Raw genomic sequence first — 55,625 nt, forward strand, 5'->3', positions numbered from 1 at the left:
ATGCCGTGGGCGTGCTGTCCCTGGCGATCATCGTCGTCTCCGGTCTGTTCATCGGCATGGTGCTGGCCCTGCAGGGCTACAACATCCTCGCCAGCTACGGTTCCGAGCAGGCGGTCGGGCAGATGGTGGCGCTGACGCTGCTGCGTGAACTGGGGCCGGTGGTGACCGGTCTGTTGTTTGCAGGACGTGCCGGTTCCGCGCTGACCGCGGAAATCGGCAACATGAAGTCCACCGAACAACTGTCGAGCCTGGAGATGATCGGCGTCGATCCGCTCAAGTACATCATTGCCCCGCGCCTGTGGGCCGGCTTCATCTCGATGCCGCTGCTGGCAGCTATCTTCAGTGTTGTCGGCATCTGGGGCGGCGCGCTGGTGGCGGTGGACTGGCTGGGCGTCTATGACGGCTCTTACTGGTCGAACATGCAGAACAGCGTGCAGTTCACCAAGGACATTCTCAATGGCGTGATCAAGAGCGTGGTGTTCGCCTTCGTCGTGACCTGGATCGCCGTATTCCAGGGCTATGACTGCGAACCCACCTCCGAAGGCATCAGCCGCGCCACCACCCGTACTGTTGTGTATGCCTCCCTGGCCGTGCTGGGGCTGGACTTCATCCTGACCGCTTTGATGTTTGGAGACTTCTGATGCAAACCCGCACCCTGGAAATCGGTGTAGGCCTGTTCATTCTGGCCGGTCTGCTGGCCCTGCTGCTGCTGGCCCTGCGTGTCAGTGGACTGACCGTGGGCGGCTCCGGTGACACCTACAAGCTGTACGCTTATTTCGACAACATCGCCGGCGTCACAGTGCGCGGCAAGGTCACCATGGCCGGTGTCACAATCGGTAAAGTGACTGCGGTCGACCTGGATCACGACAGCTATCGCGGCCGTGTGACCATGGAGATCAATCGTCAGGTCAACAACCTGCCGGACGATTCCACCGCCTCCATCCTCACCGCCGGCCTGCTGGGCGAGAAGTACATCGGCATCAGCGTCGGCGGCGACGAAGAGCTTCTGAAGGAAGGCGATACCATCAAGGACACCCAGTCGGCACTCGTGCTGGAAGACCTGATCGGCAAATTCCTGCTGAATTCGGTCAACAAAGACGACTCGAAGAAATGAGGACTCACTCCATGTTGAAAACCTTGCGCCGTGGCTTCCTGGTCCTGCTCGCGATCCTGCCGCTGTTCGCGCAGGCCGACCAGACCGCCCAGCAGGTCGTGCAGCAGACCGTCGACGGCCTGCTGTCGGACCTGAAGACCAACAAGGCCAGCTACAAGACCAATCCCCAGGCGCTCTACGACACCCTGAACCGTATCCTCGGCCCGGTGGTGGATTCCGAAGGCATCGCCAAGGGCGTGATGACCGTCAAGTACTCGCGCCAGGCTTCGCCGGAGCAGATCAAGCGCTTCGAGGAAACCTTCAAGAACAGCCTGTTCCAGTTCTACGGCAACGCGCTGCTGGAGTACGACAACCAGGACATCCGCGTGCTGAATACCGGCAAGCAGGAGCAGGATCGCGCTTCGGTGAACATGGAAGTGGTTGGCAGCAACGGCGCGGTCTACCCGGTGCAGTACACCATGGTCAACCAGGGCGGCAACTGGCGCCTGCGTAACGTGATCATCAACGGCATCAACATCGGCAAGCTGTTCCGCGACCAGTTCGCCGACTCCATGCAGAAGAACCGCAATGACCTGGAAGCCACCATCGCCGGTTGGGGCCAGGTAGTCGCCAAGGCCAAGGACGCTGCCAAGGGCCAGCCGGAAGGCGGCGCAGAATGAGTCAGGGCAGTATCACGGAGCGTGCCGCGGGTGAGCTGGCGCTGGCCGGCGTGCTGGATTACAGCACCGGCCCGGCGCTGCGCGAGCAGGGCGGCCGCCTGATCGCCGCCAGTCAGGCCAGCGCGCTGCGCCTGGACTGCTCGGCGGTGGAGCACTCCAGCAGCGTCGGATTGTCGCTGCTGCTGTCGTTCACCCGTGATGCGCGCAAAGCCGGGAAATCGCTGCAGATCGCCGGCATGTCCAAGGAAATGCAGGAGATCGCCAAGGTTGGCGGCCTTCTGGAGATTCTGCCGTTACAGCATTGATACACTGAAAAGGCCCTCCGTCCGCGACTTCCCCTCCCGGGGTTCGCAGGCGGGGGGCTTTTTTGTATCATTGCCGACCCGCGCGCGTAGGGCGCCGAACGAGGTTGAGCATGCAGGCCGTAGAAGTCAAAAACTTCCTGGAATCGAAACTGCCAGGTACCCAGATTGAAGTGGAAGGCGAAGGCTGCAATTTCCAGCTGAACCTGATCAGCGACGAACTGGCGGGCCTGAGCCCGGTCAAGCGCCAGCAACAGATCTATGCCCACCTGAACGACTGGATCGCCTCGGGCGCCATCCACGCCGTCACCATGAAATTCTTCAGCCGCGCCGCCTGGGCCGAGCGTTCCTGAGCCCACGGGGAATATTGCAATGGATAAACTGATCATTACCGGCGGCACTCGTCTCGATGGCGAGATCCGCATCTCCGGCGCGAAGAACTCCGCGCTGCCGATCCTGGCCGCTACCCTGCTGGCGGACACCCCGGTGACCGTCTGCAACCTGCCGCACCTGCACGACATCACCACCATGATCGAGCTGTTCGGTCGCATGGGCGTGCAGCCGATCATCGACGAGAAACTCAACGTCGAAGTCGATGCCAGCACCATCAAGACCCTGGTGGCGCCGTACGAGCTGGTGAAGACCATGCGCGCGTCGATCCTGGTGCTCGGCCCGATGGTCGCCCGCTTCGGTGAAGCCGAAGTCGCGCTGCCCGGCGGCTGCGCCATTGGTTCGCGTCCGGTGGACCTGCACATCCGTGGCCTGGAAGCCATGGGTGCGGATATCTCCGTCGAAGGCGGCTACATCAAGGCCAAGGCTCCGGCCGGCGGCCTGAAAGGCGCGCACTTCTTCTTCGATACCGTGTCGGTGACCGGTACCGAGAACATCATGATGGCTGCCGCCCTCGCCAATGGCCGCTCCGTGCTGGAAAACGCCGCGCGCGAGCCGGAGGTCGTCGACCTGGCCAACTTCATCAACGCCATGGGCGGTGATGTGCAGGGTGCTGGCACCGACACCATCGTGATCAACGGTGTGAAGAGCCTGGGTGGCGGCGCCAAGTACAGCGTCATGCCCGACCGCATCGAGACCGGCACCTACCTGGCCGCCGCTGCCGCCACCGGTGGCCGCGTCAAGCTCAAGGACACCGATCCGACCATCCTCGAGGCCGTACTGGCCAAGCTGGTCGAAGCGGGTGCGCACATCACCACCGGCAGCAACTGGATCGAGCTGGACATGAAGGGCAACCGGCCGAAGGCGGTGAACATCCGCACCGCGCCGTACCCGGCATTCCCCACCGACATGCAGGCGCAGTTCATCTCCATGAACGCCATTGCCGAAGGCACCGGCGCGGTCATCGAGACCGTGTTCGAGAACCGCTTCATGCACGTCTATGAAATGAACCGCATGGGCGCGCAGATCCTGGTCGAAGGCAATACCGCCATCGTCACCGGCGTCGAGCAGCTCAAGGGCGCACCGGTCATGGCGACCGACCTGCGCGCTTCCGCCAGCCTGGTGATCGCTGCCCTGGTGGCCGAAGGCGACACCATGATCGACCGCATCTACCACATCGACCGTGGCTACGAGTGCATCGAAGAGAAACTGCAACTGCTCGGCGCCAAGATCCGCCGCGTACCGGGCTAAGGCAGAACCAGACGATGCTGACGATTGCCCTGTCCAAGGGCCGTATCCTCGACGACACCCTGCCGCTGCTCGCAGCGGCAGGCATCGTGCCGACCGAGAATCCGGACAAGAGCCGCAAGCTGATCATCCCCACCACCCTCGATGACGTGCGCCTGCTGATCGTGCGCGCCACCGACGTGCCGACCTATGTCGAGCACGGCGCCGCCGACCTCGGCGTCGCGGGCAAGGACGTGCTCATGGAGTACGGTGGCCAGGGCCTTTACGAGCCGCTGGACCTGAAGATCGCCAACTGCAAGCTGATGACCGCCGGTGCGGTCGGCGCGCCGGAGCCCAAGGGCCGCCTGCGCGTGGCCACCAAGTTCGTCAATGTCGCCAAGCGCTACTACGCCGAACAGGGTCGCCAGGTCGATGTGATCAAGCTGTACGGCTCCATGGAGCTGGCACCGCTGGTCGGCCTCGCCGACAAGATCATCGACGTGGTCGATACCGGCAACACCCTGCGCGCGAACGGCCTGGAGCCCCAGGAACTGATCGCGCACATCAGCTCGCGCCTGGTGGTGAACAAGGCCTCGATGAAGATGCAGCACGCGCGCATCCAGGCCCTGATCGACACCCTGCGCGAAGCGGTGGAGTCTCGACACCGGGCGTAATTTCCAGCGCGGCTTCCCCGCCGCGCCCGCCTATCCGTGTCATAGCCAAATTTTCTCGGGTGCCCGCACGGAAGGCTTGATAGTCTTGCGGCGCCCGAGATCATGCCAATTAAAGAGGCCAGCTATGACCGCACCCTTCGCTATCCGTCGACTCAACGCCGCCGATCCGGACTTCGCGCGTCATCTGGACCATCTGCTCTCCTGGGAAAGCGTCTCCGACGAGTCGGTGAACCAGCGCGTGCTGGACATCATTGCCGACGTGCGCAAGCGCGGCGACGCCGCTGTGGTCGAGTTCACCCAGCGCTTCGACGGTGTCGACGCCAAGTCCATGGCCGACCTGATCCTGCCGCGCGAGCGCCTGGAACTGGCCCTGACCCGCATCACCCCGGCCCAGCGCGAAGCTCTGGAGACCGCCGCCGAGCGTGTGCGCAGCTACCACGAGAAGCAGAAGCAGGACTCCTGGCGCTACACCGAGGCCGACGGCACCGTGCTCGGCCAGCAAGTTACCCCGCTGGACCGCGCCGGCCTCTACGTGCCTGGCGGCAAGGCGTCCTATCCGTCGTCCGTGCTGATGAACGCCATTCCGGCCAAGGTTGCCGGTGTTAACGAAGTGGTGATGGTCGTTCCGACCCCGCGTGGCGAGATCAACGAGATCGTCCTCGCGGCCGCCTGCATCGCCGGCGTCGACCGCGTCTTCACCATCGGCGGCGCCCAGGCCGTGGCCGCACTGGCCTACGGCACCGAGAGCGTGCCGCAGGTGGACAAGATCGTCGGCCCGGGCAACATCTACGTCGCCACCGCCAAGCGCCATGTGTTTGGCCAGGTCGGCATCGACATGATTGCCGGTCCGTCCGAGATTCTCGTGGTCTGCGACGGCGGCACCGATCCGGACTGGATCGCCATGGACCTGTTCTCCCAGGCCGAGCACGACGAGGACGCCCAGTCGATCCTGGTCAGCCCGGACGCCGCCTTCCTCGACAAGGTCGCCGCCAGCATCGAGAAGCTGCTGCCGACCATGGAGCGCGCCGAGATCATCCGCACTTCGCTGACCAACCGTGGCGCACTGATCCTCGTCGCCGACCAGGAACAGGCCTGCCAGGTCGCCAACCGCATCGCCCCGGAGCACCTGGAGCTGTCGGTGGAAAACCCGGAAAGCTGGCTGCCGAAGATCCGCCACGCCGGCGCCATCTTCATGGGCCGCTACACCGCCGAGGCGCTGGGCGACTACTGCGCCGGGCCGAACCACGTGCTGCCGACTTCCGGCACCGCGCGCTTCTCTTCGCCGCTGGGTGTGTACGACTTCCAGAAGCGCTCCTCGATCATCTTCTGTTCCGCGCCGGGCGCTTCCGAGCTGGGCAAGACCGCTTCGATCCTGGCCCGTGGCGAGTCGCTGACCGCCCACGCGCGCAGCGCCGAGTTCCGCATCCTTGACGGCAAGAGTGAGTAACCCATGAGCAAATTCTGGAGTCCCTTCGTCAAGGAACTGGTGCCCTACGTTCCGGGCGAGCAGCCGAAGCTGGCCAAGCTGGTCAAGCTCAACACCAACGAGAACCCCTACGGCCCGTCGCCGAAGGTGGTCGCCGCGATCCAGGCCGAGCTGAACGACACGCTGCGCCTGTACCCGGACCCGAATGCCGACCGCCTGAAGCAGACCATCGCCGAGTACCACGGCGTGAAGACTTCCCAGGTGTTCGTCGGCAATGGTTCGGACGAGGTCCTGGCGCACGCCTTCCACGCGCTGTTCCAGCACGGCAAGCCGCTGCTGTTCCCCGACGTGACCTACAGCTTCTACCCGGTCTACTGCGGCCTCTACGGCATCGACTTCGAAGCGCTGCCGCTGGACGAGCAGTTCCAGATCCGCGTCGAGGATTACGCGCGCCCGAACGGCGGCATCATCTTCCCCAACCCCAACGCGCCTACCGGTTGCCTGCTGCCGCTGGCGGCCATCGAGCGCCTGCTCGAAGCCAGCCCGGACAGCGTGGTGCTGGTGGATGAGGCCTATGTCGACTTCGGTGGCGAGACCGCGATCTCCCTGGTCAACCGCTACCCGAACCTGCTGGTGGCGCAGACCCTGTCCAAGTCGCGTTCGCTCGCGGGCCTGCGGGTCGGCTTCGCAGTTGGCCACGAGGACCTGATCGAAGCGCTGGAGCGGGTGAAGAACAGCTTCAACTCCTACCCGCTGGACCGCCTGGCCCTGGCCGGCGCGGTGGCGTCCTTCGAGGACCAGGCCTACTTCGAGCAGACCTGCAACGCGGTTATCCACAGCCGCGAGAAGCTGGTGGCCGAACTGAACACCCTGGGCTTCGACGTTCTGCCGTCGGCGGCGAACTTCATCTTCGCCCGCCACCCGCAGCGCGATGGCGCCGAACTGGCGGCGGCCCTGCGCGAGGAGGGCGTGATCGTGCGCCACTTCAAGCAGCAGCGGATCAACCAGTTCCTGCGTATCAGCATCGGCACCGAGGAGCAGAACCAGGCTCTGATCGATGCCCTGCGCCTGAAGCTGTAAGGCTATCGCTGGAAAAGAAAACGGCGCCCTCGGGCGCCGTTTTTTGTGGCTCTGGAAAAGTGGGTCGTATCAGTTGGCGTTGGGTGCGGGCGGCGGACGCAGGCCGACTTCGGCGTTGAGCGTCACCGGCTTGCCGTTGCGCAGCACTTCGATGTTGATCTTCTCGCCCGGCTTGGTCCGCGCCACCTGGTTCATCGAGCGGCGACCGTCGCTGGCGGCTTCGCCATCGATGTTCAGGATGATGTCGCCCGGCAGCAGGCCGGCCTTGGCGGCGGGGCCGTCGCGGTAGACGCCGGCGACGACGATGCCGGCCTTGCCCTTGAGGTCGAAGGACTCGGCCAGTTCCGGGGTCAGCGGCTGCACTTCGACGCCGAGCCAGCCGCGGATCACCTGGCCGTGCTCGATGATCGACTGCATGACCTCCAGGGCCAGCTTGGTCGGGATGGCGAAGCCGATGCCCTGGGAGCCGCCGGACTTGGAGAAGATCGCGGTGTTGATGCCGATCAGGTTGCCGTTGGCGTCCACCAGCGCGCCGCCGGAGTTGCCCGGGTTGATCGCCGCGTCGGTCTGGATGAAGTCTTCATAGGTGTTCAGGCCCAGCTGATTGCGGCCGGTGGCGCTGATGATGCCCATGGTCACGGTCTGGCCGACACCGAACGGGTTGCCGATGGCCAGGCAGACGTCGCCGGTGCGGATGCCGTCGGAGCGACCGAGCATGATCGAGGGCAGGTCCTTGAGGTCGATCTTCAGCACCGCGAGGTCGGTCTCGGGGTCACTGCCCACCAGGCGGGCGATGGTCTCGCGGCCATCGCGCAGGGCCACGACAATCTGGTCGGCGCCGGAGGTCACGTGGTTGTTGGTCAGCAGGTAGCCTTCGGGGCTCATGATCACCGCCGAACCCAGGCTCGATTCCATGCGCTTCTGCTGCGGCAGGTTATCGCCGAAGAAGCGCCGGAACAGCGGGTCGTCGAGCATCGAGTTGTTCGGCTTGCTGACCATCTTGGTGGTGTACAGGTTGGCCACGGCCGGCGAGGAGCGGGTCACGGCGTCCGCGTAGCTGACCGGGCCCTGCTGGATGCGGCTGAGCAGCGGGGCTTGTTGCAGGTGCACTTCCTGCTGCGGAAGGCCGACCCATTGCGGGTTATGCTGGATGATCAGCAGCGCCAGAAGCACACCAACCAGCACGGGCCAGCCGAGGAAACGCAGGGCCTTCAGCATCGAAGAAAATCCTTGGGGTTGCTTGGCCGGGGGATGGCCGATAGGGTGGCGGCCATTATACGGGCGGCGAGCCAAGAAAATAGACGCTCGCAGCCGTTGTTGGAGGAATTTCGATGGCAATCGCACTGAGCACGCTGGTCGAGGAAGCGGACCGTTTCCTCGAGGCGGCGAAGATCCAGGATTACTGCCCCAACGGCCTGCAGGTCGAGGGTCGCCCGCAGGTGCGTCGCATCGTTTCCGGCGTTACTGCCAGCCAGGCGCTACTGGATGCCGCCGTCGAAGCCGACGCCGATGTGGTGCTGGTGCACCACGGCTACTTCTGGAAGGGCGAGGACGCCCGCGTGGTTGGCATGAAGCAGCGCCGGCTGAAGACCCTGCTGAACCACGACATCAGCCTGCTGGCCTATCACCTGCCGCTGGACCTGCATGGCGAAGTGGGCAACAACGTGCAGCTGGGCCGTCAACTCGGCTTCGACATCGAAGGGCCGTTGGAGCCGGGCAATCCGCGTTCCATCGTGCTGGTCGGCTCGCTCGCCGAGCCCATGCTGCCGAGCGACCTGGCCATCCATGTGCGCGATGTGCTGGGCCGTGAGCCGCTGCTGGTCGATGGCGGGCAACCAATCCGCCGCATCGCCTGGTGCACCGGCGGCGCCCAGGGCTACATCGACCAGGCGATTGCCGCGGGCGTCGATGCTTACCTGACCGGCGAAGTCTCCGAGCAGACCGTGCACAGCGCGCGGGAAAACGGCATCAGCTTCATCGCTGCCGGCCACCACGCCACCGAGCGCTACGGCGTGCAGGCGCTGGGGGATTACCTGGCCAAGCGCTTCGCCATCGAGCACCTGTTCATCGATTGTCCGAACCCGGCCTGACGCAGCAGGCTTTTTGTAGGAGCGAGCTTGCTCGCGAACAGCCCTGGCACAGAGCAACGATTCGCGGCAATGAAAAAGGCCGGCTCAATGAGCCGGCCTTTTTCTTGTCTGCCTCAGCGGTTGCCGTGACGCTGGCGGTCCACTGCCTTGCCCAGCTCCCACACCGCCATGGCGTAGTGCGTGCTGTGGTTGTAGCGGGTGATCACGTAGAAGTTCGGCAGGCCGTACCAGTACTGGTAGGTGTTACCCATGTCCAGGCGCAGCAGGCTGGCGCTCTGGTGGTTGCCCAGCGAACCCTGCGGGCGCAGGCCGGCGTTGGCCAGCACGCCGATCGGGTACTGGGTCTTGAAGCCGTCCTCCAGCGAGCGCGCCTGGCCAATCGCCGGGATCGCCACCGCATCGCCGGTGACCCAGCCGTGCTGCTTGAAGTAGTTGGCCACGCTGCCGATGGCATCGCGCGGGTTCCACAGGTCGCGGTGGCCGTCGCCGTCGAAGTCCACCGCGTATTTTGTGAAGGAGGAGGGCATGAACTGCCCGTAGCCCATGGCGCCGGCGTAGGAGCCGCGCATCTCCAGCGGATTGTCGCCTTCCTTGCGCGCCTGCAGGAGGAACTGCTCCAGCTCACCACTGAAGAACTCGGCGCGGCGCGGATAGGAGAACGACAGGGTGGCCAGCGCGTCGATGATTCGCGTCTTGCCCATCACGCGGCCCCAGCGGGTTTCCACGCCGATGATGCCGACGATGATTTCCGCAGGGACGCCATAGGTGCGGGAGGCGCGCTGCAGGTCGGCTTCGTACTGGTTCCAGAACTGCACGCCCTTCTGCACGTTGTCCGGGGTGATGAACTTCTTCCGGTAGCGCAGCCAGGCGCCGTTGGGGCCGCTGGGCGGGGTGTAGGTGGGCGCCTGGCGGTCCATCAGGCGGATCACCCAGTCCAGTTCCTGGGTCTGGGCGAACAGGTCGTGCAGGTCCTGCCGGTTGAAGCCGTGCTTGCTGACCATCATGTCGATGAAGCGATTGGCGTTGGCATTGTTGGCGTAATCGCCGCGTAGCGGGGTGATCGGCTGCACCGAGCCGAACGCCGGGTGGGCGCTGGGGCTGATCAGGGTCGGTGTCTTCGGCTTCTGCGCCGGTTGCGGAGCGGGAGTCGGTTTGCTGCTGCACGCGGACACGAAGAGGAGCAGGGGCAGGACGAAAGCGATGCGGCGCATGGGGAATCTTCTGGGACAGGAAAACGTGCCCGCTATGCTAGCGCAGTGCCGCGCAGGCACAAGCCGGGAGCGTACGGCACAAGCCTGACTCTGTTGCAGGAAAAGTCCCTGGCTGGATTCAGCCGGCGGACTTCAGGCGTTTCTCCCCGCGACGTCGCCGGTAAGCAGAGAGTGCCGTTCTGCCTGGCTTTGAGCCCAGGAATGGCATGAGCGCGTATGGCTATATCAGTATATTTTTTCGGTATAACCCGCCCGCCGGTTAGAGCCTTGCGCTGTGATAGAGTGCGCCCTCGTCTACGGCCCGCCGGCCGTCCATAAGCAATTCCGTGAGTAGCCATGGTCGACAAACTGACGCATCTGAAACAGCTGGAGGCCGAGAGCATCCACATCATCCGCGAGGTCGCCGCCGAGTTCGACAACCCGGTGATGCTGTACTCGATCGGCAAGGACAGCGCGGTGATGCTTCACCTTGCGCGCAAGGCCTTCTTCCCCGGCAAGCTGCCGTTCCCGGTGATGCATGTCGACACCCGCTGGAAATTCCAGGAGATGTACAAGTTCCGCACCAAGATGGTCGAGGAACTGGGCCTGGACCTGATTACCCACATCAACCCCGATGGCGTGGCTCAGGACATCAACCCCTTCACCCACGGCAGTGCCAAGCACACCGACATCATGAAGACCGAGGGCCTCAAGCAGGCGCTCGACAAGTACGGCTTCGACGCCGCCTTCGGTGGTGCCCGCCGCGACGAGGAGAAGTCCCGCGCCAAGGAGCGGGTGTACTCGTTCCGCGACAGCAAGCACCGCTGGGACCCGAAGAACCAGCGCCCGGAGCTGTGGAACGTCTACAACGGCAAGGTGAAGAAGGGCGAGTCGATCCGCGTCTTCCCGCTGTCGAACTGGACCGAGCTGGACATCTGGCAATACATCTATCTGGAACAGATCCCGATCGTGCCGCTGTACTTCGCTGAAGAACGCGAAGTCATCGAGATGAATGGCTCGCTGATCATGATCGACGACGAGCGCATCCTCGAGCACCTCACGCCCGAGCAGAAGGCCAGCATCCAGAAGAAGATGGTGCGTTTCCGCACCCTGGGCTGCTACCCGCTGACCGGCGCGGTGGAGTCCACCGCTACTTCGCTGCCGGAAATCATCCAGGAAATGCTGCTGACGCGGACTTCCGAACGCCAGGGCCGGGTCATCGACCACGACGCCGCGGGTTCGATGGAAGAAAAGAAACGTCAGGGCTACTTCTAAGGTTCTCGCACCATGTCGCATCAATCCGATCTGATCAGCGAGGACATCCTCGCCTACCTGGCCCAGCACGAGCGCAAGGAACTGTTGCGCTTCCTCACCTGCGGCAACGTCGACGACGGCAAGAGCACCCTGATCGGGCGCCTGCTGCACGACTCCAAGATGATCTACGAGGACCACCTCGAGGCCATCACCCGCGACTCGAAGAAAGTCGGCACCACCGGCGACGACGTCGACCTGGCGCTGCTGGTCGACGGCCTGCAGGCCGAGCGCGAGCAGGGCATCACCATCGACGTGGCGTACCGCTACTTCAGCACCGCCAAGCGCAAGTTCATCATCGCCGACACCCCAGGCCATGAGCAGTACACCCGCAACATGGCCACCGGCGCGTCCACCTGCGACCTGGCCATCATTCTCATCGACGCCCGTTACGGCGTGCAGACCCAGACCCGCCGGCACAGCTACATCGCCTCGCTGCTGGGCATCAAGCACATCGTCGTCGCCATCAACAAGATGGACCTCAAGGGCTTCGACGAGGGCGTGTTCGAACAGATCAAGGCCGACTACCTGCAGTTCGCCGACAAGATCAACCTGAAGACCAACTCCCTGCACTTCGTGCCGATGTCGGCGCTGAAGGGCGACAACGTGGTCAACAAGTCCGAGCGCTCGCCGTGGTACACCGGCCAGTCGCTGATGGAAATCCTCGAGACCGTCGAAGTCTCCGGCGACCGCAACCTCGACGACATGCGCTTCCCGGTGCAGTACGTCAACCGTCCGAACCTGAACTTCCGCGGCTTTGCCGGCACCCTGGCGAGCGGCATCGTGCGCAAGGGCGACGAAGTCATCGCGCTGCCGTCGGGCAAGGGCAGCAAGGTCAAGTCCATCGTCACCTTCGAAGGTGAGCTGGAGCAGGCCGGCCCCGGCCAGGCCGTCACCCTGACCCTGGAAGACGAGATCGACGTCTCCCGCGGCGACATGCTGGTGCACTCGGACAACCGTCCGCAGGTCACCGACGGCTTCGACGCCATGCTGGTGTGGATGGCCGAAGAGCCGATGCTGCCGGGCAAGAAGTACGACATCAAGCGCGCCACCAGCTACGTGCCGGGCTCGATTCCGAGCATCACCCACAAGGTGGACGTGAACACCCTGGAAGAGACCGCCGCCAGCGAACTCAAGCTCAACGAGATCGCCCGCGTGAAGGTCAGCCTGGATGCGCCGATCGCGCTGGATGGCTACGGCCAGAACCGCACCACCGGCGCCTTCATCGTCATCGACCGCCTGACCAACGGCACCGTCGGCGCCGGCATGATCATCGCCGCACCGCAAGCCGGGCAGGGCGCTGCCGCGCACCACAGTGGTGGCCATGTCGCCCGTGACGAGCGCGCTGCGCGCTTCGGCCAGCAGCCGGCCACCGTGCTGTTCAGCGGCCTCTCCGGCGCCGGCAAGAGCACCCTGGCCTACGCCGTGGAGCGCAAGCTGTTCGACATGGGCCGCGCGGTCTATGTGCTGGACGGCCAGAACCTGCGCCATGACCTGAACAAGGGCCTGCCGCAGGACCGCGCTGGTCGCAACGAGAACTGGCTGCGCACCGCCCATGTGGCCAAGCAGTTCAACGAAGCCGGCCTGATCAGCCTGTGCGCCTTCGTCGCCCCGAGCGCCGAAGGCCGTGCCCAGGGCAAGGCGCTGATCGGTGCCGAGCGCTTCGTCACCGTCTACGTCCAGGCCTCCCCGCAGGTCTGCCGCGAGCGTGACCCGCAGGGCCTGTACGCGGCCGGCCAGGACAACATCCCGGGCGAGTCCTTCCCCTACGACGTGCCGCTGGATGCCGATCTGGTGATCGACACCCAGAGCCAGTCGGTGGAAGAGGGCGTCAAGGCGGTCCTCGACCTGCTGCGCCAGCGCGGCGCGATCTGATCGCCTCCGCGCTGTGAAAAAGCCCCGCCTTCGCGGGGCTTTTTCTTTCCCGGTTTTCTGCTGGCCGCCTCTGTGGCCGGGCCGTCCGGCGGATTGTTTGGCGCGGCGAAGATTCGCTGGCAGATGGCTATTGCCGTCGACCTGCACCCTGCTTAATAATGAGACTGATTATTATTTGCTGGATAGCAGGTGCGGCGGTGTCGCTATTGGGTCGTACACAACTCGCGGATCACGACATCCACCGCCTCTACGTCGATCATCACGGCTGGCTGCAAGGCTGGATTCGGCGCAAGACCGGCTGCTCGCAACGCGCTGCCGACCTCGCCCAGGACACCTTCCTGCGCGTGCTGATGACGCGCGCGAAGGGCATTGCTGTGTACCTCGACCAGCCGCGCAACTACCTGGCGACCATCGCCCGCGGCCTGGTGATCGACCACTGGCGCCGCCAGCAACTGGAGCAGGCCTGGCTGGAGTCGCTGGCGGCGCAGCCCGAGGCGGTGCATTCGTCGCCGGAGCAGCTGGCGCTGATCCTGGAAACCCTGCATCAGGTCGATGCCATGTTGCTGCGCCTGCCGCTCAAGGTGCGTCGTGCCTTCCTGCTGGCGCAGATCGACGGTTTGCCGTACCGCGAAATCGCCGGGGAGCTGGAAGTGTCCGAGCGCATGGTGAAGAAGTACCTCGCCCAGGCCTTCGTGCACTGCGCGGTGCTGGAGGCAGAGTTGGACGGGGTGCTGGTGGAATGACTCACGGCGACGGCAAGCTCAGCCATGCGAGCCTGCAGCAGGCGGCGAACTGGTACGTGCTGCTGCAGGACGAAAACCCCACCGCGCAGATGCATGCGCAATGGCGGCAATGGCTCGACCAGCACGCCGAGCACCAGGCGGCCTGGCACTACGTCGAGCGCATCGGCCAGCGTTTCGCGCCCCTGCAGGGCGAGAGGCAACTGGCAGGGCGCGTGCTCAAGGCCAGCGGCGAACGCCAGCTCTCGCGCCGCCAGGGGCTCAAGAGCCTGCTGGTGCTCAGTGGCGGCCTGCTGCTTGGCTGGGGCACCTGGCGCGGCACTCCGTTGCCGAGGCTGGTGCAGGGCTGGAGCGCCGATTACAGCACCAGCACCGCCGAGACCCGCGAAGCGATCCTGGCGGACGGCACCCACCTGTGGCTCGCAGCAGTGAGCGCGGTGGATGCCGACTTCGGTCCGGACCAGCGCCTGCTGCGCCTGCGTTTCGGCGAAGTGCTGGTGGACACCGCCAAGGACGCCGCGCAGCGCCCTTTCCTCGTCGAAACCGAGCACGGACGCCTGCGTGCGCTGGGTACGCGTTTCGCCGTCAAGCAACTGGGCGATGCCACGCGCCTCAACGTCTACGGCGGCGCGGTGGAAATCCGCACCGCCGACAGTGGTGAGCGGCTGGTGTTGCAGGCTGGCCAGCGCGCCGACTTCACCCGCCTGGGCATCGGTGAGATTGCGGCAGCGCAGACCGCCGGCGAGTCCTGGGTGCGCCACGTGCTGACTGCCGAGGACATGCCGCTGGGTCAGCTGATCGAGGAACTGGGGCGCTATCGCCACGGTCACCTGGGCTGCGATCCGGCGGTGGCGCAGCTGCCGGTGATGGGCGCCTTCCCGCTGGATGACACCGACCAGGCCCTGCGCCTGCTGGCGGCTGCGCTGCCGGTGAAGGTCCAGCGCCTGGCCTCCTGGTGGGTGAGCATCGAGGCTGCCTGACGCGTCGCGAAAATATTTTCGCCGGCGCGGTTCCCCTTTTCCTTTCTGGTTCGGTCATTCCCCAGAACAACACTTCCAACCATTGCACCGAACCAGGGAACCCCATGCATTCGCCCACTGACTCCTCGCGCCGCTTTGCCCGGCGGCCGCTGGCGCTGGCCATCTCGTTGTCGTTCTGCAGCCTCGCGGCGCTGCCGCTGATCTCACCGGCCCAGGCGGCCTCGGGCAGCGAGCAGACGCTGCGCGAATACCACATCCAGCCCGGCGCCCTGGCGGCCTCGCTGAACCAGTTCAGCAGCCAGGCGGGCATCTACCTGGTCGGCCACAACGACCTCACCGCCGGCAAGACCAGCAAGGGCCTCGACGGCCGCTACAGCGTCGAGCGCGCCCTGGCGTTGCTGCTCGACGGCACCGGTCTGCAGGCGGTGGCGCAGGAGTCCGGTGGCTATGTGCTGCAGCCGGACACGAGCGGCTCGGTGCTGCAGCTGGATTCCACGTCGATCATCGGCACTGGCGCTGCCGGCGCACTGCAGGATGACAAGGGCTACAACGCCAAGGCCAGCACCACTGCCGGCAAGACCAGCACCTCGCTGGCCGAAACGCCGCGCTCGATCTCGGTGGTGACCCGCCAGCGCATGCAGGACCAGCAGTCGCAGACGCTGACCGATGTGCTCGGCTATGTGCCGGGTATTTTCGCCCCGCCATTCGCCGCGGGCGACGGCCTGGCCGGCGACCTGTTCTACATCCGCGGCTTCAACGCCACCGACTGGGGCTACGGTCTGCTGCGCGACGGCCTGCGTGTGCAGGGCAACCGCTACGACACCACCAGCGAGCCCTACGGCCTGGAGCGCGTCGAAGTGTTCCGCGGGCCGACCTCGATCCTCTACGGCGAGAACGCCCCCGGCGGCATCGTCAACCTGGTCAGCAAGCGCCCGACCGCCGACCCGCGCGGCGAAGTGCAGATGACCTACGGCTCCCACGACCGCAAGCAGCTGGGCGTCGACGTCTCCGGCCCGCTGACCGACGAGGGCAACATCCTCGGTCGCGTGGTGGTGCTCGGCCGCGACTCCGGCACCCAGGTTGATCACCAGCCCGATGACCGCCTCTACATCGCCCCGTCGATGACCTTCAACTTCGACGACGCCACCGCGCTGACGCTGCTCTCCACCTACCAGCGCGACCGCACACTGATGGAACTGGGCTACCCGGCGGCCGGCACCCTGCTGCACAACCCCAACGGCAAGATCAGCAAGAGCACGCTTTCCGGCAACCCCGACTGGGACAAGTTCGAGCGCGAAGCCTGGACCCTGGGCTATGAGTTCAGCCACCAGTTCAACGATACCTGGCAGTTCCGCCAGAACTCGCGCTACATGCAGTCGCGCATCGACCGCCGCGAGATGTGGCCGGGCAGCCTGAACAACGGCGGCTTCGGTACCAACGTCAACAACACCGCGTACGACCGCTACAACAAGTCGATGACCTACTCGCTGGACAACCAGTTCGAGGGGCACTTCCAGTCCGGCGAGCTGGCCAACACCGTGCTGGTCGGCGCGAGCTTCGACCGCACCTCGTTCAACCAGGACTGGGACGCCGGCGCCGGTGGTTCGGTGAATGTGTTCGATCCGGTCTGGACCACCGTGCCCAGTACCCCGATCCACGTCCAGGACGCGCTGCTGGAACAGAAGATGTACGGCCTCTATGGCCAGCTGCAGAGCCGCTACGACAACTGGATCGCCCTGCTCGGCGGGCGCCTGGACGAGGTCAACAGCCAGTATCGCAACCGCGCCGGCACCACCAACGGCCTGGCCGATCTCGACTACTGGGACCACGACTTCACCTGGCAGGCCGGCCTGATGTACCAGTTCGACAATGGCCTGTCGCCCTACGTCAGCTACTCCACCGCGTTCGCCCCGACGCAGCAGACATCGAGCAAGTCCGGCACCCTCGACCCGACCACCAGCGAGCAGTACGAGATCGGCGTGAAGTACGAGCCCAAGGGCTGGAATACCAGCATGACCGCCTCGCTCTACGACCTGCGCAAGACCGACGACGTGATCTACGACAGCGTGGTGGGCGACTACCGGCAGGTCGGCGAAAGCCGCGCGAAGGGCCTGGAGCTGGAGGTCAACAGCGACGTCACCGAAAACCTCAGCCTGACTGCCTCCTACACCTACACCGACTCGCGCATCACCAAGGACGCCCCTGGCTCGCTGCTGGAGGACCACCAGATGACCGGCGTGCCGCGCAACCAGGCCTCGGCCTGGGGCACCTACCGCTTCCTCGACGGCTACCTCAAGGGCCTGCGCGTGGGCGGCGGCGTGCGTCACTTCGACAGCACCTTCGCCTACACCCCGGCCTCGCTCTACGGCAAGCTGGATACCGGCGACGTGACTCTGGTGGATGCCCTGGTCGGCTACCAGCTCGACGAGCACTGGTCGGCGGAGGTGAACGCGAAGAACCTGTTCGACAAGGAATACGTCGCCGGCTGCAACAACGCCGGTCGCTGCTACTGGGGCGAGGAGCGGACCCTGCTGGGGAGCGTGACTTTCCGCTGGTGACCGCAGGTCCCGCCCTGGCGCAGAAGGGGCGGAACCTTGTAGGAGCGAGCTTGCTCGCGAACCGCCTGATGCCCGGTCCGCGGGCCGGGTTCGCGAGCAAGCTCGCTCCTACATAAAGCAATCCCCCAGACACAAAAGAGCCCCGCCTGAGCGGGGCTTTTTCTTTGGTGTCATTCGCCCATTCCCACATGTACCGACGGAGTGTCTGCTTGCGTAGGAGCGGACCTTGTCCGCGAAATCCGTCCATCCCACTCGAGGATGTCCGGCTATGTCCCATCCTGCTTTCCCCGATGCACCGGGCCACCATTCGCTGCGCAAAGGGCGCTCTTCGGAGCCCGGCCGAATCTATCTGATCAGCGCAACCACCCATGGCCGAACTCCGGTATTCCTCGACTTTCGCTCGGCCTGCATTGCATCGGCGGCCTTTGTCCGTCCTGTCGTGTTAGGGCACAACAGACTGCTCGCCTGGGTACTGATGCCCGATCATGTTCACTGGTTGCTGCAACTGGGAGATGGCGAGCAGTTGGCTGGATCGGTTGGACGTATGAAGGCAGTCAGTGCGCGAGAGGTCGCTCGACAGGCTGAACGGCAAGGCAGGGTGTGGGCGCCTGCGTTTCATGACCGGGCGATGCGTAGAGAGGATGACTTGGTGGCCGTTGCACGCTACATCGTGGCCAATCCCTTGCGGGCGGGCCTTGTCAGGACGCTCAGGGAGTATCCCTTCTGGGATGCAGTCTGGCTGTGAGATTTCGCGGACAAGGTCCGCTCCTACGCGGGGCGGTGGCGTCACCATGAAAAAGCCCCGCCGAAGCGGGGCTTTCTCGTTGCAGCCAGGGCTCAGTACTTGCCTTTCAGACCGTAGGTCTCGTCCAGCGTACCGGGGCCGTCGGTGGTCTTGGGGGCGTAGTCGCGCGGCGCTTCGTTGTTCGCCGGCGGGGTCAGGCGCTCGCGGCGCTCCGGGTATTCGTCGGCGTGCAGGGCGGCCAGCAGGCGCTGTTTGGTCTGCTCGTCCAGGGCCAGACGCTCGGCGCCCTCGGAGAGGTGCTCCTGGACGTCCTGGTAGCTCTGGGTGAGCTTCTTCATCAGGTTGGCGGAGGTGGTGAAGTGGGTCACCACTTCGCGCTGGTAGCTATCGAATCGATCCTGCATGTCGTCCACCTGACGCTGCAGCTTGTTCGGCGCGGCGTTGGGCAGCAGGCGGGCGATCAGGAAGCCGATGCCGACCCCGACGATCAGGGCGAGTAGCGGCAGCAACCAGGTGGTGAGGGACTGTTCCACGCGAATCCTTCCTCTATAGACGGCTTTGCTTTACGTTAGCGGCTTGCACCTGTGCTTGTATACCGTGGCGAATGCTTCGCCGCCTGCGCAGGTATTGAGCTAGACGAGACGACCCGCCACGGGGTCACGGAGCTGTTGTTTGACCACCCGCGAAATCCCCCTGTTCCTTGATGGCCCTGAAGGCCAGCTGGAAGCCCTGCACCTCGCCACGCCCGACGCCAGGGGCGTCGCGCTGATCTGCCATCCGCATCCGCTGTTCGCCGGCACCATGCAGAACAAGGTGGTCGCCACCCTGCAACGTGCCGCACGGGATGCAGGATACGCCACCCTGCGTTTCAATTTTCGTGGCGTAGGTCAGAGCGCCGGCAGTTATGCTGAAGGCCGCGGTGAGATCGACGACGTGCTGGCCGCCGCGCACTGGCTCGCCGAGCAGCATCCGGGCCTGCCGCTGACGCTGATGGGCTTCTCCTTCGGCTCCTGCGTGGCCGGCAATGCCGCCGAGCGCCTGGAAGAGCAGGGCGCGGACCTCGCGCAACTATTCATGCTGGCGCCGCCGGTGGAGCGTTTTGACGTCGACCTGCCCGAGCGCTGCCCGCTCACGGTGATCCAGCCGGAGGCCGACGAAGTGGTCACGCCCGAGCGCGTGTATGCCTGGAGCGCCGAGCTCACCAAGCCGCACGAATTGATCCGTATCCCCGACTGTAGCCATTTCTTCCACGGCAAGCTGATCGAGCTCAAGGACCTGATACAGGCCCGGCTCGCCTAGGTCTGCCAGCCGAGTTACCATCCGGCCCGCCATTTCATTTGTGTTGATTCCTGGATTCCCATGACGACCCGTATCCTGACCGGCATCACCACCACCGGTACTCCGCACCTGGGCAACTACGCCGGCGCCATTCGCCCGGCCATCGTTGCCAGCCGCGATCCGCAGAGCGATTCCTTCTACTTCCTGGCCGACTATCACGCGCTGATCAAGTGCGATGACCCGGCGCGCATCCAGCGTTCGCGCCTGGAAATCGCCGCCACCTGGCTGGCCTGCGGCCTGGATGCGGACAAGGCGACCTTCTATCGCCAGTCCGATATTCCCGAAATCCCCGAACTGACCTGGCTGCTGACCTGCGTCAGCGCCAAGGGCCTGCTCAACCGCGCCCACGCCTACAAGGCCTCGGTGGACAAGAACGTCGAGGCCGGCGAAGACCCGGACGCTGGCGTCACCATGGGCCTGTACAGCTACCCAGTGCTGATGGCCGCGGACATCCTGATGTTCAACGCGCACAAGGTGCCGGTCGGCCGCGACCAGATCCAGCACGTGGAAATGGCCCGTGACATCGGCCAACGCTTCAACCACCTGTTCGGCAACGGCAAGGAACTGTTCACCCTGCCCGAGGTGGTGATCGAGGAAGACGTGGCGACCCTGCCGGGCCTGGACGGTCGCAAGATGTCCAAGAGCTACGACAACACCATCCCGCTGTTCGGCAGCGCCAAGCAGCTCAAGGACGCCGTGGCGCGCATCGTCACCGACTCCCGCGCGCCGGGCGAGCCGAAGGACCCGGACAACTCGCACCTGTTCACCCTCTACCAGGCCTTCTCCACCCACGAGCAACAGGCTGCATTCCGCGCCGAGCTGGTTGGCGGCCTGGCCTGGGGCGAAGCCAAGCAGCGCCTGTTCGAACTGCTCGACAACGAGCTGGGCGAAGCCCGCGAGCGCTACCACGCACTGATCACCCGCCCGGCCGACCTGGAGGACATCCTCCTGGCCGGTGCCGCCAAGGCCCGTCGCATCGCCACGCCGTTCCTCGGCGAGCTGCGCGAGTCGGTCGGCCTGCGCTCGTTCCGCGAGCAGGTTCAGGTGGCGACCGAAGGCAAGAAGAAGGCCGCCAAGGCCGCGCGTTTCGTCAGCTTCCGCGAGGACGAAGGCTTCCGCTTCCGTCTGCTGGATGCCGCTGGCGAGCAGCTGCTGCTGTCCATCGCCTTCGCTGATGGCAAGGCCGCGGGCCAGGTGACCAAGCGCCTGCAGGCCGAAGAACTGGACCTGCATGCCGAGCCGAACGCCTTCAGCGTGCGCCTGGATGGCCAAGCCGTGGCCTACAGCCCGGAGTTCGCCACCGACGCGGAACGCGACGCCGCCATGCAGCGTCTGCGCGAGGCTCTCGCTCCGCAGGAGTGAGGGTCGGCAGGCCGGTCCGACTACCGGCCAATTGCCAAGCAACGGGGGCGCCGCTAAAGTGTGCGCCCCCGTTTTCGTTGCCTTGCTACCGATCATGACGCCTCTTCAGCGCTACCAGGAAGACCTCAAACGCCCCGATTTCTTCCACGACGCCGCGCAAGCGAACGCCGTGAAGCACCTGCAACGCCTCTACGACGACCTGGTCGCCGCCGACAAGGGCAAGACCGGCCTGTTCGGCAAGCTGCTCGGCAAGAAGTCCCAGGAGCCGGTAAAGGGCCTGTACTTCTGGGGCGGCGTCGGCCGCGGCAAAACCTACCTGGTGGATACCTTCTTCGAAGCGCTGCCCTTCAAGCAGAAGATGCGCACGCACTTCCACCGCTTCATGAAGCGCGTCCACGAGGAAATGAAGACCCTCAAGGGCGAGAAGAACCCGCTGACCATCATCGGCAAGCGCTTCGCCGACGAGGCCCGGGTGATCTGCTTCGACGAATTCTTCGTCTCCGACATCACCGACGCGATGATCCTCGCGACCCTGCTGGAAGAGCTGTTCAAGAACGGCGTCAGCCTGGTGGCGACCTCCAACATCGTGCCGGACGGCCTGTACAAGGACGGCCTGCAGCGCGCGCGCTTCCTGCCGGCCATTGCGCTGGTCAAGAAGTACACCGAAGTGGTCAACGTCGACAGCGGCGTGGACTACCGCCTGCGCGCCCTGGAACAGGCCGAGCTGTACCACTGGCCGCTGTCCGAGCAGGCCGAACAGGCCATGACTCGCGACTTCAAGGCGCTCACCCCGGACTGCGCCGCGGCTACCCGCGATGACGCGCTGATGATCGAGAACCGCGAGATCCGCGCGCGCATCACCTGCGATGACGTGGCCTGGTTCGAGTTCCGCGATCTGTGCGACGGCCCGCGCAGCCAGAACGACTACATCGAGCTGGCGAAGATCTTCCACGCCATCCTGATCTCCAACGTCGAGCAGATGGGCGTGGCCAAGGACGACATGGCGCGCCGCTTCATCAACCTGGTGGACGAGTTCTACGACCGCAACGTCAAGCTGATCCTCTCCGCCGAGGTCGAGCTCAAGGACCTGTACACCGGTGGCCGCCTGGAGTTCGAATTCCAGCGCACCCTGAGCCGCCTGCTGGAAATGCAGTCCCACGAATACCTGAGCCGCCCGCACCGTCCCTGATGGTCCGGTGAATGAAAAAGGCTGCCCTTGGGCAGCCTTTTTCGTTTCCGGCTCTTCGTAGGAGCGAGCTTGCTCGCGAACATTTCACCGGCAGCTCCGGTACTGGGCGGTTCGCGAGCAAGCTCGCTCCTACAAGAAGGCCATTCGGTGCGGCCTTGGCGGTCAGCGCTGCGCCGTCTCCTGCTGCGCCTTCTTCAGCAATTGCTGGGCGTGGGCGACTTCCAGCGCCTCCATGGCATTGATCGGCTTGATCGCCACGGCCTTCTTCAGCTGTTCCAGCGCCTTCTGCTCCTCGTCCTCGCCGTACACGTAGCCCAGCGCGTTGGCGTACTCGTAGTGGCCGATAGGCAGGTCGTCGGAGGCGCGGAAGGAGCGGGCGAAGTACTGCTCCATCTTGTCCGCGCTGACCCCGTAGGTCATCTTGCCCACCAGTTTGCCGACCTTGCGGATCACGCCGGCCTCATAGCCGCCGTACAGCGCCAGGGCGAACGGCTGGTTCGGCTGCTTGGCCAGCAGCGCGTCCAGCTCCTTGGGGATCTCGCTGGTGTAGCCGCGCTTGAGCACCACCGGCACCGGCAGGTCTTCGGCCAGGCGTGCCTTGGCGTAGGCGCGGCCGAACTGGGCGATGGGGTCGGCGTTGAGCAGCGGGCCGGCCTCATCGGTGTAGCTGATGACTTCCTCCAGCAGGCGCTGCTTCTCGTCCTGGTTCGGCGCGAGAAACATCGCGTAGAGCACCTGGGCGAACATGCCCGGCACCTGCCCGCCGACGCCCAGCGCCAGGCCGTCTTTCTTGGCCTGGGCGAAGTCGCCACGGAATACCTTGCGCCATACGTCCTGCAGCTTCTCGGCGTAGACCTGCGCCTCTTCCGGCTTGCCGCTGAAGCCGGTGCCGGCGGCAACGGTCTTCTCCAGGGCTTCGGGGTGCTGCGTGGCCATGCTCACCACCCAGTCCGCATCCGGGAAGGGGTAGTTGGCGCCGAAGCCGCGGGTCAGTCGTGGCCAGGCTTCGCGCAGCTTGTCGCCGCTGTAGTCGAAGGCGCTCTGGTCGTAGGGGAAGGGTTTCCAGGTGTCGTCCGCCACAGCGTTCAGGCTGAAGACGGCCAGCAGGGCAAGCAGAAAGCGGCGCATGGCGATATCCCGTTGGGTTCTTGTTGTCGATTGCTGCCCCTGATCATAGGGCGGCCCCCGAGTCCGTGAACCCATCCTAGGGATGGCCTGTTTCAGGCTTCCTTCTGTTCGTACTGGCGCCGGTAATGATTCGGTGACAGCCCGGTGTGCTGTCTGAACAGGCGCGCGAAGAAGCTGGCGTCGTCGTAGCCGACTTCGTAGCTGATGGTCTTGATGCTCTTGCGGCTGGTGGACAGCAAGTTGCGTGCGGTCTCGATACGCAGGCGCTGCAGGTAGTGCAGCGGCTTGTCGCCGGTGGCTGCCTGGAAGCGCCGCATGAAGTTGCGGATGCTCATGCCGTGCTCGCGGGCCACGTCCTCGAAGCGGAACTTGTCGGAGAAGTGCTCCTCCAGCCAGTGCTGGATCTGCAGGATCGCCGGGTCGTGGTGCAGTTTCTGTCCACCGAAGCCCAGGCGTCCCGGCGTATAGCTGCGTTGCACCTCGTAGAGGATGTCGCGGGCGACGCCCTGGGCCACGGCGGCGCCGCAGAAGTGCTCGATCAGGTAGATGTACAGGTCGCGCACCGAGGTCAGGCCGCTGGCGCTGTAGATGTTGTCGGCGTCGGCGATGTGCTTGTCCTGGTTGAGCAGCACCTTCGGGTAGCGCTCGGCGAACTCGCGGTAGAAGCGCCAGTAGGTGGTCGCCTCCTTGCCGTCCAGCAGGCCGGCCTCGGCCAGCCAGAACACCCCGGAGACTTCGCCGCACAGCACGCTGCCGGCGGCGTGGCGCTCGCGCAACCAGGGCAGGACTTCTGGATGGCGGCTCAGCAGGTCGTCGAAGTCGCCCCAGAAGGCCGGGAGGATGATCAGTTCCGGTTCGTCCAGCGGGCCCTGTGCTGCGAGCATGTCGCCGCTGAAACTGAGCACGGGCTGGCCGTCGGGGCTGATGATGCGGGTCTCGAAGCTGGGCTGCAGGCCGAGGCCCTGCTGGCGGCCATGGCGCAGGGCGGCCATGTGGAAGAAGTCCTTGGCCTGCATCAGGGTGGAGCCAAAGACGCCATGGGTGGCGAGAATGCTGACACGGCGCAGCACGCGGGAAGCTGGGTTGGGCATCGGTTCTTGTACTTCTTATGGATGTCTTTGCATGACGCTAAAGCGGTCATGATGCGGCTGGATCGTCTTATTTTTTGGCGAAAGTGTCCAGTGCAGAGCGGTTCGCGCTTGGCCTACAGTCGGCCTTCCAATAATTCCTACAACCGATCCGCAGGTGCACCGCATGATTCCGAGAACCCTGTTCAGTTCCGACCACGAGCTGTTCCGCGACAGCGTCCGCAAGTTCCTCGAACAGGAGGCGGTGCCCTTCCACGCCCAGTGGGAAAAGGACGGTCACATCGACCGCCAGCTGTGGAACAAGGCCGGCGAGGCGGGGATGCTCTGCTCGCACCTGCCTGAAGCCTACGGCGGCATGGCGGCGGACTTTCTCTACAGCGCCGTGGTGATCGAGGAGATCGGCCGCCTGGGCCTGACCGGCATCGGCTTCTCGCTGCACTCGGACATCGTCGCGCCGTACATCCTTCACTACGGCAGTGAAGAGCTGAAGCAGCGCTACCTGCCGAAACTGGTGTCCGGCGAGATGGTCTCGGCCATCGCCATGACCGAGCCGGGCGCCGGCTCCGACCTGCAGGGCGTGAAGACCACTGCCGTGCTGGATGGTGACGAGTACGTGATCAACGGCTCGAAGACCTTCATCACCAACGGCTGGCTGGCCGACCTGGTGATCGTGGTGGCCAAGACCGACCCCAAGGCCGGCGCCAAGGGCACCAGCCTGTTCCTCGTGGAGGCCGGCACGCCGGGCTTCAGCAAGGGCAAGCGCCTGGAGAAGGTCGGCATGAAGGCCCAGGACACCTCCGAGCTGTTCTTCCAGGATGTGCGCATCCCCAAGGAAAACCTGCTGGGCAAGGACGGGCAGGGCTTCATCTACCTGATGCAGGAGCTGCCCCAGGAGCGCCTGACCGTGGCCCTCGGCGCGCTGGCCTCGGCCGAGGCGGCGCTGAAGTGGACACTGGATTACACCCGCGAGCGCAAGGCCTTTGGCAAGTCCGTCGCGGACTTCCAGAACACCCGCTTCAAGCTCGCCGAAATCGCCACCGAGGTCCAGGTCGGCCGGGTCTTCGTCGACCGCTGCCTGGAGCAGCACCTGGAAGGCAAGCTGGACGTGCCCACCGCGGCGATGGCCAAGTACTGGACCACCGACCTGCAGTGCAAGGTGCTCGATGAATGCGTGCAGCTGCACGGTGGCTACGGCTACATGTGGGAATACCCGATTGCCCGTGCCTGGGCCGATGCGCGGGTGCAGCGTATCTACGCCGGTACCAACGAGATCATGAAGGAGATCATCGCTCGCGCGCTGTAATCGGCGGCTTCCTGTAGGAGCGAGCTTGCTCGCGAACATTTTCCTGGCGACCAGGGTGTCAGGCGGTTCGCGAGCAAGCTCGCTCCTACGAAAGGCTCAAGGCGCCGGGTTCGGCTGGTCCTTGTGGATCGCCTCGATGCCGGCCAGCACCTCGTCGGAGAGCTTCAGTTCGAAGCTGCCAAGGTTGACTTCCAGCTGTTCCAGGCTGGTGGCGCCGATGATGTTGCTGGTCACGAACGGCCGGCTGGTGACGAAGGCCAGGGCCATCTGCGCCGGGTCGAGGCCGTGCTCGCGGGCCAGACTCACGTAGCGGTCGCAGGCGCTGGCGGTCTGCGGGTTGGTGTAGCGGGTGAAGCGGCTGAACAGGGTGATCCGCGCATTGGCCGGGCGGGCGCCGCCGAAGTACTTGCCCGAGAGCATGCCGAAGGCCAGGGGCGAGTAGGCCAGCAGGCCGATCTGCTCGCGAATGGCGATTTCCGCCAGGCCCACCTCGAAGCTGCGGTTGAGCAGGTTGTAGGGGTTCTGGATCGACACGGCGCGCGGCCAGCCACGCTCCTGGGCGATCTGCAGGAAACGCATGGTGCCCCACGGCGTCTCGTTGGACAGGCCGATGTGGCGGATCTTGCCGGCGCGAACCTGCTCGTCGAGGGCTTCCAGGGTGTCTTCCAGCGCCGTGAAGCTCTCTTCCTTGTGCTGGTAGCCCAGCTGGCCGAAGAAGTTGGTGCTGCGCTCCGGCCAGTGCAGCTGGTAGAGATCGATCCAGTCGGTCTGCAGGCGCTTCAGGCTGGCATCCAGCGCCGCGACGATGTTCTTGCGGTCGAGCTTCGGCTGGCCGTCACGAATATGGCTGATCGAGTTGCCGGGGCCGGCGATCTTGCTGGCGAGCACCCAGTCAGCGCGGTCACCGCGCTGGGCGAACCAGTTGCCGATGATCTGCTCGGTGCGGGTGTAGGTTTCCGCGCGCGGTGGAACCGGGTACATCTCGGCGGTATCGATGAAATTCAGACCGGCGGCCTTGGCCCTCTCGATCTGCGCGAAGGCTTCGCTTTCGCTGTTCTGCTCGCCCCAGGTCATGGTTCCCAGGCAGAGGGCGCTGACTTTCAGTTCGGTGCGGCCAAGCGGGCGGTACTCCATGCAGCTCTCCTCATGAAAACAAGTGCGTAAGACGGTTGAAAATTCTGCCGGAATCTGCATAATTCCGCAGCCTTTCATCGGTGGGGGATGCCAAAGCCTGCCGATCGATACATCTAGTCGTTACGGACGCACACCGACCCGAGCCCCAATTCGTGTCTGTCTTCGGCTGTCCTTGACTTGTCAAGGCAACCACTGTCCAGTAAGATTCGCCGTCTTATTTTCAGACGGCCCCTGAGGCTATAACGAATGAAAACTTATACCGCGAAACCAGAAACTGTTAAGCGCGACTGGTTCGTCGTCGACGCTGCTGGCCTGACCCTGGGTCGTCTGGCTACCGAAATTGCTACCCGCCTGCGCGGCAAGCACAAGCCGGAATACACCCCGCACGTTGACACCGGCGACTACATCGTCGTAATCAACGCCGAGCAGGTTCGTGTCACTGGCGCCAAAGCTACCGACAAGATGTACTACCATCACTCGGGCTTCCCGGGCGGTATCAAGTCGATCAACTTCGAGAAGCTGATCGCCAAGGCTCCTGAGCGCGTCATCGAGACTGCCGTCAAAGGCATGCTGCCGAAGAACCCGCTGGGCCGCGACATGTACCGCAAGCTGAAAGTGTACAAGGGTGCCAACCACCCGCACACCGCTCAGCAGCCTCAAGAACTGAAGATTTAACGGGATAGCTCATCATGTCGGCGACTCAAAATTACGGCACTGGCCGTCGTAAGACCGCTACCGCTCGCGTCTTCCTGCGTCCGGGTACTGGCAAAATCTCCATCAACAACCGCTCCATCGAGCAGTTCTTCGGTCGTGAGACCGCTCGCATGGTTGTCCGTCAGCCGCTCGAGCTGACCGAGAACACCGAGAAGTTCGATATCTACGTCACCGTCGTTGGCGGTGGTGTAAGCGGCCAGGCCGGTGCGATCCGTCACGGTATCACCCGCGCCCTGATCGAGTACGACGAGACCCTGCGCAGCTCGCTGCGTAAAGCCGGCTACGTCACTCGCGATGCTCGCGAAGTTGAACGTAAGAAAGTCGGTCTGCGCAAAGCGCGTAAGCGTCCGCAGTACTCCAAGCGTTAATACGACGCTTCGAAAAAAAAACGCCCAGTTCCTTTGGACTGGGCGTTTTTTTATGTCTTCAATAAGTTCGTGCGGCAAGGTGTCGCATCCGCGCAAGCCGCGCGGCGCAAGGGTTCCAGGGGTTGCGTAACAGGCTATTACCTTGTCATCACAAGGGCTTTTCTTTACCATTTGGCGAATTTTTTGCGCGGCTCGAATTTTTACTTAAAAGCCTGATTTGAACAGGCTTGAAGCTGATGGGAGACGACTGAATGAGTAATGACGGCGTGAATGCAGGCCGGCGTCGCTTCCTTGTCGCGGCCACTTCGGTGGTAGGTGCGGCAGGAGCGGTCGGAGCTGCGGTCCCGTTCGTGGGGTCATGGTTCCCTAGTGCCAAGGCGAAGGCTGCCGGCGCGCCGGTGAAGGTCAACGTAGGGAAGATCGAGCCGGGCCAGCAGGTCATCGCCGAATGGCGTGGCAAGCCGGTATTCCTGGTGCATCGCACCAAGGAAATGCTCGACGCGCTGCCGACCCTGGATGGGCAACTGGCTGACCCCGAGTCGAAGGCTTCGGACCAGCCGCCCTATGTCGATCCCAAAGTACGTTCGATCAAGCCGGAACTGGCCGTGATCGTCGGCATCTGCACCCACCTGGGCTGCTCGCCGACCTTCCGCCCGGAAGTCGCTCCCGCGGACCTCGGTCCGGACTGGAAAGGTGGCTACTTCTGCCCGTGCCACGGCTCCCATTACGACCTCGCCGGCCGCGTTTACAAGGGACAGCCCGCGCCCCTGAACCTGCCGATTCCGCCCTATTCGCTTGATGGTGACGAGTTGACCATCGGTGTGGACCAGGAGAAAGCCTGATGAACAAGTTCATGGCTTGGGTCGATGCCCGCTTCCCCGCGACCAAGATGTGGGAAGACCATCTGAGCAAGTATTACGCCCCGAAGAACTTCAACTTCTGGTACTTCTTCGGCTCCCTCGCACTGCTGGTCCTGGTTAACCAGATCCTCACCGGTATCTGGCTGACCATGAGCTTCACCCCGTCGGCGGAAGAGGCTTTCGCTTCCGTCGAGTACATCATGCGAGATGTAGATTACGGCTGGATTATCCGCTACATGCACTCCACCGGTGCGTCGGCGTTCTTCGTGGTCGTCTACCTGCACATGTTCCGTGGCCTGCTGTACGGCTCCTACCAGAAGCCGCGCGAGCTGGTGTGGATCTTCGGCATGCTGATCTACCTCGCCCTGATGGCCGAGGCCTTCATGGGCTACCTGCTGCCCTGGGGCCAGATGTCCTACTGGGGTGCCCAGGTGATCATCTCGCTGTTCGGCGCCATCCCGGTCGTCGGCGAAGACCTGGCCCAGTGGATCCGTGGTGACTTCCTGATCTCCGGCATCACCCTGAACCGCTTCTTCGCCCTGCACGTGATCGCGCTGCCGATCGTCCTGCTCGGCCTGGTCGTGCTGCACATCCTGGCGCTGCACGAAGTCGGCTCGAACAACCCCGACGGCGTGGACATCAAGAAGAAGAAGGACGAGAACGGCATCCCGCTGGATGGCATCCCGTTCCACCCGTACTACACCGTGAAAGACATCGTCGGTGTCGTGGTCTTCCTGTTCGTCTTCTGCACCGTGATCTTCTTCTTCCCGGAAATGGGCGGTTTCTTCCTCGAGAAGCCCAACTTCGAGATGGCGAACCAGTTCAAGACCCCCGAGCACATCGCTCCGGTTTGGTACTTCACGCCGTTCTACGCCATCCTGCGCGCCGTTCCGGACAAGCTGATGGGTGTCATCGCCATGGGCGCCGCGATCGCCGTGCTGTTCGTGCTGCCATGGCTGGACCGTAGCCCGGTTCGCTCGATCCGCTACAAGGGCTGGCTGAGCAAGATCTGGCTGGTGATCTTCGCGATTTCCTTCGTGATCCTCGGCTACTACGGCTCGCAAGCGCCGTCGCCGCTGGGCACCACCCTGTCGCGCCTGTGCACCATTCTGTATTTCGCCTTCTTCATCCTGATGCCGTTCTACACCCGGATGGAGAAAACCAAACCGGTTCCGGAAAGGGTGACTGGCTGATGAAAAAGCAATTCGCTGCATTTGTTCTGGCTCTGCTGCCTGTCTTCGGCTTCGCCGCCGAAGGCCATGGCCCGGCCCTTGATCGCGTCGATATCGACCTGACCGACAAGGCCGCCATGCAGGATGGCGCGCGTACCTTCGCCAACTACTGCATGGGCTGCCACAGCGCCAAGTTCCAGCGTTATGAGCGTGTCGGCCGTGATCTGGGTATCCCGGAAGAGCTGATGATGAGCCACCTGGTGCTCACTGGCGGCAAGATCGGCGACCACATGGACATCGGCATGAAGCCGGCCGACGCCAAGGCCTGGTTCGGCGCTGCGCCGCCGGACCTGACCCTGGTAGCTCGCGTTCGTGGCACTGACTGGCTGTACACCTACCTGCGTTCGTTCTACGAAGATCCCAAGCGTCCGTGGGGCGTGAACAACAAGATCTTCCCGAACGTCGGCATGCCGAACGTGCTGGTGAGCCTGCAGGGCCGCCAGGTCGTCGGTTGCAAGCAGGTTCAGGTCGTCGAGGATGGCAAGAAGCAGTACGATCCTCTGACCGGTACCCCGCTGACCCACGAGGCCTGCGACCAGCTGACCATCGTGCCGAAGTCGGGCCAGCTGACCGAAGCCCAGTTCGACGAAAAGGTGAAGAACCTGGTGACCTTCCTGGCTTATTCGGCTGATCCGAACAAGCTGGATTCCCACCGCATCGGCACCTACGTCCTGCTGTTCCTGGCCTTCTTCTTCGTGTTCGCCTACCTGCTCAAGCGCGAATACTGGAAGGACGTGCACTAAGCACAACCAGTCGTAGTAACAAGCGCGCGCCCTACGGGGCGCGCGTGCGTTTTTCTACCTCCCACAAGAAATCCTGCGAGGAGGCGCGCGGCATGGCCGCTATCAACAAGCTCACCTGCTTCTCCGACCCTTCCTGCCATTACAGCCACCGCGTGCGCCTGGTGCTGGCCGAGAAGAACGTCGTCGCCGATATCATTGACGTACCTGCCGGCAGCATCCCGGCCAAGCTCGCCGAAGTGAACCCCTACGGCAGCCTGCCGACCCTGGTGGACCGCGATCTCGCGCTCTACGAGTCGACGGTGGTCATGGAATACCTCGACGAACGCTATCCCCATCCGCCGCTACTGCCGGTGTATCCGGTGGCCCGCGCCAACAGCCGCCTGCTCGTGCACCGCATCCAGCGCGACTGGTGCAGCCTGGTGGACCGCATCCTCGACAAGCGCCAGAAGGAAGCCGAGCGTGCCTTGGCGCGCAAGGAATTGCGTGAGAGCCTGACGGGGGTGTCGCCGCTGTTCGCCGACAAGGCGTACTTCCTCAGCGACGATCTGAGCCTGGTGGATTGCTGCCTGCTGCCGATCCTCTGGCGCCTGCCGATCCTGGGCATTGAACTTCCCCGTCCGGCGAAGCCTCTGCTGGATTACATGGAGCGGAATTTTGCACGGGAGACTTTCCGTGCCAGCCTGTCTTCTATCGAACGTGATATGCGCTAAGGAGCCCGATGATGAACTCCAGTCGTCCCTACCTCGTGCGAGCCCTCTATGAGTGGATCGTCGACAACGGCTGCACCCCGCATATCCTGGTGAACTCCGAGTACCCGGGCGTACGCGTGCCACCGGGCTATGCCAGCGACGGGCAGATCGTGCTCAACGTCTCGCCGACCGCCGTGCGCCACCTGCAGATGGATAACGAGGCGGTCAGCTTCGAGGGCCGTTTCGGTGGTGTCGCCCAGGGCCTGTACGTCCCGTCCCAGGCGGTGATGGCCATCTATGCGCGGGAGAACGGCCAGGGCATGGTCTTCGACCTGGAACCGCCGGTACCCACCGATGACGAGGATCTGCCCGACGACGGCCCCTCCGACGAGCCGCCGCGCCCCAGTGGCCGACCGAGCCTGAAGGTGGTGAAGTAATAAAAAAGGCGACCCGAGGGTCGCCTTTTTCATGCCTGCAGAATCGCAGCCATCAGCCTGATCAGTCGATGTACTCGAACAGGCGGACGATCTTCTGCACGCCGTCGACGCTCTGCACTACCTGGGTGGCCAGGTCGCCTTCCTTGCGGGTCACCAGGCCCAGCATGTAGACGATGCCGTTCTCGGTCAGGACCTTGATGCGGGTGGACGGCACGTTGGCGTCAGCGAGCATCTGGCTCTTGATCTTGGTGGTCAGCCAGGTGTCGTTGCTGCGGGCGGCCAGGGAGGAGGGCTGCAGGATCTGCAGCTCGTTGTGCACGGTCTTGACCTTCTGCACTTCCTTGGCGGCCTGCTCGGCCTTGTTCTTAAGGTCGGCGCGAGGCGTCTGGCCGGCCAGCAGCACCACGCCGTTGTAGCTGATCACCACGACGTGGGAATTGCGGTCGAGGTCGGCGTCGGCCTTGGCGACGTTCACCGCCACCTTGGTTTCGATCAGCGAGTCGTCGATCTTGCTGCCAAGGGTACGGGTACCCTTGTCATCGTCGATCGGCTTGTCGCGGGTGGCGCTGACAAAGCTGCTGCAGCCACCCAGTGCCATGGTCACGGCCAGTGCGGCTGCGATCAGAGGGGTACGGGTCATTCTTCACTCCCGAACAGTTGACGGTCGATTAGGTCGCACAGGCAGTGGATGACCAGCAGGTGGACTTCCTGGATGCGTGCGGTGACCTTGGCCGGGACGCGGATTTCCACGTCTTCGGGCAGCAGCAACGATGCCATGTTGCCGCCGTCGCGGCCGGTCAGAGCTACGACAACCATTTCGCGATCATGTGCGGCCTGGATCGCCTGAATGACGTTCGCCGAGTTGCCGCTGGTGGAAATCGCCAGCAGCACGTCGCCCGGCTGGCCGAGTGCGCGGATCTGCTTGGAGAAGACTTCGTTGTAGCTGTAGTCGTTGGCGATCGAGGTGATGGTCGAGCTGTCGGTGGTCAGGGCGACCGCTGGCAGGCTCGGGCGCTCGCGCTCGAAGCGGTTCAGCAGCTCGGAGGAGAAGTGCTGGGCGTCGCCGGCGGAGCCGCCGTTGCCGCAGGAGAGGATCTTGCCCTCGTTCAGCAGGGCATTGACCATGACCATGCTGGCCTGCTCGATATGCGGGATGAGCACCTCGGTGGCCTGTTGCTTGGTCTCGATGCTGGCATGGAAGAGCTGGCGGATACGGGATTGCATGTCCATCAGGTGTGACCTTTCGTCGGGCGTCTGATCAGGTGTCAAAAGCGTTGGGAATCCAGTTCAAGTGCCCTGCGGAGCCTGGGCCGCGCGCGTCGATGGCGACGATGTCGAACCGGCAGGGGTGACTGCTCCAGCGGGCGTTCTGTTGCAGGAAGAGTTCGGCGGAGATGGCCAGGCGCTCACGCTTGCGCCAATCCACGCTCTCCAGCGCTCCTCCCCAGGCGGAATGCCGGCGGGAGCGAACTTCGACGAATACTACTGTATCGCCGTCCAGCATGACCAGATCAAGCTCGCCTCGGCGGCACCTCCAGTTCTGCGCCAGGAGGCGCAATCCATGCTGTTCCAGGTGGGCCAGGGCAGCGGCTTCGGCCTGCTGCCCGGCCTTCTGGGTAGGGCTGTTGCCGATCAAATACCGCTGTTCTCCAGCGCTTGGACCTGGCCGTTCTTGAACTCGGCCCAGGGCAGGCGGCGCTCGACGCGCTGACCGGCGCTGACGCTCAGGGTGCCAGTCAGGCCGTCGAGCTGCATGCTCGGTACGGCCTTCAGCTCCGGCAGGCGCGGGGCCAGCTGGTAGGCGTCGGCGCCCATGGCGTAGAGGCGGCCCAGGCTGCCGTTGGCGGCCGGCCATTGGGCAGCCACCTGCTGGCGCAGGGCGTTGTTCGGGTTCAGCAGCCACGGGGTTTCGCAGAAGCGGATGCCGTTCAGGTCCTGGTCCTGGGCCGGGTTGTTCACCCCGGTGTACAGGTTGGAGGTGGCATAGACCGGCAGGTCGCCAGCGTACTGGAAGGCCAGGGTCGGCTTGATCTGGCGGGCCTGCTGCGGGGTGGCGGCGAGGAAGATGAAGTCGATGTCCTGGCGGCGCGACGGCTGGGTGTCGACGCTGCTGTCGAGCACGCCCTGCAGTCGCTTGGCGCGGCCTTCGCTCTGGCGCAGTTGCAGCAGGTCGGCGATCTGGCGGGCCAGCTCGACCGGCTGGTCGACGTGCTCGGCAGCGATCAGGGTGCCGCCGGCGGCCTGCCAGTTACGGCTGAAGGAGGCCAGGACGCGGTCGCCCCACTCACCCTTCGGGACTAGGGCCACGGCGCGGCGCATGCCGTCGTTCCAGGCGCGGTTGGCGACTTCGCGGGCTTCGTCTTCGGCGGACAGGCCGAACTGGAACAGCTGGGCCGGACCTTCCTGGGCGCCGTCGGCGTAGTTCAGGGCCAGGGTGGTGATCGGCAGCTGCTGCTGCTGGCTGCTCATCTGCTTGACCAGGTTCTTCTCCAGCGGGCCGACTACCAGCTGCACGCCGTCGGCCTGGGCCTGACGGTAGAACTCGTCCAGCGAGCGCACCTGGGTGCTGTCGTAGAGCTTGATCGCCGGCTGCGCCTGGCCGCCTTGCTGGGCCTGGTAGTGCGCGGCGAGGAAACCGTCCTGCAGGGCGCGGGCGACGGAGGCCAGCTGACCCTGTTGCGGCAGCAGCAGGCCGATGGTGTTCAGCGGCTGGGCAGCCAGCGACTTGAGCTTGGTCAGGGCGTCCGGCAGTTGCTTGGCTGCGGGGTGGTCCGGGTTCTGCGCGACCCACTGGTCGATGTTCGCCTGCTGTTCCTTGAGCGTCGACGAGGTCTTGGTGATGCGCGCCAGTTCCAGCCAGCCGTTCAGGTCGCCTTCGTTGCTGCTGGCCTGCATCTGCTCGACCGGCAGGCTGGACACCAGTTTCCAGATTTCCTCACGGTTGGCCTTGGCGGCCTCGGCGTTGAGCAGCGGATCGATGAACACGCGTTCGCGGGCGGCGCTCAGGGCCTGGCCGTCAGCGGCAAGGGCCAGGGACTTGACCATGCCGGCGCGGGCCTGCAGGTCTACTGGCATTTCGCCCAGGCGCTGGAAGCTGGGGTTGTCGAAGGCCTTCAGGGCGGCCTTGGTCTTGTTGCGGGCCAGTTCCAGCTGGGCGCGCAGGGTGCTGGCGAACACCTGCTGGGCCGGCTTGAGGCTGTCCATCGGGATCTGATCGAGGATCTGCGTGGAGCGGCCGAAATCCTTCTGTTTGAAGGCCAGGTCGGCGGCGGACAGACGCAGCACCGAGGCTTCGTCCGGCTTGGCAGTGGAGGCCTGCTGCAGCAGCTGTTCGATGCTGGCGTCCGGGGTGCGCGGCAGTTCGCCGAGATTGGACGACGGAGAGGACGCGCAGGCGGCGAGCATGCCGGCAAGGAACAGAGCGGATAGCGGACGCAGGCGAGCGATCATATCGGGCTTCTCGTGACGCATTCAAAGAGCTGCCGATTGTACCCAAGCGGCGAGGGTGACGCGATGGCGGCTGCCGGAATCGGGATACAATGCGTCTTTTCCGACGCTTTCGGTGAGGTTCTCCCGCGTGACCCTAGGCACTCTCTATGTGGTAGCCACTCCCATTGGCAACCTGGACGACATCAGTGCCCGTGCGCTGAAGGTGTTGGCCGACGTGGCGCTGATCGCCGCCGAAGACACCCGCCACTCCGTGCGCCTGCTGCAGCACTTCGGCATCCAGACGCCGCTGGCGGCTTGCCACGAGCACAACGAGCGCGAGCAGGGCGGGCGTTTCCTCACCAAGCTGCAGGCTGGCGAAGACGTTGCGCTGATTTCCGATGCCGGCACGCCGCTGATTTCCGATCCGGGTTATCACCTGGTGCGCCAGGCGCGCGCAGCAGGCATTGCGGTGGTGCCGGTGCCGGGTGCCTGCGCACTGATCGCCGCGCTTTCCGCTGCCGGCCTGCCGTCCGATCGTTTCGTCTTCGAGGGCTTCCTGCCGGCCAAGGTGGCCGGCCGCCGTGGGCGCCTGGAAGCGCTGGTGGATGAGCCGCGTACGCTGATCTTCTACGAGGCGCCGCACCGTGTGCTGGAGTGCATCGAGGACATGGCAGCGATCTTCGGCGACGAACGGCCGGCGCTGCTGGCCCGTGAGCTGACCAAGACTTTCGAGACCCTGAAGGGTCTGCCGCTGGGCGAGCTGCGCGAGTTCGTGGCGTCCGACAGCAACCAGCAGCGTGGCGAGTGCGTGTTGCTGGTGGCCGGCAAACCGGCGCCGGAGAGCGATGAGGCGGTGGATGCGCAGACCCTGCGGGTGCTCGATCTGCTGCTGGCGGAACTGCCGGTCAAGCGCGCTGCCGCGCTGGCGGCGGAGATCACCGGGGCGCGCAAGAATCAGCTTTACCAGATCGCGCTGGAGCGCCAGGGCAAGGCTTGAGCTTGTCCTGAGCGTCGTCAGCCGCTAACCTTGCGGACTGAGAGTCGATTGGACAGTCGCTGTTCCGTGGTGTTCCATCACGGGGTGGAGGAAAGTCCGGGCTCCATAGGGCAGAGTGCCAGGTAACGCCTGGGAGGCGCGAGTCTACGGAAAGTGCCACAGAAAATAACCGCCTAAGCGCGCAAGCGCCGGTAAGGGTGAAAAGGTGCGGTAAGAGCGCACCGCACGGCTGGCAACAGTTCGTGGCTAGGTAAACCCCACTCGGAGCAAGATCAAATAGGAACCCATTGGCGCGGCCCGCGTTGGGTTCGGGTAGATCGCTTGAGGCATGCAGTGATGTATGTCCCAGAGGAATGGCTGTCCTCGACAGAACCCGGCTTACAGATCGACTCTCAGCACTTTTTCTCCACTTCTTCCCACATGACCATTTGTCGCTGACCGGAAGAAGTTACAAACTTAAGAAATCACTTTAAGTATGAAAGCCCAGTGTTTTGAAAACACTGGGCTTTTCTTCTTTCTGGCGCGTCAAAATCCCTCCCCGAACCTCGCAAAAGCACGCTAAATCTCGGTCCTGTAAGGATTTTTCCTCTCTGGCTCGCCTTGACGGTGGGGAGCGCGGATTTCTATAGTGTGCGGAAGTGGTACGAAGTGGGTAAAAGTGGGATCAACAGGCATGGATAGCCAACCACAGGGGAAGCGCTGACGTGTTTCGCGGAGCTAACGCCATCAGTCTCGACGCCAAAGGGCGCCTCGCGATGCCGAGTCGGTATCGTGACGAGCTCGTTTCGCGTTGCAATGGCCAGCTCATCGTCACCATCGATGCCGTCGACACCTGCCTCACCGTCTACCCCCTCCCCGAGTGGGAACTCATTGAAGCCAAGCTGCGTGAACTGCCCTCGCTGCGCGAAGAAACGCGGCGTCTGCAGCGTTTGCTGATTGGTAATGCCGTTGACCTGGAGCTGGATGGCGCCGGGCGTTTTCTCATTCCGCCGCGCCTGCGCGAGTACGCCGGCCTGGACAAGAAAGCCATGCTGGTCGGCCAGCTGAACAAGTTCCAGCTGTGGGACGAAGACAAGTGGAATGCGGTTGCCGAGGCCGACCTCGCAGCCATCAAAGAACCCGGCGGCCTGCCGGACGAATTGCGCGACCTTATTCTGTGAGCCTGCCTGTGACCAGTACCTTCCAACACATCACCGTTCTGCTCGAGGAGGCCGTCGAAGCACTGGCCCCCCTGGAGGGCGGCCGCTATGTGGACGGGACCTTCGGAAGGGGAGGGCACAGCCGGGCCTTGCTCGGCAAGCTCGGCCCGGGCGGTCAACTGCTCGGGTTCGACAAGGATCCCCAGGCGATTGCGACGGGAAAAACACTGGCGGCCGAAGACGGCCGCTTCGTCATTGTGCAAAGGTCCTTCGCCGAGATGGCCGATGAGTTCTCCGCGCGTGGCCTGCAGGGCAGCGTGGACGGGGTTCTGCTGGACCTGGGCGTGTCTTCGCCGCAGCTGGATGACCCGGAGCGTGGCTTCAGCTTCCTCAACGACGGCCCGCTGGACATGCGCATGAACCCGGACCAGGGCGTCAGCGCCGCGCAGTGGATCGCCAGTGCCGCGGAAGACGAGATCGCCCGCGTGTTCAAGGATTACGGCGAAGAGCGCTTCGCCAAGCGCATGGCCCGCGCCATCGTGCAGCGCCGTGCGGAAAAGCCTTTCGAGCGCACTGCCGACCTGGCGGCCGTGGTCACCGAGGCCAATCCGGCCTGGGAAAAGGGCAAGAACCCGGCGACCCGTGCTTTCCAGGGCCTGCGTATCTTCATCAACAACGAACTGGGCGATCTGGAACGCGGTCTTGAGGCTGCGATGGAAGGCCTGGCCGTGGGCGGGCGCCTGGTGGTGATCAGCTTCCACTCGCTGGAAGACCGCATCGTCAAGCAGTTCATGCGCCGTCAGGTGAAGGGCGAGGCAGACAATCTGCCGCGCAACCTGCCGATCCAGGTCAAACCCTTCGAGCCGCGCCTGAAGCTGATCGGCAAGCCGGTCTACGCCTCCGAAGCCGAGCTCAAGGCCAACCCGCGCTCGCGCAGCGCGGTCATGCGCATCGCGGAGAAGCTCAGATGAGCCGTCTCTTCTCCAAGCGCCTGCCTACCGGCAGCTTCTTCATGTTGCTGCTGTTCATCGGCGTACTGCTGTCGGCGATTTCCGTTTCCTATAGCGCGTACTGGAATCGCCAACTGCTCAATACCCTGTTCTCCGAGCTGAACGTGCGCGACAAGGCGCAGGCCGAGTACGGCCGGCTGATTCTTGAGCAGAGCACCTGGACCGCCCACAGCCGTATCGAAGCCCTGGCGACCGACCAGCTGAAGATGCGCGTGCCCGATCCGACCGAAATCATCATGGTGGCGCCATGAGAGACCTGGCCGGCGCTCGCTATCCCTGGCGCTTCCGCGTCGTCATCGCCCTGCTGCTGGCGATGGTGGCGGCGATCGCCTGGCGGATCGTCGACCTGCACGTCATCGACCACGACTTCCTCAAGGGCCAGGGCGATGCGCGCAGCGTGCGGCACATCTCCATTCCCGCGCACCGCGGCCTGATCACCGACCGCAACGGCGAGCCGCTGGCGGTCAGTACCCCGGTCGCAACCCTTTGGGCCAACCCCAAGGAACTGGTGCTGGAGCGCGAGAAGTGGGGCTTCCTCGCCGACGCCCTCGGCCAGCCCAAGGCTGCCCTGAGCGAGCGTCTGGACGCCAACGCCGACAAGGAATTCATCTACCTGGTCCGCGGCATGACCCCGGAGCAGGGTGAGGCCGTGATGGCCCAGGTAAAAGCCCACCGCATTCCTGGCGTGTACTCGGTCGAGGAATTCCGCCGCTTCTATCCGTCCGGCGAAGTCGCCGCACAGGTCGTGGGCTTCACCGACGTCGACGACCGCGGCCGTGAAGGCGTGGAACTGGCCTTCGACAGCTGGCTGGCTGGCGTGCCCGGCAAGCGCCAGGTGCTCAAGGACCGCCGTGGCCACCTGATCCGTGACGTGCAAGTCACCCGCAACGCCAAGGCCGGCAAGACCCTGGCGCTGTCCATCGACCTGCGCCTGCAGTACCTGGCCAACCGCGAGCTGCGCAATGCGCTGGTGGAAAACGGCGCCAAGGCCGGCAGCCTGGTGATCCTCGACGTGAAGTCCGGCGAAGTGCTGGCGATGGCCAACCAGCCGACCTACAACCCGAACAATCGCCGCAACCTGCAGCCGGCGATGATGCGCAACCGCGCGATGATCGACGTGTTCGAGCCCGGTTCGACCATGAAGCCGTTCTCCATGAGCGCGGCCCTGGAGACCGGGCGCTGGAAGCCTTCCGACAAGGTCGAGGTCTATCCCGGCACCCTGCAGATCGGCCGCTACACCATTCGCGACGTTTCCCGTACCGAAGGCCCGGTACTGGACCTGACCGGCATCCTGATCCGCTCCAGTAACGTCGGTATGAGCAAGGTTGCCTTCGATATCGGCGGCGAGGCCATCTACAACGTGATGCAGAAGGTCGGCCTCGGCCAGGACACCGGCCTGGGCTTCCCCGGCGAGCGCGTCGGCAACCTGCCGAACTACCGCGAGTGGCGCAAGGCCGAGACGGCGACGCTGTCCTACGGCTATGGCCTGTCCGTGACTGCCATTCAACTGGCCCATGCCTACGCGGCGCTGGCCAACAACGGCCGCAGCGTGCCGCTGACCATGGTTCGCGCCGACCGCCCGGCCGACGCCGTGCAGGTCATCCCCGAACCGGTCGCCAAGACCATGCAGGGCATGCTCCAGCAGGTGATCGAAGCGCCGAACGGCGTGTACCGTGCCCAGGTGCCGGGTTACCACGTGGCCGGCAAGTCCGGTACCGCGCGCAAGACCGCCATCGGCACCAAGGGCTATGCCGAGAACTCCTACCGCTCCCTGTTCGCCGGCTTCGCGCCGATGAACAACCCGCGCTATGTCGCCGTGGTCGTCATCGATGAACCCAGCAAGGCCGGCTACTTCGGTGGCCTGGTCTCCGCGCCGGTGTTCAGCAAGGTGATGTCCGGCACGCTGCGCCTGATGAACGTGCCGCCAGACAACCTGCCGGCCACCCCGCAGCAACAAGCCGAAGCTGCGCCCGCTACCAAAGGAGGGCGTGGCTGATGCCGATGAGCCTTAACCAGCTGCTGCCCCAGGCCGAAAGCGGCGAACTGATCCGCGAGCTGACCCTGGACAGCCGTACCGTCAAGCCGGGCGACCTGTTCCTCGCCGTGCCGGGTGGAAGCCAGGACGGCCGCGGCCACATCGCGGCTGCGCTCAAGCTGGGCGCCGCCGCTGTTGCCTATGAAGCCGAAGGCGCTGCCAACCTGCCGCCCAGCGACGTGCCGATGATCGCCATCAAGGGCCTGGCCCGCCAGCTGTCGGCCATCGCCGGGCGCTTCTATGGCGAGCCGAGCCGGGGTGTCGACCTGGTCGGCGTCACCGGTACCAACGGCAAGACCAGCGTCAGCCAATTGGTGGCACAGGCCCTGGACTTGCTGGGCGAGCGCTGCGGTATCGTCGGTACCCTCGGCACCGGTTTCTACGGCGCGCTGGAAAGCGGCCGTCACACCACGCCCGACCCGCTCGCCGTACAGGCGACCCTGGCGCGCCTGAAGCAGGCCGGCGCCCGGGCGGTGGCGATGGAAGTGTCTTCCCACGGTCTGGAGCAGGGGCGCGTCGCCGCGCTGGGCTTCGACGTGGCAGTGTTCACCAACCTGTCCCGCGACCACCTGGACTACCACGGCTCGATGGAAGCCTACGGCGCCGCCAAGGCCAAGCTGTTCGCCTGGCAGGGCCTGCGTTGCCGGGTGATCAACCTGGACGACGACTTCGGCCGCCAGCTGGCCGCCGAGTCCCACGAATCCCGCCTGATCGGTTACAGCCTCAGTGACCCGTCGGCCTACATCTATTGCCGCGAAGCGAAGTTCAGCGATGCAGGCGTGCAGGCGCAGATCGTCACGCCGCAGGGCGAAGGCCTGCTGCGCAGCTCGCTGCTGGGCAAGTTCAACCTGAGCAACCTGCTGGCCGTGGTCGGCGCGCTGCTCGGTCTGGACTACCCGCTGGGCGACGTGCTCAAGGTGCTGCCGCAGCTGGAAGGTCCCATTGGCCGCATGCAGCGCCTGGGGGGCGGCGACAAGCCGCTGGTGGTGGTGGACTACGCCCACACCCCGGATGCGCTGGAAAAGGTTCTGCTGGCCATGCGCCCGCATGTGCACGGCCAACTGCTCTGCCTGTTTGGCTGCGGCGGCGACCGCGATCGCGGCAAGCGCCCGATCATGGCGCAGATCGCCGAGCAGCACGCCGATCGCGTGCTGGTCACCGATGACAACCCGCGCACCGAGAAGAGCGAGGCGATCATCGCCGACATCCGTGCCGGTTTCGCCAAGCCCGAGGCGGTCGAATTCGTCTCCGGCCGTGGCGACGCAATTACCCGCCTGATTGCTTCCGCCGGTGTCGACGATGTCGTGCTGCTGGCCGGCAAGGGCCATGAGGATTACCAGGAGATCGACGGCGTTCGCCATCCGTTCTCCGATCTGGAACAAGCCGCCAAGGCGCTGGCTGCCTGGGAGGTGAAAAGTGCTTAAGCCCCTGTCGCTCACTGCCGTTGCCGACAAGCTCGAAGGCCGTGTGGTCGGTGCCGACGTCAGTTTCGACGCCGTGAGCAGCGACAGCCGTGCCATCGCTCCGGGCCAACTGTTCATCGCCTTGACCGGCCCGCGTTTCGACGGCCATGACTACCTGGCCGATGTCGCAGCCAAGGGTGCGGTTGCAGCGCTGGTTTCCCGCGAAGTAGCCGACGCTCCGCTGCCGCAGCTGGTAGTGAAGGACACCCGTATCGCGCTGGGTCAGCTTGGCGCGCTCAATCGCGATGCCTTCCCGGGCCATGTAGCTGCCGTAACCGGTTCCAGCGGCAAGACCACCGTGAAGGAAATGCTCGCCAGCATCCTGCGCACCCAGGGCGATGTCCTGGCTACCCGCGGCAACCTGAACAATGACCTCGGCGCGCCGCTGACCCTCCTGCAGCTGGCTCCCGAACACAAGAGTGCGGTGATCGAGTTGGGCGCCAACCGTGTCGGCGAGATCGCCTACACCGTCGCGCTGACCCGCCCGCAGGTCGCCATCATCACCAACGCCGGCACTGCCCACGTAGGCGAGTTCGGCGGCCAGGACAAGATCGTCCTGGCCAAGGGCGAGATTCTCGAAGGGCTGGCCGCCGACGGCGTGGCCATCCTCAATCGCGACGACAAGGCCTTCGACACCTGGCAGGCCCGCGCCGCCGGTCGCCGCATCTCCAGCTTCGGCCTGCACGACGCCCGCGCCGATTTCCGCGCCAGCGATGTGCAGCGCGACGCCCGTGGTTGCCCAGGCTTCACCCTGCATGGCCCGGCTGGCGACGCTGCCATCCAGCTGAATCTGCTGGGTGAGCACAACGTCACCAACGCGCTGGCCGCCGCCGCTGCCGCTCACGCCCTCGGCGTGCCGCTGGTCGGGATCGTTGCCGGGCTGCAGAACCTGCAGCCGGTCAAGGGTCGCGCCGTAGCCCAGCTGGCGACGAATGGCATGCGAGTGATCGACGACAGCTACAACGCCAACCCGGCTTCAATCTGCGCGGCGATTGATATACTCGCCGGCTTTTCCGGCCGGACCGTCCTGGTCCTCGGGGACATGGGCGAGCTCGGTGCCTGGGCGGAGTCTTCCCACCGTGAAGTGGGCACCTACGCCGCTGGCAAGGTCACGGCGCTCTATGCCGTTGGCCCGCTGATGAGCCACGCCGTGCAGGCGTTTGGTTCCGCGGGCCGGCACTTCGCCGATCAGGCCAGCCTGATCAGCGCCCTGGCCGAAGAAGCTTCGACAACCACCATTCTGATCAAGGGTTCCCGCAGCGCGGCGATGGACAAAGTCGTCGCGGCGCTCTGTGGTTCCTCCGAGGAGAGTCACTAAATGCTGCTGCTGCTCGCCGAGTACCTGCAACAGTTCTACAAGGGCTTCGGCGTCTTCCAGTACCTGACCCTGCGCGGCATCCTCAGCGTGCTGACCGCGCTCGTGCTGTCGCTGTGGCTCGGCCCGTGGATGATCCGCACCCTGCAGATCCGCCAGATCGGCCAGTCCGTGCGCAACGACGGCCCGCAATCGCACCTGTCCAAGAAAGGCACGCCGACCATGGGTGGCGCGCTGATCCTCACCGCCATCGCCATCAGCACCCTGCTCTGGTCCGACTGGTCGAACCGCTATGTCTGGGTCGTGCTGGCCGTGACCTTGCTGTTCGGTGCCGTCGGCTGGGTGGATGACTACCGCAAGGTGATCGAGAAGAACTCCCGCGGCCTGCCTAGCCGCTGGAAGTATTTCTGGCAGTCGGTGTTCGGCCTGGGCGCGGCGATCTTCCTTTATATGACGGCCGAGACGCCGGTCGAGACCACCCTGATCGTGCCGATGCTGAAGAACGTCGAGATCCCGCTGGGTATCTTCTTCGTGGTGCTGACCTACTTCGTCATCGTCGGCTCCAGCAACGCGGTGAACCTGACCGACGGCCTCGACGGCCTGGCAATCATGCCCACGGTGATGGTCGGCGGCGCGCTGGGGATCTTCTGCTACCTGTCGGGCAACATCAAATTCGCCGAATACCTGTTCATCCCGAGCGTGCCGGGTGCCGGTGAGCTGATCATCTTCTGCGGCGCCATTGTCGGCGCAGGGCTGGGCTTCCTCTGGTTCAACACCTACCCGGCCCAGGTGTTCATGGGTGACGTCGGCGCACTGGCGCTGGGCGCCGCGCTGGGCACCATCGCCGTGATCGTCCGCCAGGAGATCGTGCTGTTCATCATGGGCGGCGTGTTCGTCATGGAAACCCTGTCGGTGGTGATCCAGGTCGCCTCCTTCAAGCTGACCGGCAAGCGGGTATTCCGCATGGCGCCGATCCACCACCACTTCGAACTCAAAGGCTGGCCGGAGCCGCGCGTGATCGTGCGCTTCTGGATCATCACGGTGATTCTCGTGCTGATCGGCCTGGCCACGTTGAAACTGCGTTAAGGACTGATCGAGCATGAGCCTGATCGCTTCCGACCAATTCCGCATCGTTGTCGGCCTCGGCAAGAGCGGCATGTCCTTGGTGCGCTACCTGGCGCGCCAGGGCGTGCCTTTTGCCGTGGCCGACACGCGCGCGAATCCGCCGGAGCTGGCGACCCTGCGCGAGCAGTACCCGCAGGTCGAGGTGCGCTGCGGCGACCTCGACGCCGATTTCCTCTGCCGTGCCCAGGAGCTCTACGTGAGCCCGGGCCTGTCGCTGCGCGTGCCGGCGCTGATCGAGGCCGCTGCCCGCGGCGTGCGCATGTCCGGCGACGTCGACCTGTTCGCGCGTCACGCGAAGGCGCCCATCGTCGCCATCACCGGTTCCAACGCCAAGAGCACCGTCACCACCCTGGTGGGCGACATGGCCAAGGCTGCCGGCAAGCGCGTCGCCGTCGGCGGCAACCTTGGCACCCCGGCGCTGGACCTGCTGGCCGATGACGTCGAGCTGTACGTGGTCGAACTGTCCAGCTTCCAGCTGGAAACTTGCGAGCGCCTCGGTGCCGAAGTCGCCACCTGCCTGAACGTCAGCGAAGACCACATGGACCGCTACGACGGCATGGCCGACTACCACCTGGCCAAGCACCGCATCTTCCGCGGCGCCAAGCAGGTGGTGGTGAACCGTGCGGATGCGCTGAGCCGCCCGCTGATCGCCGACACCGTGCCGTGCTGGACCTTCGGCACCAACAAGCCGGACTTCAAGGGCTTCGGCCTGGTTGAAGAAGACGGTGAGAAGTGGCTGGCCTTCCAGTTCGAGCCGCTGATGCCGGCTCGCGAACTGAAGATCCGTGGCGCGCACAACCAGTCCAACGCCCTGGCGGCGCTGGCGCTGGGCCATGCGGTGGGCCTGCCGTTCGAGCCGATGCTGCAGACCCTGCGTGAATTCGCCGGTCTCGCCCACCGCTGCCAGTGGGTGCGCGAGCGTAACGGTGTGAGCTACTACGACGACTCCAAGGCCACCAACGTCGGTGCCGCCCTGGCTGCCATCGAGGGCCTGGGTGCCGATATCGACGGCAAGCTGGTACTGATCGCCGGTGGCGACGGCAAGGGCGCCGACTTCCATGACCTGCGCGACCCGGTCGCCCAGTATTGCCGCGCCGTGGTGCTGCTCGGTCGCGACGCCGAGCTGGTCAGCGCTGCCATCGGTAACGTGGTGCCCAAGGTGCGTGTGAACACTCTCGAAGAGGCTGTCGAGCACGCCGCCGACCTGGCCCTGCCGGGCGATGCCGTGCTGCTGTCGCCGGCCTGCGCCAGCCTGGACATGTTCAAGAACTACGAAGAACGCGGACGCCTGTTCGCCAAGGCCGCGGAGGAACTCGCCTGATGTTCTCGTTCCTGCGCCCCTATCCGTCCCCGCTGATCAGCCGTAACGGCATCGACATCGACTTCCCGCTGCTCGCGGGTTGTCTGGCGCTGCTCGGCCTCGGCCTGGTGATGGTCACTTCGGCGTCCTCCGAAGTCGCCGCGGCGCAGTCCGGCAACCCGCTGTACTTCTCGGTACGCCACCTGATCTACCTCGCCATCGGTTTCGTCGCCTGCGGCGTGACCATGATGGTGCCGATGGAAACCTGGCAGCGCTGGGGCTGGAAGCTGCTGGCAGTGGCCTTCCTGCTGCTGGTGATGGTGATCACCCCCGGCATCGGCCGCGAGGTGAACGGTTCCATGCGCTGGATCGGCTTCGGCCTGTTCAACATCCAGCCCTCGGAAATCGCCAAGGTCTTCGTGGTGATCTTCATGGCCGGCTACCTGGTGCGCCGTCAGGAAGAGGTGCGCGAGAGCTGGCTGGGCTTCTTCAAGCCCTTCGTGGTGCTGCTGCCGATGGCCGGCCTGCTGCTGCGCGAGCCCGACTTCGGCGCCACCGTGGTAATGATGGGTGCGGCCGCCGCGATGCTGTTCCTCGGCGGCGTCGGCCTGTTCCGCTTCGGCCTGATGGTCGCCCTGGCAGTGGGCGCCGTGGTGCTGCTGATCCAGACCCAACCGTACCGGATGGCGCGTCTGACCAACTTCACCGACCCCTGGGCCGACCAGTTCGGCGCGGGCTACCAGCTCAGCCAGGCGCTGATCGCCTTCGGCCGTGGCGGCTGGACCGGCATGGGCCTGGGCAACAGCATCCAGAAGCAGTTCTACCTGCCCGAAGCGCACACCGACTTCGTGTTTGCCGTGCTCGCCGAAGAACTGGGCATAGTCGGAGCCATGGCCACCGTGGGCCTGTTCGTCTTCGTCAGCCTGCGCGCCCTGTACATCGGCATCTGGGCCGAGCAGTCGAAACAGTACTTCTCCGCCTACGTCGCCTACGGCCTGGCCTTCCTGTGGATCGGCCAGTTCCTGATCAACGTCGGCGTGAACGTCGGCCTGCTGCCGACCAAGGGCCTGACCCTGCCATTCCTCAGCTACGGCGGCAGCTCGCTGGTGATCTGCTGCGCCCAGCTGGGAATGCTGCTGCGCATCGAGTGGGAACGTCGCACCGTGATGGGCAGCGAGGAATATGAATTCAGCGAAGAGGACTTTGCCGATGAAAGGTAACGTCCTGATCATGGCAGGCGGCACCGGCGGACACGTGTTCCCGGCCCTGGCCTGCGCCCGCGAGTTCCAGGCACGCGGCTACAGCGTGCACTGGCTGGGCACCCCGCGCGGCATCGAGAACGACCTGGTACCCAAGGCCGGCCTGCCGCTGCACCTGATCAACGTCAGCGGTCTGCGCGGCAAGGGCCTCAAGTCGCTGCTGCGTGCACCGTTCGACCTGCTCAAGTCGCTGTTCCAGGCCATGGGTGTAGTGCGCCAGCTCAAGCCGGTCTGCGTGCTCGGCCTGGGTGGCTACGTCACCGGCCCGGGCGGCTTGGCCGCCAAGCTGTCCGGCGTGCCATTGGTGATCCATGAACAGAACGCCGTCGCCGGCACCGCCAACCGCAGCCTCGCGCCGCTGGCCAAGCGTGTCTGCGAAGCCTTCCCGGACACCTTCGGCAGCAGCGCCAAGCGCCTGACCACCGGCAACCCGGTGCGCGTCGAGCTGTTCCTGGAAGAGGGCGCCCGCGCGCCGCTGGCTGGCCGCCGAGTCAACCTGCTGGTGCTGGGCGGCAGCCTGGGCGCCGAGCCGCTGAACAAGCTGTTGCCCGAAGCGCTGGCGCAGGTGCCGGTGGAGATTCGCCCGGCCATTCGCCATCAGGCCGGTCGTCAGCATGACGAAATTACTGCGGAGCGTTATCGCGCCGCCGGTGTCGAAGCGGACGTAGCTCCGTTCATCGCCGACATGGCCGCCGCCTACGCCTGGGCCGATCTGGTGATCTGCCGCGCGGGTGCGCTGACCGTGAGCGAGTTGACCGCTGCTGGCCTGCCGTCCTTCCTGGTGCCGCTGCCCCACGCGATCGATGACCACCAGACCAAGAACGCCGAATTCCTGGTGCGCGAGGGCGCGGCCCTCCTGCTGCCACAGAAATCTACCAGCGCCGCCGAACTGGCCGCGCAGTTGTCCGAGGTATTGATGCATCCCGATTCCCTGACCCGCATGGCCGCTCGCGCTCGCAGCCTGGCCAAGCCCGAGGCTACCCGCACGGTAGTCGATGCCTGCCTGGAGGTGGCCCGTGGTTAAAGAACCCACTGGCGTCACCCGCACCATGCGGCGCATCCGCCGCATCCACTTCGTCGGCATCGGTGGCGTGGGCATGTGCGGTATCGCGGAAGTGCTGCTCAACCTCGGTTACGAAGTCTCCGGCTCCGACCTCAAGGCATCGCCGGTCACCGAGCGCCTGCAGAAGTTCGGCGCGGAAATCTTCATCGGCCACCGCGCGGAGAACTCCGACGGCGCCGACGTGCTGGTGGTTTCCAGCGCGGTGAACAAGTCGAACCCGGAAGTCGCTGCCGCGCTGGATCGCCGTGTACCGGTCGTACCGCGCGCCGAGATGCTCGCCGAGCTGATGCGCTACCGCCACGGCATCGCCGTCGCCGGTACCCACGGCAAGACCACCACCACCAGCCTGATCGCCTCGGTATTCGCCGCCGGCGGCCTGGACCCGACCTTCGTGATCGGCGGTCGCCTGAACGCCGCCGGCACCAACGCGCAGCTGGGCACCAGCCGCTACCTGGTGGCCGAGGCCGACGAGAGCGACGCCAGCTTCCTGCACCTGCAGCCGATGGTCTCGGTGGTTACCAATATCGACGCCGACCACATGAGCACCTACGGCGGCGACTTCAACAAACTCAAGCGCACCTTCGTCGACTTCCTGCACAACCTGCCGTTCTACGGCCTGGCCGTGGTCTGCGTGGACGATCCGGTGGTACGCGAGATCCTGCCGCAGATCGCCCGTCCGACCGTGACCTATGGCCTGAGCGAGGACGCTGACGTCCGCGCCATCAACATCCGCCAGGAAGGCATGCGTACCTACTTCACCGTGCTGCGCCCCGAGCGCGAGCCACTGGACGTCTCGGTGAACATGCCCGGCCTGCACAACGTGCTGAACTCCCTGGCGACCATCGTCATCGCCACCGATGAAGGCATCTCCGACGAAGCCATCGTCCAGGGCCTGTCCGGCTTCCAGGGCGTCGGCCGGCGCTTCCAGGTCTATGGCGACCTGCAGGTGCAGGGTGGCAGCGTGATGCTGGTCGACGACTACGGCCACCACCCGCGCGAAGTTGCGGCGGTGATCAAGGCCGTGCGTGGTGGTTGGCCGGAGCGCCGTCTGGTGATGGTCTACCAGCCGCACCGCTACAGCCGTACCCGCGACCTCTACGACGACTTCGTGCAGGTACTGGGCGAGGCCAACGTGCTGATGCTGATGGAGGTCTACCCGGCCGGCGAAGAGCCGATCCCCGGCGCCGACAGCCGTCACCTGTGCCACAGCATTCGCCAGCGCGGCCAGCTCGACCCGATCTACCTGGAGCGTGGCGGTGACCTCGCTTCGCTGCTCAAGCCGCTGCTGCGTCCCGGCGACATCCTGCTCTGCCAGGGCGCCGGTGATATCGGCGGGTTGGCTCCGGCACTGATCAAGAATCCGCTGTTCGGCGCCGCCGCTGCTGGCGCCGAGGGGAAGAAGCAATGAGTGACGCCCTCAAATCCGCCCTCGAGCCCCGCGCCTTCGGTCGCGTTGCCGTGCTGTTCGGCGGCAAGAGCGCCGAGCGCGAGGTATCGCTGAAGTCCGGCGCCATGGTCCTGCAGGCACTGCAGGGCGCAGGCGTGGACGCCTTCGGCATCGACGTGGGTGACGATCTGCTGGAGCGTCTGACCCGCGAGAAGATCGACCGCGCCTTCATCATCCTCCACGGCCGTGGCGGTGAAGACGGCACCATGCAGGGCCTGCTGGAAATCGCCGGCATTCCCTACACCGGTAGCGGCGTGCTCGCTTCTGCGCTGGCCATGGACAAGCTGCGCACCAAGCGCGTGTGGCTGAGCCTCGGCCTGCCGACGCCCGACCACTCCGTGCTGGCCAGCGAGGACGATTGCCGCGCTGCTGCGGCGAAGCTCGGCTTCCCGCTGATCGTCAAGCCGGCCAATGAAGGTTCGAGCATCGGCATGGCCAAGGTGAACAGCGAGCAGGAACTGATCGCTGCCTGGGCCGCCGCCGCGAAATACGACCCGCAGGTGCTGGTCGAGCAGTGGATCAGCGGCCCCGAGTACACCGTCGCGATCCTCCGTGGCCAGGTGCTGCCGCCCATTCGCCTGGGTACCCCGCACACCTTCTACGACTACGACGCCAAGTACCTGGCCAACGATACCCAGTACCAGATTCCCTGCGGCCTCGACGCCGACAAGGAGCAGGAACTCAAGGACCTGACCGCGCGCGCCTGCGATGCCCTTGGCATCCAGGGCTGGGGCAGGACCGACGTGATGCAGGACGCCCAAGGGCGCTTCTGGCTGTTGGAAGTGAACACCGCACCGGGCATGACCGACCACAGCCTGGTGCCCATGGCCGCGCGCGCGGCCGGCCTGGATTTCCAGCAGTTGGTGCTGGCGATCCTCGCCGACAGCGTCGAGGCAAGGGGGTAAGTCATGAACGGCGCGCAGCTTCGTCACCAGAATCCCGGAATCGGCCGTGCACCAGCACGCAAGCCGGTGCCGCGCGGCGCCAGCCGTCTGGTGGCCAAGGAGCCGCTCAGCGCCCGTATGCCCAAGCCCAGCTTCGGCTTCCTCAAGGTGCTGCTGTGGCCTCTGGTGCTGGGTGTGCTGGGTGGCGGTGCGTACTACGGCGCGCAATACGTGCTGCCCTACGCCGACCGGCCGATCGCCAAGGTCAACGTCGAAGGCGACCTCAGCTACATCAGCCAGGCGGCGGTGCAGCAGCGGATCAGCTCGTACGTGTCGGCCAGCTTCTTCACCATCGACCTGGCCGGCATGCGCCAGGAGCTGGAGCAGATGCCCTGGATCGCCCACGCCGAGGTGCGTCGCGTATGGCCCGACCAGGTGGTGATTCGCCTGGACGAGCAATTGCCCATCGCCCGTTGGGGTGACGAGGCGCTGCTGAACAACCAGGGTCAGGCTTTCGCCCCGCGCGAAGTCGCGAACTACGAGCACCTGCCGCGCCTGTCCGGCCCGCAGCGTGCGCAGCAGCAAGTGATGCAGCAGTACCAGATTCTCAGCCAGATGCTCCGTCCGCTGGGCTTCACCATCGCCAGCCTGGACATGAGCTCGCGCGGCGCCTGGACTCTGGGCACCGCACAGGGCGTGGAGATCATGCTGGGCCGCGATCACGCGGTAGAACAGATTCGCCGGTTCGTGACCATCTACGACAAGGCGCTGAAAGAACAGATTACGAAAATTGCCCGCATCGACATGCGTTACCCCAACGGCCTGGCCGTGGCGTGGCGCGATCCGGTGCCGGAAACGACGGTGGCCCAGACCACCGCCGTGCGTTGAGTTGAGGAGACTTCGATAAACATGGCAAGCGTGCAGAGCGGCAAAATGGTCGTCGGCCTCGACATCGGCACCTCCAAGGTGGTGGCGCTGGTGGGTGAGGTGGCGGCTGATGGCAAGCTGGAAATCGTCGGCATCGGGACGCATCCGTCACGCGGCCTGAAGAAAGGCGTGGTGGTGAACATCGAGTCCACCGTGCAATCGATCCAGCGCGCCATCGATGAAGCCCAGCAGATGGCTGGCTGCCGTATCCACTCGGCCTTCGTCGGCATCGCCGGCAACCATATCCGCAGCCTGAACTCCCACGGCATCGTCGCGATCCGTGATCGCGAGGTCAGCGGCGCCGACATCGAGCGCGTACTGGATGCGGCCCAGGCCGTGGCCATTCCGGCTGACCAGCGTGTGCTGCACACCCTGGCCCAGGACTACGTGATCGACAACCAGGAAGGCGTGCGCGAGCCGCTGGGCATGTCCGGCGTACGTCTGGAAGCCAAGGTGCACGTGGTGACCTGCGCGGTGAACGCCGCCCAGAACATCGAGAAGTGCGTGCGTCGCTGCGGCCTGGAAGTGGACGACATCATCCTCGAGCAACTGGCCTCGGCCTACTCGGTGCTCACCGAGGATGAAAAGGAACTGGGCGTGTGCCTGGTGGACATCGGCGGCGGCACCACCGACATCGCCATCTTCACTGAAGGCGCCATCCGCCATACGGCTGTTATCCCGATCGCCGGCGATCAGGTCACGAACGACATCGCCATGGCGCTGCGTACCCCGACCCAGTACGCCGAAGAGATCAAGATTCGATATGCTTGTGCCTTGGCCAAACTGGCCGGTCCGGGCGAAACCATCAAGGTGCCCAGCGTAGGGGATCGGCCACCGCGGGAACTGTCGCGCCAAGCGCTTGCCGAAGTGGTCGAGCCTCGTTACGACGAGCTGTTCACCCTGGTTCAGGCAGAGCTGCGCCGCAGTGGCTATGAAGACCTGATCCCAGCCGGAATCGTCCTGACCGGTGGCACCTCCAAGATGGAAGGCGCCGTCGAGCTGGCCGAAGAGATCTTCCACATGCCGGTACGCCTGGGCGTACCCCACAGCGTCAAGGGACTGGCCGACGTCGTGCGCAATCCGATCTATTCCACCGGTGTGGGGCTGCTCCTGTACGGACTGCAAAAGCAATCCGACGGCATCTCCATGTCCGGCAGCAGCTTCAGCAGCGACGAACCCAAGACACCCGTACTGGAAAAGCTCAAACGCTGGGTCCAGGGCAATTTCTGATTTACCACCGCGGTAAACGTAGGCAACACAACTAGAAAGGAAGGAGAGGGGAAATGTTTGAACTGGTAGATAACGTCCCGCAAACAGCAGTCATCAAGGTGATCGGCGTAGGTGGTGGCGGCGGCAACGCCGTGAACCACATGGCCAAGAACAACGTTGATGGCGTCGAATTCATTTGCGCCAACACCGATGCGCAGGCGCTGAAGAACATCGCCGCGCGCACCGTGCTGCAGCTCGGCCCGGGTGTGACCAAGGGCCTGGGCGCTGGCGCCAACCCCGAAGTAGGCCGCCAGGCCGCCATAGAGGACCGCGAGCGTATCGCCGAAGTCCTGGAAGGCGCCGACATGGTCTTCATCACCACCGGCATGGGTGGCGGCACCGGTACCGGTGCTGCGCCGATCATTGCCGAGGTTGCCAAGGAAATGGGCATCCTCACCGTGGCCGTGGTCACCCGTCCGTTCCCGTTCGAAGGTCGCAAGCGCATGCAGATCGCCGACGAAGGCATCCGCTCGCTGGCTGAAAGCGTCGACTCGCTGATCACCATCCCGAACGAAAAACTGCTGACCATCCTGGGCAAGGACGCGAGCCTGCTGGCCGCCTTCGCCAAGGCTGACGATGTACTGGCCGGTGCCGTTCGCGGTATCTCCGACATCATCAAGCGCCCGGGCATGATCAACGTCGACTTCGCCGACGTGAAAACCGTCATGAGCGAAATGGGCATGGCCATGATGGGTACCGGCTGCGCCAGCGGCCCGAACCGCGCTCGCGAGGCTACCGAAGCCGCGATCCGCAACCCGCTGCTGGAAGACGTCAACCTGCAGGGCGCCCGCGGCATCCTGGTGAACATCACCGCCGGTCCCGACCTGTCCCTGGGCGAGTACTCCGACGTGGGTAACATCATCGAGCAGTTCGCTTCCGAGCACGCCACCGTGAAAGTGGGCACCGTGATCGATCCGGACATGCGCGACGAGCTGCACGTCACCGTAGTCGCCACCGGTCTGGGCGCTCGCCTGGAGAAGCCGGTCAAGGTCGTCGACAACACCGTTCAGACCCAGGCCGTCAGCAGCCAGGCTCCGGTTCAGCGCGAGCAGCAGTCGGTGAACTACCGTGACCTGGACCGCCCGACCGTCATGCGCAACCAGAACCACGGCGGCGCTGCCACCGCGGCCAAACTGAACCCGCAGGACGATCTGGACTACCTGGACATCCCGGCCTTCCTGCGTCGTCAGGCCGATTGAGTCGATTTATCAGGAGTATCAATGTGATTGGTTTTCAGCAAAGGGCGGTTCTGCTATCATCGCCGCCCATTGTTGACAACAGTTCGCAACTTGCGCGAAAGCGGCCAAAGCCATGATCAGACAACGCACCTTGAAGAACATCATCCGGGCGACCGGTGTCGGCCTGCACTCCGGGGAAAAGGTTTACCTGACCCTGAAGCCGGCTCCCGTCGATACTGGCATCGTGTTCTGCCGGGCTGACCTCGACCCTGTGGTGGAAATTCCTGCCCGGGCCTCGAACGTCGGCGAGACCACCATGTCGACCACCCTGATCAAGGGTGACGTCAAAGTGGATACCGTGGAGCACCTGCTTTCGGCCATGGCTGGCCTGGGCATCGACAACGCCTATGTCGAGCTGTCCGCGTCGGAAGTACCGATCATGGACGGCAGCGCAGGTCCATTCGTATTCCTGATCCAATCCGCCGGCCTGCAAGAGCAGGACGCGGCCAAGAAGTTCATCCGCATCAAGCGCGAAGTCACGGTGGAAGAGGGCGACAAGCGCGCCACCTTCGTTCCGTTCGACGGCTTCAAGGTGAGCTTCGAGATCGATTTCGATCACCCGGTCTTCCGTGGTCGCACCCAGAAAGCCGTGGTGGATTTCTCCAGCACTTCCTTCGTCAAGGAAGTCAGCCGCGCCCGTACCTTCGGGTTCATGCGCGACATCGAGATGCTGCGTTCGCAGAACCTGGCGCTCGGTGGCAGTGTGGAGAACGCCATCGTGGTCGACGAGTATCGAGTGCTCAACGAAGACGGTCTTCGTTACGAGGACGAGTTCGTCAAGCACAAGATCCTGGACGCCATTGGTGACCTGTACCTGCTGGGTAACAGCCTCATCGGCGAGTTCATCGGCTACAAGTCCGGTCACGCCCTGAACAACCGTCTCCTGCGTACCCTCATCGCAGACAAGGACGCTTGGGAAGTGGTGACCTTCGAGGACGCCAAGACTGCGCCGATCTCCTATATGCGACCCGCTGCGGCCGTATAAGGAACCTCCTCCTTTCAGCTACAACTTCAAAGGCCACCCTCGGGTGGCCTTTTTTTATGCCTGCTGTTTATTGCCCGGCGGATTACTCCTCGGATGGTTTCCGGCTGCGGCTGGCGAGGCGTTCGAGGGCGGCCTTGAGTTGCGGGTTGTTGCAGATGCCGTCGGCGGCTTCCTGCAGGGTGGCGGAAGCCGAGGCGGTCAGCTGGTTGGTGTTCACCGGCTTGGGCGGCTGGGTGACCGGCTGCACCTTGAACAGGATGCGCACCAGCCCGCTGAATTCCTCGTGGGCGGCGAGTTGCCGCAGCAAGCGGTTCTGCTGGTAGCGCAGGCGCGTGGCCCAGTGGCCGTCGGTGACCACCAGCAGCAGGCTGCCTTCGCGCCAGGAAGCGACCCGGCAGAAGGGCCGCGCGGCCGGCTGCAATTGCGCATCGACCAGCTCCTGCAGGCGCGACAGACGCTGCGCCTGGACGAACAGCGACTGCAGCGGCTTGGCTTCGCGCAGCAGCTTGGTCATCGCCTGGGCGGGCAGGGGGCGGAAGGCCATGGTGAGGAACCGGGATGAATAAAGAAGGATGGTAACAGATGCGCGCTGGGCCATAGGCCACCCTGGCCCTTGAAGTTGCCCGGCTGCGTCACCATATCACCCACACGGATCGAAAGATGTCTCCCCATGCATTGCCGGAAAGCGCGCAGAATGCGAAGCTTCCAAGGATGACTTCGGCACTTTTCTCCCGGATGTTTCCGGGTAGAATGCCCGCTTCATTGCCGTTCCGCGCCGCGGCCAGCCAGTCGGG

Annotated in this window: 55 protein-coding genes and 1 other RNA gene (1 of these 56 running past the window's edge); 45 read left to right on the forward strand and 11 right to left on the reverse strand. The window is 64.7% G+C overall.

Annotation, left to right across the window (positions count from 1 at the left end):
* From mlaE to hisC, 9 genes are all read left to right on the forward strand, one after another.
* Positions 1-641: the 3' portion of a lipid asymmetry maintenance ABC transporter permease subunit MlaE gene (gene mlaE / locus QO207_RS14995; protein ID WP_301533171.1), read on the forward strand. Its footprint begins 157 nt before the window's first position; the window shows 641 of its 798 coding nt (coding positions 158-798); its start codon lies off the left edge, out of view; its stop codon occupies positions 639-641.
* Entirely contained in the window at positions 641-1,114 is a 474-nt protein-coding gene (gene mlaD, locus QO207_RS15000) for an outer membrane lipid asymmetry maintenance protein MlaD (RefSeq protein WP_301533172.1), read from the forward strand. Before mlaE ends, mlaD begins: the two co-directional genes overlap by 1 nt.
* A gap of 11 nt (positions 1,115-1,125) precedes the next feature.
* Positions 1,126-1,773: an ABC transporter substrate-binding protein gene (locus QO207_RS15005; protein ID WP_301533173.1), complete on the forward strand. Its 648-nt coding sequence runs from the start codon at positions 1,126-1,128 to the stop codon at positions 1,771-1,773.
* Positions 1,770-2,078, forward strand: a complete 309-nt coding sequence (locus QO207_RS15010; protein WP_301533174.1) for a lipid asymmetry maintenance protein MlaB — start codon at positions 1,770-1,772, stop codon at positions 2,076-2,078. Before QO207_RS15005 ends, QO207_RS15010 begins: the two co-directional genes overlap by 4 nt.
* Positions 2,079-2,188: 110 nt before the next feature.
* Positions 2,189-2,428, forward strand: a complete 240-nt coding sequence (locus tag QO207_RS15015) for a BolA family protein (RefSeq protein ID WP_301533175.1) — start codon at positions 2,189-2,191, stop codon at positions 2,426-2,428.
* Between the two features lie 19 nt (positions 2,429-2,447).
* Positions 2,448-3,716 carry a UDP-N-acetylglucosamine 1-carboxyvinyltransferase gene (murA, locus tag QO207_RS15020; RefSeq protein ID WP_301533176.1) on the forward strand — a complete coding sequence of 423 codons (1,269 nt, stop codon included), beginning with the start codon at positions 2,448-2,450 and terminating at the stop codon, positions 3,714-3,716.
* A 14-nt stretch (positions 3,717-3,730) separates the two neighbouring features.
* The gene (gene hisG, locus QO207_RS15025; protein WP_017518137.1) at positions 3,731-4,366 is read left to right on the forward strand and encodes an ATP phosphoribosyltransferase; all 636 of its coding nucleotides are present in this window, start codon (positions 3,731-3,733) and stop codon (positions 4,364-4,366) included.
* 124 nt (positions 4,367-4,490) lie between these two features.
* Positions 4,491-5,813, forward strand: coding sequence for a histidinol dehydrogenase (gene hisD, locus QO207_RS15030; protein ID WP_301533177.1), 1,323 nt, complete (start codon positions 4,491-4,493; stop codon positions 5,811-5,813).
* A 3-nt stretch (positions 5,814-5,816) separates the two neighbouring features.
* On the forward strand, positions 5,817-6,872 hold the full coding sequence (hisC, locus tag QO207_RS15035) for a histidinol-phosphate transaminase (protein WP_301533178.1): 1,056 nt from the start codon (positions 5,817-5,819) through the stop codon (positions 6,870-6,872).
* Positions 6,873-6,941: 69 nt separating this feature from the next.
* On the opposite strand, the gene algW is transcribed toward hisC, so the two are convergent.
* Complete coding sequence (gene algW / locus QO207_RS15040; protein ID WP_301533179.1) at positions 6,942-8,090, reverse strand: Do family serine endopeptidase AlgW; 1,149 nt, start codon at positions 8,088-8,090, stop codon at positions 6,942-6,944.
* A 113-nt stretch (positions 8,091-8,203) separates the two neighbouring features.
* On the opposite strand from algW, the gene QO207_RS15045 reads away from it, so the two are divergent.
* A complete protein-coding gene (locus QO207_RS15045) occupies positions 8,204-8,962 on the forward strand; it encodes a Nif3-like dinuclear metal center hexameric protein (RefSeq protein ID WP_301533180.1) in 759 nt (252 codons plus the stop codon).
* A 113-nt stretch (positions 8,963-9,075) separates the two neighbouring features.
* On the opposite strand, the gene mltB is transcribed toward QO207_RS15045, so the two are convergent.
* Positions 9,076-10,173, reverse strand: a complete 1,098-nt coding sequence (gene mltB, locus QO207_RS15050; RefSeq protein ID WP_301533181.1) for a lytic murein transglycosylase B — start codon at positions 10,171-10,173, stop codon at positions 9,076-9,078.
* 336 nt (positions 10,174-10,509) lie between these two features.
* Between mltB and cysD the strand changes: the two genes are divergently transcribed.
* The 6 genes from cysD to QO207_RS15080 all read left to right on the forward strand — a co-directional run bounded on the left by cysD (position 10,510) and on the right by QO207_RS15080 (position 18,361).
* On the forward strand, positions 10,510-11,427 hold the full coding sequence (gene cysD, locus QO207_RS15055; protein WP_301533182.1) for a sulfate adenylyltransferase subunit CysD: 918 nt from the start codon (positions 10,510-10,512) through the stop codon (positions 11,425-11,427).
* A gap of 12 nt (positions 11,428-11,439) precedes the next feature.
* Complete coding sequence (gene cysN, locus QO207_RS15060; RefSeq protein ID WP_301533183.1) at positions 11,440-13,338, forward strand: sulfate adenylyltransferase subunit CysN; 1,899 nt, start codon at positions 11,440-11,442, stop codon at positions 13,336-13,338.
* 206 nt (positions 13,339-13,544) lie between these two features.
* Positions 13,545-14,081 carry a sigma-70 family RNA polymerase sigma factor gene (locus QO207_RS15065; RefSeq protein ID WP_301533184.1) on the forward strand — a complete coding sequence of 179 codons (537 nt, stop codon included), beginning with the start codon at positions 13,545-13,547 and terminating at the stop codon, positions 14,079-14,081.
* Complete coding sequence (locus tag QO207_RS15070) at positions 14,078-15,058, forward strand: FecR domain-containing protein (RefSeq protein WP_301533185.1); 981 nt, start codon at positions 14,078-14,080, stop codon at positions 15,056-15,058. Before QO207_RS15065 ends, QO207_RS15070 begins: the two co-directional genes overlap by 4 nt.
* Before the next feature lie 104 nt (positions 15,059-15,162).
* Positions 15,163-17,616, forward strand: a complete 2,454-nt coding sequence (locus QO207_RS15075; protein WP_301533186.1) for a TonB-dependent siderophore receptor — start codon at positions 15,163-15,165, stop codon at positions 17,614-17,616.
* 268 nt (positions 17,617-17,884) lie between these two features.
* Positions 17,885-18,361, forward strand: a complete 477-nt coding sequence (locus QO207_RS15080; protein ID WP_301533187.1) for a transposase — start codon at positions 17,885-17,887, stop codon at positions 18,359-18,361.
* A gap of 92 nt (positions 18,362-18,453) precedes the next feature.
* Here the strand turns inward: QO207_RS15080 and QO207_RS15085 are convergent, their stop codons facing one another.
* Positions 18,454-18,894 (reverse strand): YhcB family protein, encoded by a 441-nt coding sequence (locus QO207_RS15085; protein WP_301533188.1) that lies wholly within the window; start codon positions 18,892-18,894, stop codon positions 18,454-18,456.
* Positions 18,895-19,033: 139 nt separating this feature from the next.
* Between QO207_RS15085 and QO207_RS15090 the strand changes: the two genes are divergently transcribed.
* The 3 genes from QO207_RS15090 to zapE all read left to right on the forward strand — a co-directional run bounded on the left by QO207_RS15090 (position 19,034) and on the right by zapE (position 22,250).
* A complete protein-coding gene (locus tag QO207_RS15090; RefSeq protein WP_301533189.1) occupies positions 19,034-19,660 on the forward strand; it encodes an alpha/beta hydrolase in 627 nt (208 codons plus the stop codon).
* A gap of 60 nt (positions 19,661-19,720) precedes the next feature.
* Positions 19,721-21,061, forward strand: a complete 1,341-nt coding sequence (locus QO207_RS15095) for a tryptophan--tRNA ligase (protein ID WP_301533190.1) — start codon at positions 19,721-19,723, stop codon at positions 21,059-21,061.
* Positions 21,062-21,155: 94 nt separating this feature from the next.
* Positions 21,156-22,250: a cell division protein ZapE gene (gene zapE, locus QO207_RS15100; RefSeq protein WP_301533191.1), complete on the forward strand. Its 1,095-nt coding sequence runs from the start codon at positions 21,156-21,158 to the stop codon at positions 22,248-22,250.
* A gap of 162 nt (positions 22,251-22,412) precedes the next feature.
* On the opposite strand, the gene QO207_RS15105 is transcribed toward zapE, so the two are convergent.
* A complete protein-coding gene (locus QO207_RS15105) occupies positions 22,413-23,378 on the reverse strand; it encodes a hypothetical protein (RefSeq protein WP_301533192.1) in 966 nt (321 codons plus the stop codon).
* Between the two features lie 92 nt (positions 23,379-23,470).
* On the reverse strand, positions 23,471-24,370 hold the full coding sequence (locus tag QO207_RS15110) for a GlxA family transcriptional regulator (RefSeq protein ID WP_301533244.1): 900 nt from the start codon (positions 24,368-24,370) through the stop codon (positions 23,471-23,473).
* 253 nt (positions 24,371-24,623) lie between these two features.
* On the opposite strand from QO207_RS15110, the gene QO207_RS15115 reads away from it, so the two are divergent.
* A complete protein-coding gene (locus QO207_RS15115; protein ID WP_301533193.1) occupies positions 24,624-25,769 on the forward strand; it encodes an acyl-CoA dehydrogenase family protein in 1,146 nt (381 codons plus the stop codon).
* A gap of 96 nt (positions 25,770-25,865) precedes the next feature.
* Here the strand turns inward: QO207_RS15115 and QO207_RS15120 are convergent, their stop codons facing one another.
* The gene (locus tag QO207_RS15120; protein WP_301533194.1) at positions 25,866-26,903 is read right to left on the reverse strand and encodes an NADP(H)-dependent aldo-keto reductase; all 1,038 of its coding nucleotides are present in this window, start codon (positions 26,901-26,903) and stop codon (positions 25,866-25,868) included.
* A gap of 246 nt (positions 26,904-27,149) precedes the next feature.
* Between QO207_RS15120 and rplM the strand changes: the two genes are divergently transcribed.
* The 7 genes from rplM to QO207_RS15155 all read left to right on the forward strand — a co-directional run bounded on the left by rplM (position 27,150) and on the right by QO207_RS15155 (position 31,946).
* Complete coding sequence (gene rplM / locus QO207_RS15125; protein WP_015475857.1) at positions 27,150-27,578, forward strand: 50S ribosomal protein L13; 429 nt, start codon at positions 27,150-27,152, stop codon at positions 27,576-27,578.
* A gap of 14 nt (positions 27,579-27,592) precedes the next feature.
* The gene (gene rpsI / locus QO207_RS15130) at positions 27,593-27,985 is read left to right on the forward strand and encodes a 30S ribosomal protein S9 (RefSeq protein WP_015475858.1); all 393 of its coding nucleotides are present in this window, start codon (positions 27,593-27,595) and stop codon (positions 27,983-27,985) included.
* 251 nt (positions 27,986-28,236) lie between these two features.
* On the forward strand, positions 28,237-28,827 hold the full coding sequence (gene petA / locus QO207_RS15135; RefSeq protein WP_253452572.1) for a ubiquinol-cytochrome c reductase iron-sulfur subunit: 591 nt from the start codon (positions 28,237-28,239) through the stop codon (positions 28,825-28,827).
* Positions 28,827-30,038: a cytochrome bc complex cytochrome b subunit gene (locus QO207_RS15140; RefSeq protein ID WP_301533195.1), complete on the forward strand. Its 1,212-nt coding sequence runs from the start codon at positions 28,827-28,829 to the stop codon at positions 30,036-30,038. Before petA ends, QO207_RS15140 begins: the two co-directional genes overlap by 1 nt.
* Positions 30,038-30,820, forward strand: a complete 783-nt coding sequence (locus QO207_RS15145; RefSeq protein WP_301533196.1) for a cytochrome c1 — start codon at positions 30,038-30,040, stop codon at positions 30,818-30,820. The genes QO207_RS15140 and QO207_RS15145 overlap by 1 nt, the downstream gene beginning before the upstream one ends.
* A gap of 92 nt (positions 30,821-30,912) precedes the next feature.
* Positions 30,913-31,530, forward strand: coding sequence for a glutathione S-transferase N-terminal domain-containing protein (locus QO207_RS15150; protein ID WP_301533197.1), 618 nt, complete (start codon positions 30,913-30,915; stop codon positions 31,528-31,530).
* A gap of 11 nt (positions 31,531-31,541) precedes the next feature.
* Positions 31,542-31,946 carry a ClpXP protease specificity-enhancing factor gene (locus QO207_RS15155; RefSeq protein WP_301533198.1) on the forward strand — a complete coding sequence of 135 codons (405 nt, stop codon included), beginning with the start codon at positions 31,542-31,544 and terminating at the stop codon, positions 31,944-31,946.
* Positions 31,947-32,007: 61 nt separating this feature from the next.
* On the opposite strand, the gene QO207_RS15160 is transcribed toward QO207_RS15155, so the two are convergent.
* The 4 genes from QO207_RS15160 to QO207_RS15175 are packed head-to-tail and all read right to left on the reverse strand — an operon-like array spanning position 32,008 to position 35,396.
* Positions 32,008-32,586 (reverse strand): BON domain-containing protein, encoded by a 579-nt coding sequence (locus tag QO207_RS15160; protein WP_253452576.1) that lies wholly within the window; start codon positions 32,584-32,586, stop codon positions 32,008-32,010.
* A complete protein-coding gene (locus QO207_RS15165; RefSeq protein ID WP_017518113.1) occupies positions 32,583-33,176 on the reverse strand; it encodes a phosphoheptose isomerase in 594 nt (197 codons plus the stop codon). Before QO207_RS15165 ends, QO207_RS15160 begins: the two co-directional genes overlap by 4 nt.
* Positions 33,177-33,204: 28 nt before the next feature.
* Complete coding sequence (locus QO207_RS15170) at positions 33,205-33,582, reverse strand: YraN family protein (RefSeq protein ID WP_301533199.1); 378 nt, start codon at positions 33,580-33,582, stop codon at positions 33,205-33,207.
* Entirely contained in the window at positions 33,579-35,396 is a 1,818-nt protein-coding gene (locus tag QO207_RS15175) for a penicillin-binding protein activator (protein WP_301533200.1), read from the reverse strand. Before QO207_RS15175 ends, QO207_RS15170 begins: the two co-directional genes overlap by 4 nt.
* Before the next feature lie 127 nt (positions 35,397-35,523).
* On the opposite strand from QO207_RS15175, the gene rsmI reads away from it, so the two are divergent.
* The 18 genes from rsmI (at position 35,524) to lpxC (ending at position 54,831) form a co-directional block, all read left to right on the forward strand.
* Entirely contained in the window at positions 35,524-36,372 is an 849-nt protein-coding gene (rsmI, locus tag QO207_RS15180; RefSeq protein ID WP_171039342.1) for a 16S rRNA (cytidine(1402)-2'-O)-methyltransferase, read from the forward strand.
* A gap of 40 nt (positions 36,373-36,412) precedes the next feature.
* Positions 36,413-36,769, forward strand: an RNA gene (rnpB, locus tag QO207_RS15185) — RNase P RNA component class A.
* A 307-nt stretch (positions 36,770-37,076) separates the two neighbouring features.
* A complete protein-coding gene (gene mraZ, locus QO207_RS15190) occupies positions 37,077-37,532 on the forward strand; it encodes a division/cell wall cluster transcriptional repressor MraZ (RefSeq protein ID WP_081517487.1) in 456 nt (151 codons plus the stop codon).
* A gap of 8 nt (positions 37,533-37,540) precedes the next feature.
* Positions 37,541-38,482 (forward strand): 16S rRNA (cytosine(1402)-N(4))-methyltransferase RsmH, encoded by a 942-nt coding sequence (gene rsmH / locus QO207_RS15195; RefSeq protein ID WP_301533201.1) that lies wholly within the window; start codon positions 37,541-37,543, stop codon positions 38,480-38,482.
* The gene (gene ftsL, locus QO207_RS15200) at positions 38,479-38,772 is read left to right on the forward strand and encodes a cell division protein FtsL (RefSeq protein WP_301533202.1); all 294 of its coding nucleotides are present in this window, start codon (positions 38,479-38,481) and stop codon (positions 38,770-38,772) included. Before rsmH ends, ftsL begins: the two co-directional genes overlap by 4 nt.
* On the forward strand, positions 38,769-40,517 hold the full coding sequence (locus QO207_RS15205) for a penicillin-binding protein 2 (RefSeq protein WP_301533203.1): 1,749 nt from the start codon (positions 38,769-38,771) through the stop codon (positions 40,515-40,517). Before ftsL ends, QO207_RS15205 begins: the two co-directional genes overlap by 4 nt.
* Complete coding sequence (locus QO207_RS15210) at positions 40,517-41,980, forward strand: UDP-N-acetylmuramoyl-L-alanyl-D-glutamate--2,6-diaminopimelate ligase (RefSeq protein ID WP_301533204.1); 1,464 nt, start codon at positions 40,517-40,519, stop codon at positions 41,978-41,980. The genes QO207_RS15205 and QO207_RS15210 overlap by 1 nt, the downstream gene beginning before the upstream one ends.
* Positions 41,973-43,337, forward strand: coding sequence for a UDP-N-acetylmuramoyl-tripeptide--D-alanyl-D-alanine ligase (gene murF / locus QO207_RS15215; protein ID WP_301533205.1), 1,365 nt, complete (start codon positions 41,973-41,975; stop codon positions 43,335-43,337). The genes QO207_RS15210 and murF overlap by 8 nt, the downstream gene beginning before the upstream one ends.
* Positions 43,338-44,420 (forward strand): phospho-N-acetylmuramoyl-pentapeptide-transferase, encoded by a 1,083-nt coding sequence (gene mraY / locus QO207_RS15220; protein WP_301533206.1) that lies wholly within the window; start codon positions 43,338-43,340, stop codon positions 44,418-44,420.
* Between the two features lie 13 nt (positions 44,421-44,433).
* A complete protein-coding gene (gene murD / locus QO207_RS15225) occupies positions 44,434-45,780 on the forward strand; it encodes a UDP-N-acetylmuramoyl-L-alanine--D-glutamate ligase (RefSeq protein WP_301533207.1) in 1,347 nt (448 codons plus the stop codon).
* Positions 45,780-46,979, forward strand: coding sequence for a putative lipid II flippase FtsW (ftsW, locus tag QO207_RS15230; protein ID WP_253452592.1), 1,200 nt, complete (start codon positions 45,780-45,782; stop codon positions 46,977-46,979). The genes murD and ftsW overlap by 1 nt, the downstream gene beginning before the upstream one ends.
* Positions 46,969-48,042 carry an undecaprenyldiphospho-muramoylpentapeptide beta-N-acetylglucosaminyltransferase gene (gene murG, locus QO207_RS15235; RefSeq protein ID WP_301533208.1) on the forward strand — a complete coding sequence of 358 codons (1,074 nt, stop codon included), beginning with the start codon at positions 46,969-46,971 and terminating at the stop codon, positions 48,040-48,042. Before ftsW ends, murG begins: the two co-directional genes overlap by 11 nt.
* The gene (gene murC, locus QO207_RS15240; protein ID WP_301533209.1) at positions 48,035-49,489 is read left to right on the forward strand and encodes a UDP-N-acetylmuramate--L-alanine ligase; all 1,455 of its coding nucleotides are present in this window, start codon (positions 48,035-48,037) and stop codon (positions 49,487-49,489) included. The genes murG and murC overlap by 8 nt, the downstream gene beginning before the upstream one ends.
* Positions 49,486-50,433, forward strand: coding sequence for a D-alanine--D-alanine ligase (locus QO207_RS15245; RefSeq protein WP_301533210.1), 948 nt, complete (start codon positions 49,486-49,488; stop codon positions 50,431-50,433). The genes murC and QO207_RS15245 overlap by 4 nt, the downstream gene beginning before the upstream one ends.
* A gap of 3 nt (positions 50,434-50,436) precedes the next feature.
* The gene (locus QO207_RS15250) at positions 50,437-51,300 is read left to right on the forward strand and encodes a cell division protein FtsQ/DivIB (RefSeq protein WP_301533211.1); all 864 of its coding nucleotides are present in this window, start codon (positions 50,437-50,439) and stop codon (positions 51,298-51,300) included.
* 21 nt (positions 51,301-51,321) lie between these two features.
* A complete protein-coding gene (gene ftsA, locus QO207_RS15255; RefSeq protein ID WP_045209630.1) occupies positions 51,322-52,569 on the forward strand; it encodes a cell division protein FtsA in 1,248 nt (415 codons plus the stop codon).
* Positions 52,570-52,622: 53 nt separating this feature from the next.
* Complete coding sequence (gene ftsZ, locus QO207_RS15260) at positions 52,623-53,807, forward strand: cell division protein FtsZ (RefSeq protein ID WP_138212317.1); 1,185 nt, start codon at positions 52,623-52,625, stop codon at positions 53,805-53,807.
* Between the two features lie 112 nt (positions 53,808-53,919).
* A complete protein-coding gene (lpxC, locus tag QO207_RS15265) occupies positions 53,920-54,831 on the forward strand; it encodes a UDP-3-O-acyl-N-acetylglucosamine deacetylase (RefSeq protein WP_024764067.1) in 912 nt (303 codons plus the stop codon).
* An 82-nt stretch (positions 54,832-54,913) separates the two neighbouring features.
* Here the strand turns inward: lpxC and QO207_RS15270 are convergent, their stop codons facing one another.
* Positions 54,914-55,375: a DUF721 domain-containing protein gene (locus QO207_RS15270; protein ID WP_301533212.1), complete on the reverse strand. Its 462-nt coding sequence runs from the start codon at positions 55,373-55,375 to the stop codon at positions 54,914-54,916.
* Positions 55,376-55,625: the final 250 nt, after the last annotated feature.

It is taken from the genome of Pseudomonas sp. CAN1 (assembly GCF_030462585.1).
GTDB lineage: Bacteria > Pseudomonadota > Gammaproteobacteria > Pseudomonadales > Pseudomonadaceae > Pseudomonas.

What these genes read in the sequence shown, in the direction of transcription:
- mlaD (WP_301533172.1), top strand. Translation starts at nt 641, where the DNA reads ATGCAAACCCGCACCCTGGAAATCGGTGTAGGCCTGTTCATTCTGGCC.
- QO207_RS15005 (WP_301533173.1), top strand. Translation starts at nt 1,126, where the DNA reads ATGTTGAAAACCTTGCGCCGTGGCTTCCTGGTCCTGCTCGCGATCCTG.
- QO207_RS15010 (WP_301533174.1), top strand. Translation starts at nt 1,770, where the DNA reads ATGAGTCAGGGCAGTATCACGGAGCGTGCCGCGGGTGAGCTGGCGCTG.
- QO207_RS15015 (WP_301533175.1), top strand. Translation starts at nt 2,189, where the DNA reads ATGCAGGCCGTAGAAGTCAAAAACTTCCTGGAATCGAAACTGCCAGGT.
- murA (WP_301533176.1), top strand. Translation starts at nt 2,448, where the DNA reads ATGGATAAACTGATCATTACCGGCGGCACTCGTCTCGATGGCGAGATC.
- hisG (WP_017518137.1), top strand. Translation starts at nt 3,731, where the DNA reads ATGCTGACGATTGCCCTGTCCAAGGGCCGTATCCTCGACGACACCCTG.
- hisD (WP_301533177.1), top strand. Translation starts at nt 4,491, where the DNA reads ATGACCGCACCCTTCGCTATCCGTCGACTCAACGCCGCCGATCCGGAC.
- hisC (WP_301533178.1), top strand. Translation starts at nt 5,817, where the DNA reads ATGAGCAAATTCTGGAGTCCCTTCGTCAAGGAACTGGTGCCCTACGTT.
- algW (WP_301533179.1), bottom strand. Translation starts at nt 8,090, where the DNA reads ATGCTGAAGGCCCTGCGTTTCCTCGGCTGGCCCGTGCTGGTTGGTGTG.
- QO207_RS15045 (WP_301533180.1), top strand. Translation starts at nt 8,204, where the DNA reads ATGGCAATCGCACTGAGCACGCTGGTCGAGGAAGCGGACCGTTTCCTC.
- mltB (WP_301533181.1), bottom strand. Translation starts at nt 10,173, where the DNA reads ATGCGCCGCATCGCTTTCGTCCTGCCCCTGCTCCTCTTCGTGTCCGCG.
- cysD (WP_301533182.1), top strand. Translation starts at nt 10,510, where the DNA reads ATGGTCGACAAACTGACGCATCTGAAACAGCTGGAGGCCGAGAGCATC.
- cysN (WP_301533183.1), top strand. Translation starts at nt 11,440, where the DNA reads ATGTCGCATCAATCCGATCTGATCAGCGAGGACATCCTCGCCTACCTG.
- QO207_RS15070 (WP_301533185.1), top strand. Translation starts at nt 14,078, where the DNA reads ATGACTCACGGCGACGGCAAGCTCAGCCATGCGAGCCTGCAGCAGGCG.
- QO207_RS15075 (WP_301533186.1), top strand. Translation starts at nt 15,163, where the DNA reads ATGCATTCGCCCACTGACTCCTCGCGCCGCTTTGCCCGGCGGCCGCTG.
- QO207_RS15080 (WP_301533187.1), top strand. Translation starts at nt 17,885, where the DNA reads ATGTCCCATCCTGCTTTCCCCGATGCACCGGGCCACCATTCGCTGCGC.
- QO207_RS15095 (WP_301533190.1), top strand. Translation starts at nt 19,721, where the DNA reads ATGACGACCCGTATCCTGACCGGCATCACCACCACCGGTACTCCGCAC.
- zapE (WP_301533191.1), top strand. Translation starts at nt 21,156, where the DNA reads ATGACGCCTCTTCAGCGCTACCAGGAAGACCTCAAACGCCCCGATTTC.
- QO207_RS15105 (WP_301533192.1), bottom strand. Translation starts at nt 23,378, where the DNA reads ATGCGCCGCTTTCTGCTTGCCCTGCTGGCCGTCTTCAGCCTGAACGCT.
- QO207_RS15110 (WP_301533244.1), bottom strand. Translation starts at nt 24,370, where the DNA reads ATGGCCGCCCTGCGCCATGGCCGCCAGCAGGGCCTCGGCCTGCAGCCC.
- QO207_RS15120 (WP_301533194.1), bottom strand. Translation starts at nt 26,903, where the DNA reads ATGGAGTACCGCCCGCTTGGCCGCACCGAACTGAAAGTCAGCGCCCTC.
- rplM (WP_015475857.1), top strand. Translation starts at nt 27,150, where the DNA reads ATGAAAACTTATACCGCGAAACCAGAAACTGTTAAGCGCGACTGGTTC.
- rpsI (WP_015475858.1), top strand. Translation starts at nt 27,593, where the DNA reads ATGTCGGCGACTCAAAATTACGGCACTGGCCGTCGTAAGACCGCTACC.
- petA (WP_253452572.1), top strand. Translation starts at nt 28,237, where the DNA reads ATGAGTAATGACGGCGTGAATGCAGGCCGGCGTCGCTTCCTTGTCGCG.
- QO207_RS15140 (WP_301533195.1), top strand. Translation starts at nt 28,827, where the DNA reads ATGAACAAGTTCATGGCTTGGGTCGATGCCCGCTTCCCCGCGACCAAG.
- QO207_RS15145 (WP_301533196.1), top strand. Translation starts at nt 30,038, where the DNA reads ATGAAAAAGCAATTCGCTGCATTTGTTCTGGCTCTGCTGCCTGTCTTC.
- QO207_RS15150 (WP_301533197.1), top strand. Translation starts at nt 30,913, where the DNA reads ATGGCCGCTATCAACAAGCTCACCTGCTTCTCCGACCCTTCCTGCCAT.
- QO207_RS15155 (WP_301533198.1), top strand. Translation starts at nt 31,542, where the DNA reads ATGAACTCCAGTCGTCCCTACCTCGTGCGAGCCCTCTATGAGTGGATC.
- QO207_RS15160 (WP_253452576.1), bottom strand. Translation starts at nt 32,586, where the DNA reads ATGACCCGTACCCCTCTGATCGCAGCCGCACTGGCCGTGACCATGGCA.
- QO207_RS15165 (WP_017518113.1), bottom strand. Translation starts at nt 33,176, where the DNA reads ATGGACATGCAATCCCGTATCCGCCAGCTCTTCCATGCCAGCATCGAG.
- QO207_RS15175 (WP_301533200.1), bottom strand. Translation starts at nt 35,396, where the DNA reads ATGATCGCTCGCCTGCGTCCGCTATCCGCTCTGTTCCTTGCCGGCATG.
- ftsL (WP_301533202.1), top strand. Translation starts at nt 38,479, where the DNA reads ATGAGCCGTCTCTTCTCCAAGCGCCTGCCTACCGGCAGCTTCTTCATG.
- QO207_RS15205 (WP_301533203.1), top strand. Translation starts at nt 38,769, where the DNA reads ATGAGAGACCTGGCCGGCGCTCGCTATCCCTGGCGCTTCCGCGTCGTC.
- QO207_RS15210 (WP_301533204.1), top strand. Translation starts at nt 40,517, where the DNA reads ATGCCGATGAGCCTTAACCAGCTGCTGCCCCAGGCCGAAAGCGGCGAA.
- mraY (WP_301533206.1), top strand. Translation starts at nt 43,338, where the DNA reads ATGCTGCTGCTGCTCGCCGAGTACCTGCAACAGTTCTACAAGGGCTTC.
- murD (WP_301533207.1), top strand. Translation starts at nt 44,434, where the DNA reads ATGAGCCTGATCGCTTCCGACCAATTCCGCATCGTTGTCGGCCTCGGC.
- ftsW (WP_253452592.1), top strand. Translation starts at nt 45,780, where the DNA reads ATGTTCTCGTTCCTGCGCCCCTATCCGTCCCCGCTGATCAGCCGTAAC.
- murG (WP_301533208.1), top strand. Translation starts at nt 46,969, where the DNA reads ATGAAAGGTAACGTCCTGATCATGGCAGGCGGCACCGGCGGACACGTG.
- QO207_RS15245 (WP_301533210.1), top strand. Translation starts at nt 49,486, where the DNA reads ATGAGTGACGCCCTCAAATCCGCCCTCGAGCCCCGCGCCTTCGGTCGC.
- QO207_RS15250 (WP_301533211.1), top strand. Translation starts at nt 50,437, where the DNA reads ATGAACGGCGCGCAGCTTCGTCACCAGAATCCCGGAATCGGCCGTGCA.
- ftsA (WP_045209630.1), top strand. Translation starts at nt 51,322, where the DNA reads ATGGCAAGCGTGCAGAGCGGCAAAATGGTCGTCGGCCTCGACATCGGC.
- ftsZ (WP_138212317.1), top strand. Translation starts at nt 52,623, where the DNA reads ATGTTTGAACTGGTAGATAACGTCCCGCAAACAGCAGTCATCAAGGTG.
- lpxC (WP_024764067.1), top strand. Translation starts at nt 53,920, where the DNA reads ATGATCAGACAACGCACCTTGAAGAACATCATCCGGGCGACCGGTGTC.
- QO207_RS15270 (WP_301533212.1), bottom strand. Translation starts at nt 55,375, where the DNA reads ATGGCCTTCCGCCCCCTGCCCGCCCAGGCGATGACCAAGCTGCTGCGC.